The 46,962-nt window shown below is 67.7% G+C and carries 46 protein-coding genes; 23 read left to right on the top strand and 23 right to left on the bottom strand.

The genetic code is table 11. From position 1 onward, the window contains the following. The first annotated feature begins 164 nt into the window (after window positions 1–164). A complete protein-coding gene (gene ispG / locus SAZ01S_RS18365; RefSeq protein WP_084583734.1) occupies window positions 165–1,289 on the top strand; it encodes a flavodoxin-dependent (E)-4-hydroxy-3-methylbut-2-enyl-diphosphate synthase in 1,125 nt (374 codons plus the stop codon). Window positions 1,290–1,311: 22 nt separating this feature from the next. On the opposite strand, the gene SAZ01S_RS18360 is transcribed toward ispG, so the two are convergent. Further along, window positions 1,312–2,343 carry a hypothetical protein gene (locus SAZ01S_RS18360; protein WP_084583731.1) on the bottom strand — a complete coding sequence of 344 codons (1,032 nt, stop codon included), beginning with the start codon at window positions 2,341–2,343 and terminating at the stop codon, window positions 1,312–1,314. Between the two features lie 246 nt (window positions 2,344–2,589). Here SAZ01S_RS18360 and SAZ01S_RS18355 point away from each other — a divergent pair, with 246 nt between their 5' ends. After that, window positions 2,590–2,910 (top strand): hypothetical protein, encoded by a 321-nt coding sequence (locus tag SAZ01S_RS18355; protein WP_084583730.1) that lies wholly within the window; start codon window positions 2,590–2,592, stop codon window positions 2,908–2,910. 46 nt (window positions 2,911–2,956) lie between these two features. On the opposite strand, the gene SAZ01S_RS18350 is transcribed toward SAZ01S_RS18355, so the two are convergent. Further along, window positions 2,957–3,775 (bottom strand): COG4705 family protein, encoded by an 819-nt coding sequence (locus SAZ01S_RS18350; RefSeq protein WP_084583729.1) that lies wholly within the window; start codon window positions 3,773–3,775, stop codon window positions 2,957–2,959. A 57-nt stretch (window positions 3,776–3,832) separates the two neighbouring features. Beyond that, complete coding sequence (locus SAZ01S_RS18345; protein ID WP_084583728.1) at window positions 3,833–4,702, bottom strand: 3-hydroxyacyl-CoA dehydrogenase NAD-binding domain-containing protein; 870 nt, start codon at window positions 4,700–4,702, stop codon at window positions 3,833–3,835. A 69-nt stretch (window positions 4,703–4,771) separates the two neighbouring features. Between SAZ01S_RS18345 and SAZ01S_RS18340 the strand changes: the two genes are divergently transcribed. Further along, window positions 4,772–5,770: a DUF1176 domain-containing protein gene (locus SAZ01S_RS18340; protein ID WP_084583727.1), complete on the top strand. Its 999-nt coding sequence runs from the start codon at window positions 4,772–4,774 to the stop codon at window positions 5,768–5,770. A gap of 6 nt (window positions 5,771–5,776) precedes the next feature. Here SAZ01S_RS18340 and SAZ01S_RS18335 read toward each other — a convergent pair whose 3' ends face one another. Both SAZ01S_RS18335 and SAZ01S_RS18330 read right to left on the bottom strand, forming a co-directional pair. After that, window positions 5,777–7,996: a transglycosylase domain-containing protein gene (locus SAZ01S_RS18335; protein ID WP_245825001.1), complete on the bottom strand. Its 2,220-nt coding sequence runs from the start codon at window positions 7,994–7,996 to the stop codon at window positions 5,777–5,779. A gap of 67 nt (window positions 7,997–8,063) precedes the next feature. Beyond that, window positions 8,064–8,630 (bottom strand): HNH endonuclease, encoded by a 567-nt coding sequence (locus tag SAZ01S_RS18330; protein WP_084583725.1) that lies wholly within the window; start codon window positions 8,628–8,630, stop codon window positions 8,064–8,066. Window positions 8,631–8,730: 100 nt separating this feature from the next. Between SAZ01S_RS18330 and gluQRS the strand changes: the two genes are divergently transcribed. Both gluQRS and SAZ01S_RS18320 read left to right on the top strand, forming a co-directional pair. Further along, entirely contained in the window at window positions 8,731–9,573 is an 843-nt protein-coding gene (gluQRS, locus tag SAZ01S_RS18325) for a tRNA glutamyl-Q(34) synthetase GluQRS (protein WP_084583724.1), read from the top strand. A 9-nt stretch (window positions 9,574–9,582) separates the two neighbouring features. After that, entirely contained in the window at window positions 9,583–9,810 is a 228-nt protein-coding gene (locus tag SAZ01S_RS18320; RefSeq protein ID WP_084583723.1) for an HIG1 domain-containing protein, read from the top strand. 85 nt (window positions 9,811–9,895) lie between these two features. On the opposite strand, the gene SAZ01S_RS18315 is transcribed toward SAZ01S_RS18320, so the two are convergent. Together SAZ01S_RS18315 and SAZ01S_RS18310 are read right to left on the bottom strand one after the other, a co-directional pair. Continuing rightward, entirely contained in the window at window positions 9,896–11,188 is a 1,293-nt protein-coding gene (locus SAZ01S_RS18315; protein ID WP_084583722.1) for a PQQ-dependent sugar dehydrogenase, read from the bottom strand. Then, the gene (locus SAZ01S_RS18310) at window positions 11,188–11,628 is read right to left on the bottom strand and encodes a DUF2231 domain-containing protein (RefSeq protein ID WP_084583721.1); all 441 of its coding nucleotides are present in this window, start codon (window positions 11,626–11,628) and stop codon (window positions 11,188–11,190) included. Before SAZ01S_RS18310 ends, SAZ01S_RS18315 begins: the two co-directional genes overlap by 1 nt. 114 nt (window positions 11,629–11,742) lie before the next feature. Between SAZ01S_RS18310 and SAZ01S_RS18305 the strand changes: the two genes are divergently transcribed. From SAZ01S_RS18305 to SAZ01S_RS18285, 5 genes are all read left to right on the top strand, one after another. Further along, complete coding sequence (locus SAZ01S_RS18305; RefSeq protein ID WP_084583720.1) at window positions 11,743–12,309, top strand: cob(I)yrinic acid a,c-diamide adenosyltransferase; 567 nt, start codon at window positions 11,743–11,745, stop codon at window positions 12,307–12,309. 64 nt (window positions 12,310–12,373) lie between these two features. Beyond that, on the top strand, window positions 12,374–13,636 hold the full coding sequence (gene egtB, locus SAZ01S_RS18300) for an ergothioneine biosynthesis protein EgtB (RefSeq protein ID WP_084583719.1): 1,263 nt from the start codon (window positions 12,374–12,376) through the stop codon (window positions 13,634–13,636). Then, window positions 13,636–14,613, top strand: coding sequence for an L-histidine N(alpha)-methyltransferase (egtD, locus tag SAZ01S_RS18295; RefSeq protein ID WP_084583718.1), 978 nt, complete (start codon window positions 13,636–13,638; stop codon window positions 14,611–14,613). Before egtB ends, egtD begins: the two co-directional genes overlap by 1 nt. 43 nt (window positions 14,614–14,656) lie before the next feature. Further along, on the top strand, window positions 14,657–15,658 hold the full coding sequence (locus tag SAZ01S_RS18290) for a threonine aldolase family protein (protein ID WP_084583717.1): 1,002 nt from the start codon (window positions 14,657–14,659) through the stop codon (window positions 15,656–15,658). A gap of 163 nt (window positions 15,659–15,821) precedes the next feature. Beyond that, window positions 15,822–16,739, top strand: a complete 918-nt coding sequence (locus SAZ01S_RS18285; protein WP_084583716.1) for a DMT family transporter — start codon at window positions 15,822–15,824, stop codon at window positions 16,737–16,739. On the opposite strand, the gene SAZ01S_RS18280 is transcribed toward SAZ01S_RS18285, so the two are convergent. From SAZ01S_RS18280 to SAZ01S_RS18270, 3 genes are read right to left on the bottom strand one after another with little or no spacing between them, the layout of a single operon-like run. Beyond that, complete coding sequence (locus SAZ01S_RS18280; RefSeq protein ID WP_084583733.1) at window positions 16,649–17,422, bottom strand: Rossmann-fold NAD(P)-binding domain-containing protein; 774 nt, start codon at window positions 17,420–17,422, stop codon at window positions 16,649–16,651. The two genes, SAZ01S_RS18285 and SAZ01S_RS18280, sit on opposite strands and share 91 nt — an antisense overlap. A gap of 50 nt (window positions 17,423–17,472) precedes the next feature. Further along, a complete protein-coding gene (locus SAZ01S_RS18275) occupies window positions 17,473–19,137 on the bottom strand; it encodes a M20/M25/M40 family metallo-hydrolase (protein WP_084583715.1) in 1,665 nt (554 codons plus the stop codon). Between the two features lie 26 nt (window positions 19,138–19,163). Then, window positions 19,164–20,816, bottom strand: coding sequence for a M28 family metallopeptidase (locus SAZ01S_RS18270; protein ID WP_084583714.1), 1,653 nt, complete (start codon window positions 20,814–20,816; stop codon window positions 19,164–19,166). A gap of 193 nt (window positions 20,817–21,009) precedes the next feature. On the opposite strand from SAZ01S_RS18270, the gene pepN reads away from it, so the two are divergent. Continuing rightward, window positions 21,010–23,598, top strand: a complete 2,589-nt coding sequence (gene pepN / locus SAZ01S_RS18265; RefSeq protein ID WP_084583713.1) for an aminopeptidase N — start codon at window positions 21,010–21,012, stop codon at window positions 23,596–23,598. Between the two features lie 165 nt (window positions 23,599–23,763). Here pepN and SAZ01S_RS18260 read toward each other — a convergent pair whose 3' ends face one another. Beyond that, complete coding sequence (locus SAZ01S_RS18260) at window positions 23,764–25,386, bottom strand: alkaline phosphatase D family protein (protein WP_084583712.1); 1,623 nt, start codon at window positions 25,384–25,386, stop codon at window positions 23,764–23,766. Window positions 25,387–25,652: 266 nt separating this feature from the next. Here SAZ01S_RS18260 and SAZ01S_RS18255 point away from each other — a divergent pair, with 266 nt between their 5' ends. After that, window positions 25,653–27,200, top strand: a complete 1,548-nt coding sequence (locus SAZ01S_RS18255) for a hypothetical protein (protein WP_084583711.1) — start codon at window positions 25,653–25,655, stop codon at window positions 27,198–27,200. On the opposite strand, the gene SAZ01S_RS18250 is transcribed toward SAZ01S_RS18255, so the two are convergent. From SAZ01S_RS18250 to SAZ01S_RS18240, 3 genes are read right to left on the bottom strand one after another with little or no spacing between them, the layout of a single operon-like run. Next, on the bottom strand, window positions 27,137–28,336 hold the full coding sequence (locus SAZ01S_RS18250; protein WP_084583710.1) for a glycosyltransferase: 1,200 nt from the start codon (window positions 28,334–28,336) through the stop codon (window positions 27,137–27,139). The genes SAZ01S_RS18255 and SAZ01S_RS18250 overlap by 64 nt on opposite strands. A gap of 8 nt (window positions 28,337–28,344) precedes the next feature. Further along, complete coding sequence (locus SAZ01S_RS18245) at window positions 28,345–28,863, bottom strand: DUF2141 domain-containing protein (protein ID WP_084583709.1); 519 nt, start codon at window positions 28,861–28,863, stop codon at window positions 28,345–28,347. Continuing rightward, on the bottom strand, window positions 28,860–29,786 hold the full coding sequence (locus tag SAZ01S_RS18240; RefSeq protein WP_084583708.1) for a hypothetical protein: 927 nt from the start codon (window positions 29,784–29,786) through the stop codon (window positions 28,860–28,862). Before SAZ01S_RS18240 ends, SAZ01S_RS18245 begins: the two co-directional genes overlap by 4 nt. Before the next feature lie 227 nt (window positions 29,787–30,013). Here SAZ01S_RS18240 and SAZ01S_RS18235 point away from each other — a divergent pair, with 227 nt between their 5' ends. Then, the gene (locus SAZ01S_RS18235; RefSeq protein ID WP_139810135.1) at window positions 30,014–31,069 is read left to right on the top strand and encodes a glycosyltransferase; all 1,056 of its coding nucleotides are present in this window, start codon (window positions 30,014–30,016) and stop codon (window positions 31,067–31,069) included. On the opposite strand, the gene SAZ01S_RS18230 is transcribed toward SAZ01S_RS18235, so the two are convergent. From SAZ01S_RS18230 to pyrE, 7 genes are all read right to left on the bottom strand, one after another. Then, window positions 31,054–33,120 carry a TonB-dependent receptor gene (locus SAZ01S_RS18230; RefSeq protein ID WP_084583732.1) on the bottom strand — a complete coding sequence of 689 codons (2,067 nt, stop codon included), beginning with the start codon at window positions 33,118–33,120 and terminating at the stop codon, window positions 31,054–31,056. The two genes, SAZ01S_RS18235 and SAZ01S_RS18230, sit on opposite strands and share 16 nt — an antisense overlap. Continuing rightward, window positions 33,113–33,754: a maleylacetoacetate isomerase gene (maiA, locus tag SAZ01S_RS18225; protein ID WP_084583706.1), complete on the bottom strand. Its 642-nt coding sequence runs from the start codon at window positions 33,752–33,754 to the stop codon at window positions 33,113–33,115. The genes SAZ01S_RS18230 and maiA overlap by 8 nt, the downstream gene beginning before the upstream one ends. Window positions 33,755–33,758: 4 nt before the next feature. Next, entirely contained in the window at window positions 33,759–34,856 is a 1,098-nt protein-coding gene (locus tag SAZ01S_RS18220) for an AI-2E family transporter (RefSeq protein ID WP_084583705.1), read from the bottom strand. Continuing rightward, window positions 34,853–35,743, bottom strand: a complete 891-nt coding sequence (gene lepB / locus SAZ01S_RS18215; protein WP_084583704.1) for a signal peptidase I — start codon at window positions 35,741–35,743, stop codon at window positions 34,853–34,855. Before lepB ends, SAZ01S_RS18220 begins: the two co-directional genes overlap by 4 nt. Continuing rightward, window positions 35,743–36,156, bottom strand: coding sequence for a holo-ACP synthase (gene acpS / locus SAZ01S_RS18210; protein ID WP_084583703.1), 414 nt, complete (start codon window positions 36,154–36,156; stop codon window positions 35,743–35,745). Before acpS ends, lepB begins: the two co-directional genes overlap by 1 nt. A gap of 157 nt (window positions 36,157–36,313) precedes the next feature. Beyond that, the gene (locus SAZ01S_RS18205; protein ID WP_084583702.1) at window positions 36,314–37,042 is read right to left on the bottom strand and encodes a pyridoxine 5'-phosphate synthase; all 729 of its coding nucleotides are present in this window, start codon (window positions 37,040–37,042) and stop codon (window positions 36,314–36,316) included. Next, window positions 37,039–37,623: an orotate phosphoribosyltransferase gene (gene pyrE / locus SAZ01S_RS18200; RefSeq protein ID WP_084583701.1), complete on the bottom strand. Its 585-nt coding sequence runs from the start codon at window positions 37,621–37,623 to the stop codon at window positions 37,039–37,041. Before pyrE ends, SAZ01S_RS18205 begins: the two co-directional genes overlap by 4 nt. 170 nt (window positions 37,624–37,793) lie before the next feature. On the opposite strand from pyrE, the gene coxB reads away from it, so the two are divergent. The 10 genes from coxB to SAZ01S_RS18155 all read left to right on the top strand — a co-directional run bounded on the left by coxB (window position 37,794) and on the right by SAZ01S_RS18155 (window position 45,270). Beyond that, window positions 37,794–38,900 (top strand): cytochrome c oxidase subunit II, encoded by a 1,107-nt coding sequence (gene coxB / locus SAZ01S_RS18195; RefSeq protein ID WP_084583700.1) that lies wholly within the window; start codon window positions 37,794–37,796, stop codon window positions 38,898–38,900. 3 nt (window positions 38,901–38,903) lie between these two features. Then, the gene (gene ctaD / locus SAZ01S_RS18190; protein ID WP_084583699.1) at window positions 38,904–40,562 is read left to right on the top strand and encodes a cytochrome c oxidase subunit I; all 1,659 of its coding nucleotides are present in this window, start codon (window positions 38,904–38,906) and stop codon (window positions 40,560–40,562) included. Between the two features lie 176 nt (window positions 40,563–40,738). Next, window positions 40,739–41,023, top strand: a complete 285-nt coding sequence (locus SAZ01S_RS18185; protein WP_084583698.1) for a hypothetical protein — start codon at window positions 40,739–40,741, stop codon at window positions 41,021–41,023. Window positions 41,024–41,063: 40 nt separating this feature from the next. After that, window positions 41,064–41,969, top strand: coding sequence for a heme o synthase (locus SAZ01S_RS18180; protein WP_084583697.1), 906 nt, complete (start codon window positions 41,064–41,066; stop codon window positions 41,967–41,969). Beyond that, the gene (locus tag SAZ01S_RS24105; protein ID WP_167693206.1) at window positions 41,966–42,133 is read left to right on the top strand and encodes a cytochrome c oxidase system small membrane protein; all 168 of its coding nucleotides are present in this window, start codon (window positions 41,966–41,968) and stop codon (window positions 42,131–42,133) included. The genes SAZ01S_RS18180 and SAZ01S_RS24105 overlap by 4 nt, the downstream gene beginning before the upstream one ends. After that, on the top strand, window positions 42,130–42,669 hold the full coding sequence (locus tag SAZ01S_RS18175) for a cytochrome c oxidase assembly protein (RefSeq protein ID WP_084583696.1): 540 nt from the start codon (window positions 42,130–42,132) through the stop codon (window positions 42,667–42,669). The genes SAZ01S_RS24105 and SAZ01S_RS18175 overlap by 4 nt, the downstream gene beginning before the upstream one ends. Window positions 42,670–42,705: 36 nt before the next feature. After that, window positions 42,706–43,590: a cytochrome c oxidase subunit 3 gene (locus SAZ01S_RS18170; RefSeq protein ID WP_084583695.1), complete on the top strand. Its 885-nt coding sequence runs from the start codon at window positions 42,706–42,708 to the stop codon at window positions 43,588–43,590. Window position 43,591: 1 nt separating this feature from the next. Then, window positions 43,592–43,993 carry a DUF983 domain-containing protein gene (locus SAZ01S_RS18165; RefSeq protein WP_245824999.1) on the top strand — a complete coding sequence of 134 codons (402 nt, stop codon included), beginning with the start codon at window positions 43,592–43,594 and terminating at the stop codon, window positions 43,991–43,993. Window position 43,994: 1 nt separating this feature from the next. Next, window positions 43,995–44,627 (top strand): SURF1 family protein, encoded by a 633-nt coding sequence (locus tag SAZ01S_RS18160; protein WP_084583693.1) that lies wholly within the window; start codon window positions 43,995–43,997, stop codon window positions 44,625–44,627. A gap of 124 nt (window positions 44,628–44,751) precedes the next feature. Continuing rightward, complete coding sequence (locus SAZ01S_RS18155; RefSeq protein ID WP_084583692.1) at window positions 44,752–45,270, top strand: DUF4844 domain-containing protein; 519 nt, start codon at window positions 44,752–44,754, stop codon at window positions 45,268–45,270. 61 nt (window positions 45,271–45,331) lie between these two features. Here the strand turns inward: SAZ01S_RS18155 and trhO are convergent, their stop codons facing one another. Further along, window positions 45,332–46,303: an oxygen-dependent tRNA uridine(34) hydroxylase TrhO gene (trhO, locus tag SAZ01S_RS18150; protein WP_084583691.1), complete on the bottom strand. Its 972-nt coding sequence runs from the start codon at window positions 46,301–46,303 to the stop codon at window positions 45,332–45,334. A 205-nt stretch (window positions 46,304–46,508) separates the two neighbouring features. Beyond that, window positions 46,509–46,871: a HesB/IscA family protein gene (locus SAZ01S_RS18145; protein ID WP_084583690.1), complete on the bottom strand. Its 363-nt coding sequence runs from the start codon at window positions 46,869–46,871 to the stop codon at window positions 46,509–46,511. Window positions 46,872–46,962: the final 91 nt, after the last annotated feature.

The raw sequence follows: 46,962 nt of genomic DNA, 5'->3' as shown, positions 1-46,962 counted from the left end.
GGGGGGGGGAGGAAGCACGACGGCTGCCGTTCTGGCATCCTCCCCCTCCGACCCGCCAACGCGGGCCACCTCCCCCTGGCGGGGGAGGAAACGCTTTGGCAAGTCTGCGCGATGCTCTCGCATCCGCCCTAGCCCTGCCTCACCGATGCGCCTATATGGCGCCCATGTCCGTACGACCCTGGCGCGATATCGTCCGGCGGCAAAGCCGTCAGATCATGGTGGGCAACGTGCCCGTTGGCGGCGATGCGCCGGTGACGGTGCAGACGATGACCAACACCGCGACGTCCGACGTGAAGGCGACGATCGACCAGATCCGCCGCTGCGAGGAAGCCGGGGCGGACATCATCCGCGTCTCCTGCCCGGACGTGGAAAGCACCACTGCGCTCCGCCAAATCGTCCGCGCCGCGCGCGTGCCGATCGTCGCCGACATCCATTTTCACTACAAGCGTGCGCTCGAAGCCGCCGATGCTGGCGCCGCCTGCCTGCGCATCAACCCCGGCAATATCGGCTCGGCCGACCGGGTGAACGAGGTGGTCAACGCCGCCAAGGCCAACGGCGCCTCGATCCGCATCGGCGTCAACGCGGGCAGCCTCGAGAAGGATCTGCTCGAAAAATACGGCGAGCCCTGCCCGGAGGCGCTGGTCGAATCCGCACTCGACCATATCAAGCTGCTGCAGGACCGCGACTTCCACGCATTCAAGGTGGCGGTGAAGGCCAGCGACGTGTTCCTCGCCGTCGCCGCCTATCAGCAACTGGCCGACGCAGTCGACTGCCCGCTGCACCTCGGCATCACCGAGGCGGGCGGCTTCGTCGGCGGCACGGTCAAGTCGGCGATCGGCATCGGCTCGCTGCTGTGGTTCGGCATCGGCGACACCATCCGCGTCAGTCTTTCGGCCGAGCCGGAGGAGGAAGTGCGCGTCGGCTTCGAGATCCTCAAGGCGCTCGGCATCCGCAATCGGGGCGTACGCGTCGTCTCTTGCCCGAGCTGCGCGCGCCAGGGCTTCGACGTGATCCGCACCGTGCAGGCGCTGGAAGAGCGACTCCAGCACATCCGCACGCCGCTGTCGCTCTCGGTGCTCGGCTGCGTGGTCAATGGCCCCGGCGAGGCGCGCGAAACCGATATCGGCCTCACCGGCGGCGGCAACGGCAAGCACATGGTGTATCTCTCGGGCCTGACCGATCACACGGTCGAGGACGCCGACATGCTCGATCACATCGTCAAGCTGGTCGAGGCCAAGGCCGCCGCGATCGAAGCCGCGAACGCGGAGCCGGCCCAGGCGGCGGAGTGATCCGCCGCCCGGCCGGGCATGCTCACAGCCGGTAATAATAGAGCAGGCTGCCCGCTTCGCCGTTCTTCGCGCCTTCGGAGAACAGGAAGTAGGAAATCACCACCACCTTGCCGCGCCCGGCGGGATCGTCGACCACGCTGATGCTGGGATTGCCGAACGAGACGCTGCCCCCCGGCGTCTCGGGCCGGATCGGGGTGATCGTTCCCGAGCCATCGGGCGCAAGGGCGGTCTCGGTATAGCGGTAGAGATAGATCCGCCACTTGTCCCAAGATCCGGCCGCGGTGCCGACATTGCCTTCCTGCACCAGATAGCGGCCGGTGCTGGTGGCGAGAAAGTCGCGCTGGCCGAGATTGCCGGTCACGCCCAGCGTCGTGAAGCGCAGATTGTAGCGATCCGTCACCGCGGCGCTGACGCTGGTGGCGGCCCCACGCGGATCGAACATCATCTGGTTGGTGGTGGCGGCGTTCAGGTCCTTGCGGCCGCTCCAATAGTGAAAGCCGATCGTGCCGGAAACGCAGCGATAGACGCCACAATAATCCTGCCGCAGATCGTAGAAGCTGGGCGTGCCGTTGAGCGAGGTGAGGAAATTCGGCTGCACCCAGTTGGCGCGTACCACCCGGTTGACCAGGTCGGCGCCGCTGTAGAACAGCTTGTAGCCGAGCCGCGACGGCCCGCTGGAGCCGGGTCCGCGCCCCGCCCATTGCTCATGCGCCAGCACGATCCAGGCAGTGCCGCGCACGGCGGCAAGGCGCGGCATGCTGGCATTGTCGACGAGGAGGCCCAGATAGCGCCAGCGCAGCAGATCGTTCGACCCCGCCACATTGACCTTGAAGCGCAGCGCGCCGCCGGCCACCGCATAAGCGGTATGATAGACGGCGGCATAGCGATAGGGCTGGCCGGAAAGCTGGAGGATCGACGGCGCGTCCATCGTGTTGCCGACATCGTCGCGCAGGCCGTAGCGGGCCGCCGTCGCCAGACGGGGATATTGCAGATAGGTCTTGAGTTGGGCCTCGGAAATATTTGCCGGGTCGCCGGACAGGTCCGCACGAGACAATCCCGCGCTGAACAGAAGAAGAATTGCGAACACAACCCCTAGAACGCGGGCACACATCACGGGCTACTCCATATCCGCGATCCCCACGTTATGAAACTACATGGTTTATAGAGGGGTAACGGCGGTTCGCACCCATTCCGCAAAACTACATATCGGTCGGCACGTGCCCCTCGCGCAGCGCCGCCGGGCGCGCTACCGCGCGGTCATGCGCGACGCCCTTCTTCCCGCCCTGCCGCCGGTTCGGCCATGACTCCCGAGCCCAATGCCGCGCTGATCGATGCTGGCGCGCTGGTGACGGCGCTGTTCGCCGCACGACTGGCGCTGCTGTGGTGGCGCGGCGGCACCGGCTGGCGCGGGTGGGCGGCGCGGTGGCTGCGGCGCGGCGTGGGGGCGGCACTGCTCGTGCCGGCGCTGCGGCTCGCGACGCTGGCGGCGGCAGGCGGCGAGCGGGTGCCGGTGATGATCGCGGCGATCGTGGCGCTGCTGGCGGCGGGGGCGCTGCTCGCACTGGTGGATGCGATGCTGGTGGCGTGGATCGCAGACGAGCGAAAGGCTAAGGGGCGTTGACGCGTCGACTGTTCCGGCGGGAAGGCTGGGAAGCGGACGTTGGCGATCAGCGGCTGACCTTGCCGTGACCGGCTCCCGCTCGCTGCGGCACGAGTAGGATCGATAGAACAATCGCGATTGAGAGAGTTACCGTTGCAAGCGGACGGCTGAAATCCAATCCCCCCTTCGCCACGGGCTTGTCGAGGAAGTCTCCTACGACCGCGCCCAGCGGGCGCGTAAGAATGAAAGCTGCCCAGAACAAAAGTACGCGGGAAAGGGTGCTGCTAAAATAGAGCAAGGCCAACACAGCCAGCGCTGCCCCAAAAAGGATCGCTGCTCCAGAATAGCCAAGCGAGCCATCAGCTACCCAATCCCCCAATGCCGTACCGAGCGTCTGCGAAAAAGTGATCGTGACCCAATAAAAGGTCTCAGCCCGCGCGTTATCGACGGCATTGACGTCCACCGTACCGAGAGCCCGATACCAGCTGAAAAGCGATGCGAGCACCAGCCCGAACAGGAGGATCGAGCCGCCGGGATATCCCAAGTCCAAGGAACGGGTGGCGAAGTCCGCGAGAGTGGTGCCGGCGGTGGTGGACGCGATGATGGTAGCCCAATAGAGCCAAGGGTTAAACCGCCGCGCCCTGATTTGCAGCAAGGTCAACGCGGCCAGCAACGCACCGAAGATTGCGGTACCGACGAGATATCCGTTAACCCCATTGCTGCCAGCGTCAGGTGTCGTCTCGCCCAGCCAAGTCATGCTCACCGCATCCCCACCGGTCTCGCCAAGCGTCGTGGCAAGTATCTTGGTGATCCAGAAGATGAATGTGACCGCCGGAACTTTACTGCTCGACGGGTTCGTTTCCTCCACGTCTGCGGGTCCCACCATGTCTAGCGCTCGTGTCTATGGGCGGAAGCAGCCAGCGCTACCCCCGCCCCTCGTCTCTCACCGCGTCGGCACGGGTTCCGCACCGCTATAGTCGTAGAACCCGCGCTTGGTCTTGCGGCCATACCAACCGGCTTCGACATATTTCACCAGCAGCGGTGCCGGGCGGAACTTGGGGTCGCCGGTGCCTTCGAACAGCACGCGGGTGATCTCCAGGCACGTGTCCAGCCCGATGAAGTCGGCGAGCGTGAACGGCCCCATCGGGTGGTTGAGGCCCAGCTGGCACGCCGCGTCGATGTCCGGGATCGTCGCCACGCCCTCGCCGAGCGCGAAGCACGCCTCGTTGAGCATCGGCATCAGCACGCGATTGACGATAAAGCCCGGCGCGTCATTGGCATGGACGATCCGCTTGCCGAGCGACTGGCCGAACGCCTCCACCGCGGAAACCGTCGCGTCGCTGGTGGCGAGGCCGCGGATCAGCTCGATCAGGCCCATCACCGGTACGGGGTTGAAGAAATGCACGCCCATGAAGCGCGCCGGATCGGGCGCCGCCTGGGCGAGGCGGGTGATCGGGATCGACGAGGTATTGCTCGCCAGGATCGCGTCCGCGCCCAGCACCTTGCCGACGGTGTCGAAGATCTGGCGCTTCACGCCCTCGCGCTCGGTGGCGGCTTCGATCACCAGGTCGCACGGCGCCATCGCGGCGAGATCGCCGATCGGGGTGATTCGGCCGAGCGCGGCCTCGGCATCGGCGGCGGTGATCTTTTCCTTCTCCACCGCGCGGTGCAGCTGCTTGGCGATGCCCGCCTTGCCGGCCTCGGCGCGGGCCTGGTCGACGTCCGACAGCAGCACGGCATAGCCCGTCTGCGCCGATACCTGGGCGATCCCCGCCCCCATCTGCCCCGCACCGATCACGCCTACCGTCTTCATGTCCACCTCCTGTAAATCCGTTGGCCGCCGTCCTACCCAAGCACGTGCGGCTCGGCTAGCGTCGGCGGCATGTTCCTGCTTGCCTTCTCCGCCGCCGCGCTGGCGCACGTCACCCCCGGACCCTTCAAGACCTTCGGCGACTGGGCCGTCGCGTGCGACAATGTGCATCGCTGCGAGATGACCTCGCTCCAGCCGGCGCACGGGGATATCGAAACCGACGGCGCCGAGCTCTCGCTGGTCCGCGAACCCGGGCCCGGCGGAGAGGTGACGATCACGCTGTGGCCGGACGCGGACAGCAAGGGCGTGCTGACGCTCGTCGTCGATGGCGCGCGCATCGCCCAGGGCAGCATTCGGGAGAACGGCGTGCGGTTCGGCGGCGCGGAAGCCCAGCGCATCGCGACGACGCTGGCGAACGGGCACCGCGCGCAGCTTGCCGCGGGCGACAAGCGCGCCGCGCTTTCGCTTGCGGGTGCATCTGCGGCACTGCGCTTCATCGATGCGCAGCAGGGCCGGGCAGGCGGCGTCACCGCGCTGGTCGCACGCGGCACCAAGCCCGCCGTTACCGTCCCCGCCGCCGTGCCGCTGCCGGTGGTGCCCGCCCTCGCGCCGTCCGGCCGCCCCGCGCCGCTCTCCCGCGCATTGCTCGCCCAGCTCAACCGAGAGTCCGGTTGCGGCGAGGACTATTCGGCCGACTTCCCCCAGCCCGATCCCGAAACCGGTGCATTGGGCGGCGGCGCGACGCTGGTCCTGCTCGCCTGCGGTTCGGGCGCCTATAACCTGTCGAGCACCGCCTTTGTCGTCCGCGGCGGCAAGGCGACGCCGGCGCGCTTCGACGATGCGACCGGCGGCGCCAAGGCAGGCGCGCCCGACCTGATCAACGCCAGCTGGGACGCGCGCAGCGGCACCCTCTCCACCCATGGCAAGGGCCGCGGAATCGGCGATTGCGGCGAGGGCGCCAGCTATGTGTGGGACGGCACCCGCTTTCGCCTGATCGAAGCGACCCGGATGGAAGAATGCCGCGGCTCCGCCAACTGGCTCACCGTCTGGCGCGCGACCGCCCGCCGCTGAGCCGGGTCACTCCTCGCCGTCGGGGGCGTCGCGTTGGTCGCGGCGGCGGCGATCGGCGTCGCTGCCGGGCGCCGGGATGCGGACGTTGCGTGGGATCGCGTCGCGCGCCTCGCCCTCGGGCACCAGCTCACGAACCCGGTTCAGGTCGAGCTGCACGCCCTTGTCGTCGATCTGCACGCCGGCGCTGTTGAGCACGCCCTGAAGGTCGATTGCATTCTCGTCGATCGCATTGTCTTCCTCCACCGCCGGCGGCGGCGGCAAGGTGAGGCCCAGTGCGCGAACCATGAAGTCGCGCCAGATATGCGCCGGCAGCCCGCCGCCATAGGCACCCGATACCGGGCTGTTGTCGTCATTGCCGATCCACACGCCGACGACGAGGTCGCCCGCCCAGCCGACGAACAGCGCGTCGCGCCCGTCCTGGGTGGTGCCGGTCTTGCCGAACGCCGGCACCGGCAGCGCCGCCGAGCGCCCGGTGCCCGACTGGACCACCGTGCCGAGCATCGAGCGGAGGTCCTCGAGCAGCCGCGGATCGAAGCGGCTCGGGCCGCCCAGCCGTCGCGCCAGCCAGTCATCGGCCGATTCCTCCGCATCCAGCCCGCGCGGGCGGACCGGGTAGCTGCCGTTCGCCACCGCGGCATAGGCGGCGGTGAGTTCGAGCAGCGAGCCGGTCGAGGTGCCGAGCGCGATCGAGGCGTCGTTGCCGAGCGGGGTGGAGATGCCGAGGTCGCGCGCCGCCTGGGTTACCCGGCCGACACCAAGCTTCTGGATCAGCCGGGCGGCGACGACATTGCTCGACTTGGCCATTGCCTGGCGCAACGTGATCCGGCCGGCATAGCGCCCATCACTGTTCGACGGCTTCCAGTCACCGATCTGCACCGGCGTATCATCGACCATCGTGTCCGGCGTCATCCCCGAACGCAGCGCGGCGAGGTACACGAACAGCTTGAACGCCGAGCCCGGCTGGCGCCGCGCCTGGGTCGCGCGGTTGAACGGGCTGGCAGCATAGTTGCGCCCGCCGACCATCGCGACGACGCGGCCATCGGGTCGCATCGCGACGAGTGCGACCTGCGCCTTGCCGAGGCCCGATGCCTTGACTACCCGCTCCGCCGCCGCCTGCAGCCGCGTGTCGAGCGTGGTCGTCACCGTCTGCTCGGTAGCCACGCCGCCAGCGCGGTCGCGCGCTTCGGGGAGCACCCAGTCGGCGAAATAGGTGCCGTTGGGCAGTGTCTCGTCGCTGTCCTGGACGTGGAGCACCGCCGGGCGCACCCGCCGCGCTTCGGCCTCGGTGATGAACCCGGCCTCCTGCATCGCGCCGACCACCAGCCGCTGGCGCTCGCGCGCGCCGTCGAGATTGCCGGTCGGCGCCAGCCGGCTCGGCGCCTTCACTAAGCCGGCGAGCAGCGTCGCCTGGCTGAGCGTCAGATGCTCAGGGCTCGTCGAGAAATAATGCTGAGCGGCCGCGCGCAGGCCGTAGACGTTATCGCCGAAATAGACGTTCGAGAGGTAGCGCGAGAGGATCTCGTCCTTGCTCAGCCAGGCCTCGAGCCAGAAGGCGATCAGCACTTCCTGCGCCTTGCGCCCGAAGGTGCGGCGTGAATTGAGGAACGCATTCTTGGCAAGCTGCTGGGTGATCGTGCTGCCGCCCTGCGACCCGCCGCCCGAGCTGACATTGTGGAACATCGCACGCGCGATGCCGCGCGGATCGACGCCCCAATGGCCGTAGAAGCGCCGGTCCTCGATCGCGATGAAGGCCTGGGCGACATGGTCGGGTAGCTTCTTCACGTCCACCGGCTTGCCGATCACCGCGCCCCGTCGCGCGATCGGCGTGCCGTCGGCGGCAAGCAGCGTGATCGAGGGCGGCGCCGGCGGGCGCAACGACTTGGACAGCGGCGCGGTGATCGCCAGCCAGGCGACGGCGGCGATGAACAGCAGGATGCACAGGGCAAGCCCGCGGACGATCCAGCGCCCCCAGCGGATACGGCGCCTGGCGGGCGACGCAGGCGGCAGATCGTCGCCGCCGTCGAAGCCGCCGCCCGTGCCATAGCCGCCGCGATAGGGCTCGTGCGGTGCGGTGCTCTCCCCCGCCCCCATGCCGGGCCGCCAGATCGGCTCGCGCTTGTCGCGCCTGCCTTGCGGGCGCCAGCCTTGCGGTTGCGCCACCTCGTCGTCGGCGCCATCGCGCCGCAACGGGAATCGACTATCGGGGACACCGGGCTCGCGCGCCATCCGCCCGCTTTAGCCGAGACTCTGTGTTATCGCAATAACACACGCGGAATTTGCGGGGGAGGAGCGCTCAGGCCTCCAGTTCGATGTCCCAATAGAGCCAGTCGCGCCAGGTGTCGTGGAGATGGTTGGGGGGGAAGCGGCGGCCATGTTCCTGGAGCTGCCAGCTCGTCGGTCGGATCGGCTGGATGTAGAGTGGCATGCCGGCCTGCAGGGGGGTGCGGCCACCCTTGCGGAGATTGCAGGGGGCGCAGGCGGTGGCGACATTTTCCCAGGTGGTGCGGCCGCCCTGGGCGCGGGGGATGACGTGGTCGAAGGTGAGATCCCGGTGCGATCCGCAATATTGGCAGGCGAACTTGTCGCGGAGGAACAGATTGAACCGGGTGAAGGCGGGGAATTGCGAAGGCTTCACATATTGTTTGAGCGCGATGACCGAAGGAAGCTTCAGCACCGCGCTGGGACTTCGCACTTCTCTTTCATAATACGAGACGACGTCGACACGATCGAGAAAGATCGCCTTGATCGCGGTTTGCCAGGGCCAGACGCTCAGGGGATAATAGCTGAGCGGCGTATAATCGGCGTTCAGCACGAGCGCCGGGCACCCATCCGGATGGCGGATCAGATCGGGATGGTACATGCAAGAACCTCACCCTCGATTTCGGTGCCTCGCCTCTTGCGCAGAAGCGTGACGCCCGCATGACAGCATATGCCGCGACTCGCGGTCAAGAGCCACATTCATGAATATCCACAGCCGATTTGCGCCCAGTCCCACCGGTCGACTCCATCTCGGCCACGCCTTCTCCGCCCTCCAGGCCCATGACCTCGCACGAGGCGCGGGCGGGCGGTTCACGCTGCGGATCGAGGATATCGACGGCACCCGCTCGCGGCCTGAACATGTGGCAGCGATCCTCGCCGATCTCGACTGGCTGGGGCTGACATGGGACGAACCGCCGGTCTTCCAGTCGCAGCGGCTGGGGCTGTACCGGGATGCGCTCGACCGGCTGCGGGCGATGGGGCTGCTCTATCCATGCTTCTGCACCCGCGCCGATATCGCCGCGAGCCTCTCCGCACCGCACGGGCCCGACGGTCCGCTTTACCCGGGCACGTGCCGCGACCTGGTCGATCCGGACCTGACGCGGCCGCACAGCTGGCGGCTCGACATGGCGAAGGCGATCGCGCACGCCGGGCCGCTGGTCTGGCACGATGCGCAGGCCGGTGCGCTGACGGCCGATCCGATGGCACATGGCGACGTGATCCTCGCCCGCAAGGATGCGCCCGCCAGCTATCATCTCGCCGTGACCGTCGACGATGCCGCACAGGGCATCAGCCATGTCGTGCGCGGCGCCGACCTGTTCGCCGCCACCCATGTCCACCGCCTGCTCCAGGCGCTGCTCGATCTGCCGACACCCGAATACCGTCACCATGCGCTGCTCGCCGGCCCGGACGGCACCCGCCTCGCCAAGCGCCACGGTGCGCCGACGCTGGAGGCGCTGCGGCTGGCGGGCGAGGATGGCCATGCGCTTGCCGACACCCTACGCAAAGGGGAAGTACCGATTGGCTTTGGCGCGATCGGGGCGTAGGGTACCGCGATGTTGTTCCTCGCGATCCTGTTCCTCGCAGCGGTCCTGGCGACGCTGTTCTTCCTCATCAAGGGGCTGGTCAACATGGCCGGCACCACCACGCAGGACCTGGACGGCGACGGCCCCAGCGAACGCGCGCTCCGATCGAACAAGCTGATGCAGAAGCGGATCCTGTTCCAGGCGGTGGCGATCGGCATCGCCGCGCTGATCCTGCTGATCGCCTCCGCCAAGAGCTGAGGCGGGCCGCTTCAGCCTTCCTATCCAGCGTCATCCCGGCTTCCGCCGGGATGACGCCTTTGACGCTGTACCGGAAACCCGCCGCTTACCCGCCGCTGACCCGCCACACGGTGTTGCCGAGATCGTCCGCGATCAGCAGCGCGCCGGTCCTGTCGAGCCCCAGCCCCACCGGACGGCCATGCGCCTTCTCGCCGTCGACGAAGCCGGTCACCACGTCCACCGCCTTGCCGGAGGGGCGACCCTCGGCGAACGGCACGTAGATCACCTTGTAGCCGTTGAGATGGCCGCGATCCCAGCTGCCATGCTCGCCGATGAACGCGCCCGAGCGCCACTGCGCGGGCAGGCTCGCAGCACTGGCCGAGAACACCATGCCGAGCGGCGCGACATGGCTGCTGAGGCCGTAGTCCGGCTTGATCGCCTTGGCGACGAGATCCGGCCGCTGCGGCTTGACCCGCGGATCGACGTGCTGGCCCCAATAGCTGTACGGCCAGCCATAGAAGCCGCCGTCGCGTACCGAGGTGAGGTAATCCGGCACCAGATCCGGGCCGAGCTCGTCGCGCTCGTTGACGACGGTCCACAGCGTGTTGGTCAGCGGTTCGAACTGCAGCCCGTTGGGGTTGCGCAGGCCCGTGCCGTAGAGCCGATAGGCGCCGGTCGCGCGATCGACCTCCCAGATCGCGGCGCGGCCGCGCTCGGCGTCCATGCCGTTTTCGGTGATGTTGCTGTTCGATCCCACCCCGACATAGAGCTTGGTGCCGTCCGGGCTGGCGACGAGGCTCTTGGTCCAGTGATGGTCGATCGGCCCGCCGGGCAGGTCGAGCAGCTTGGTGCCCGCCGCGGTGATCCGCGTCTGGCCGGTCTGATAGGGGAAGCGGACAATCGCGTCGGTATTGGCGACGTAGAGGTCGCCGCCGACCAGCGCGACGCCGAAGGGCGAGTTGAGGCCGGTGAGGAACTTGGTCTTGAGTTCCGGCACACCGTCGCCGTTCGCGTCGCGCAGCAGGATGATGTCCATCCCCGCCTTGCCGCCGCCATGGGCATGCGCCTGGATGAGGTTCATCACCACGTCCTTGGGCCGATGGATCGGCTCGGGCGGGCCGTCGGTCTCGACCACCAGCACATCGCCATTGGGCAGCGTGTAGACCGAGCGCGGCTTGGCGAGGCCGGTGGCGAAGGCCTGGACCTTGAGCCCCGCCGGCACCTTGGGCGCACCGCTGCCCCAGGGGCTGGGCGGCACGACATGCATCGGCGGCACGAGATATTGCTGGATGTCCGGCAGCTTGGGATCGCCGCCGATCTGCTGGCTGGTATCGCCGCCCTTGCTGGCGCAGCCGGCGAGGGCGAGCGTGGCGCCCGCGGCGAGAAGCAGTGCACGCATCAGCGGAATCCTCCGACCTGGCTCTGGCGCAGCAGGATCGCGCCGAGCGCCGACGCGCCGGTCAGCACCAGCACGGTGAGCACCGACAGGATCAGCCCCGCCGGCATGGCGCCGTACGCATCGCGGCTGTGGATGAAATTGTTGAGCAGCGCCAACACCATGGCGACGGCATAGGCGATCGCATAGGGAGTCACCAGCCGGTTGGCCCGCACCGCCGGCCGCACCAGATCGACGATCCCGACGATCGCGCCGAGCGCCCCCAGCACCATCCCGCCCGCGAGCAGCCAGTCGGAGAAATTCTTCCAGGCGATGTCATAGGTGCGGACATAGGCGATGTCGGTGATCATCGCGGCGAAGAAGCAGGCGAACGGCAGGCCGAGCACGATCGGGTGCAGCGGCAGGCCATAGGCGCGAGAGCGAAGCGGTACGGGATCGGGCACGGGACGTCTCCCCAGACGAGGCAGGCTCTTCGAACGGTCGCGCTATCCGGGGGTTCCGCCGCCTGTCCCTCTGGCCCCTAGTCCGCGGGGCGCTTCCGCTCTACCTCTGGCGCCATGGTAAAGCTGAACAAGATCTACACCCGCACCGGCGACGCCGGCACCACCGGCCTTGCCGACGGCTCGCGCGTTTCCAAGGCCTCCGCGCGCATGGAGACGATCGGCGATGTCGACGAGGCGAACAGCGCGATCGGCGTCGCCCGCACCGCGCTCGCGCCCGGTGATCCTCTCGATGCGACGCTCGCGCGGATCCAGAATGACCTGTTCGACCTCGGCGCTGATCTCGCCACGCCGGGGGATCCCGAAGGCGCGCTGCGGATCACGGTCGAGCAGATCGCCTGGCTGGAGGCGGCGATCGACGCGCTGAACGACGATCTTTCGCCGCTCAACAGCTTCGTCCTGCCCGGCGGCAGCCCCGCGGCAGCGGCGATCCACCTCGCTCGCGCGATCACCCGCCGGGCCGAACGCGCCGCCGTCGCGGCCAACGATCAGGGTACGCTGAGCGCTAACGCGCTGATCTATCTCAATAGACTTTCGGATTTTTTGTTCGTGGCAGCCCGCACCATGAACCAAAAGGGCGCAACCGACGTTCTGTGGGTGCCTGGGGGGCCTCGTAACCAATAACGGTCTCGTCGCGCATCCCTCCGTATGGGTTGCACCTGCAACCCGGTTGCGGTAGGAGAACAGAATGAGAACAACGCCCGCTACCGCCGTGCCGCCGGATGCACTGGCCCGCCGTTTCTCGGCGGTACGGGCGCTGAGCACCGCGCTGGTCGCGCCGCTTTCCGACGCGGATGCGACGCTCCAGTCGATGGACGACGCCTCGCCGGCGAAATGGCATCTCGCGCACACGACCTGGTTCTTCGAAACCTTTGTGCTGCGCGATCATGTGCCCGGCTACCGCCTGTTCGACGCGCGCTGGCCGTTCCTGTTCAACAGCTATTACGAGGCTGAGGGGCAGCGCCACGCCCGTCCCCGCCGCGGCATGCTTTCGCGCCCGGCGCTCGACGAGGTCCAAGCCTATCGCGCCGCCGTCGATGCGGCAATCTGCGATGCCCTCCCGACGCTTTCCTCGGATGCGCTCGCGCTGATCGAGCTGGGTTGCCAGCACGAGCAGCAGCACCAGGAACTGCTGCTGACCGACATCCTCCACCATTTCTCGGTCAACCCGCTCGAGCCCGCGATGTGGCCCGGCGCGGCCAAGGTGCCGGTGGCGATGCCCGGCCCGATCGGCTGGATCGAGGGCCGTATCGGCGAGGTCTCGGTGGGCATCGACGCGGCAGACGGCTTCGCCTTCGATTGCGAAGGGCCACGCCACACCGCCCTGCTCCACCTCCATACGCTGGCCGATCGCACCATCACCAATGGCGAATGGGCGGCGTTCATCGCCGATGGCGGCTATGCCGAACCGCGCCACTGGCTGTCGGACGGCTGGGCCTGGGTGCAGGCCAACCGCATTGCCGCGCCGCTCTACTGGGCAGAGATCGATGGGGTGTGGACGCGCTTCGGGCTCGACGGCCGCCGCCCGATCGATCCGGCGGCGCCGGTGACCCATGTCAGCTTCTTCGAGGCCGATGCCTATGCCAGCTGGGCCGGCGCCCGGCTGCCGACCGAGTTCGAATGGGAAGCCGCGGCCGCAGGCGCCGATCCGCTGGGCGGCAACCAGCTCGATGCGGCCGGTCCGGTCGAGCCGCGCCCGTCGGCCGGCGGGCCCGCCTGGTTCGGCGACGTCTGGGAATGGACCGGCAGCGCCTATCGCCCCTATCCCGGCTTCCGCACCGCCGAGGGTGCGGTCGGCGAATATAACGGCAAGTTCATGAGCGGGCAGTTCGTGCTGCGCGGCGGCAGCTGCGCCACCCCGCGCGGCCATGTCCGGGCCAGCTACCGCAACTTCTTCTACCCCCATCAGCGCTGGCAGTTCACCGGCGTGCGTCTGGCGAAGGACCTCTGATGCTCAAGCAGGAACTCGAAGACGGCCAGGCCAGCCTTGCCGATCCCCATTTCCGCGCCGATGTGCTGACCGGCCTCGCCGCCAGCCCGCGTGCGATTCCCGCCCGCTGGTTCTACGACCGCCGCGGTTCGGAACTGTTCGAGGAGATCACCGAGCTTGCCGAATATTATCCGACCCGCACCGAGACCGCGCTGCTCGAATCGATCTCGGGCGCGCTGGGCGACCTTGCCGCGCCCAATGCGGCGGTGGTGGAGTTCGGCTCGGGCTCGTCGGTGAAGACCCCGCGCCTGCTCCGCGCGATCGAGCCCGCCGCCTATGTGCCGATCGACATTTCGGGCGAGTTCCTGCGCCATTCCGCCGCACAGCTCTCGCAGGCCTTTCCGGGCCTGCCGGTCTATCCGGTCGAGGCCGATTTCCTGCGGCCGGTGCCGTTGCCCGAACAGGTGGCAGGGCTGCCGAAGCTCGGCTTCTTCCCCGGCTCGACGATCGGCAACATGAACGCCTGGCACGCGGTCGACCTGCTGCGCGCGATGCGCGAATGGCTCGGCGAAGGCGCGCGGCTGCTGATCGGCATGGACCGGGTGAAGTCGCCCGACATCCTCGTCCCCGCCTATGACGATGCGGCGGGGGTAACGGCAGCGTTCAACCTCAACCTGCTGGAGCGGATCAACCGCGAACTGGACGGCACGATCCCGGTCGACGCCTTCCGCCACCGCGCGATCTGGAACGCGGATTTCGCACGGATCGAAATGCATCTGGAGGCGCAGCGCGACGTCGACTTCACCGTCGACGGGCGGCCCTTCGCGATGGGGGCGGGCGAAACGATCCACACCGAGAACAGCCACAAATACGGCCCCAACGGCGCGCGACAGCTGCTCCGCGCGGGCGGCTGGACACCGATCGAGCAATGGACCGACGACAAGGACTGGTTCGCACTGATCCTGTGCGAAGCCCAGCCACTGCGCCGCGCGCCGTAACAGACCGTTGACCGGGCGTGTGCCAGGCCGCAAGGGTCTGGCCATGCGCTTCTTTTCGGACAATGCCGCCGCCGTCTGCCCGCCCGTGCTCCAGGCGCTGGTCGACGCCAACACGCTCGACACCGCCTATGACGGCGATGCCTGGTCGAAGCGGCTGGACGGGGCCTTTTCCGACCTGTTCGGCACCCAGGTCCGTGTGCTGTGGGTGCCGACCGGCACCGCGGCGAACTGCCTGGCGCTGACCGCGCTGTGCCCGCCGCATGGCGGCATCGTCTGCCATCGCGACGCGCACATCAATTGCGACGAAGGCGGCGCACCCGAATTCTACACCCACGGCGCCAAGCTGCTGACGGCCACCGGCGCGGGCGCCAAGCTGACCCCCGATGCAGTGCGCGCGGTGATCGATCCGATCCGCAACGACGTCCATCAGGTGCAGCCGCACGCCATCTCGATCACCAATGCCACCGAATATGGCCTCGTCTATACGCCCGACGAGGTGGCAGCGATCGGCGACCTCGCCAGGGCGCGCAAGCTGGGCCTGCACATGGACGGCGCGCGCTTCGCCAATGCCGTGGCGCATCTCGGCTGCCATCCGGGCGACATCACCTGGCGCGCGGGCGTCGACGCGCTGAGCTTCGGCTTCGTCAAGAATGGCGGCATGAGCGCCGAGGCGCTGGTGTTTTTCCGCCCGGAGCTGGCCGATGTGACGCTCTACCGCCGCAAGCGCGCCGGGCTGCTCTTTTCCAAGGGCCGCTATCTCGCCGCCCAGCTGCTGGCGATGCTCGAGAACGACGTCTGGCTGGCCAACGCGCGCGCCGCCAATGCCGGCGCACGACTGCTGGCGGAAGCGGCGGGCAACCGGCTGGTGCACCCGGTGCAGGCGAACGAGGTGTTCCTGAAGGCGAACCCTGCCGAAGCAGCTGGCCTCCGCGCGCTGGGCTTCGACTTCTACGACTGGGCCGAGGGCGAGGTGCGCCTCGTCACCAGCTGGGACCAGGCGGAAGACGCGATCCGGCCGCTGGCGCAAGCGATCGCGTCCCTGTGAGGGTCCTCAGCCTGCACCCAAACCATCGTCATCCCCGCGAAGGCGGGGATCCATTGCCCTGGAGGGCTTGGTTCCTTCCCCGAGCGCACAGGCGAATGGATCCCCGCCTTCGCGGGGATGACGGCGGGCGGGGGGCGGCCGAGTACGACCTCCAGAGCGCTGCATGATCAGCGCCGATATCCCCCGCTCCGCCCGGCTGACGGTTCTCCTCCCCTTCCTGCTGGTGACGCTGATCTGGGGCTCGACCTGGCTCGTCATCAAGGACCAGCTGGCCGTGGTGCCGCCGAGTTGGTCGGTGAGCTATCGCTTCCTCGTTGCAGGGGTGACGACGCTGCTCTGGGCAGCGGCGCGGCGCGATCGGCTATGGCTGGACGGGCGCGGACTGGCGTTCGCCGCCTGCCTGGGGCTCGCCCAGTTCGTGCTCAATTTCAACTTCGTCTACCGGGCCGAGGCACATGTCACCTCGGGCGTGGTCGCGGTGGTCTATGCGCTGCTGCTGGTGCCCAACGCCGTTCTGGCGCGCGTTTTCCTCGGCCAGAAGATGGGGCGGCAACTGCTGATCGGCTCGGTCGTCGCGATGGCCGGCGTGGCGCTGCTCTTCGTCCATGAGGCGCGGCTCAACCCGGTCGGACCGCACGAGGCGCTGCTCGGCATCGGCATCGCGCTGGCGGGCGTGCTCTCGGCCTCGGTCGCCAATGTGATGCAGGCGACCGGTACCGCCAAGGCGTATCCGATGGCAACCACGCTCGGCTGGGCGATGCTGATCGGGTCGGCGCTCGACGCAGGCTTTGCGCTCGCCACGGTCGGGCCGCCGATGATCGAGACGCGGCCCGCCTATCTCCTGGGCATCCTCTATCTGGGCGTGATCGGTTCCTCGATCACCTTCACCATCTATTTCCAGCTGATCCGCACCATCGGCCCGGCCAAGGCGGCCTATACCAGCGTGCTGATCCCGGTGATCGCGATGCTGCTGTCGACGCTGTTCGAGGGCTATCGCTGGTCGCTGCTGGCGGTAGGCGGCGGCGTGCTGGTGCTGGTCGGGCTGGTACTCGCCCTGAGGGCGCGCAGGCCCAACCGGTAATCGGCATAGCGCGGCCGCCAGCCGAGCAGCCGCGTGGCCTTGCCGTTCGCTACCCGCCGGTTCTCGGCATAGAAGGCGCGCGAGGCGGCACTGAGCTCGACCTCGTCGGGCGTCACCGCCGGGCCGGGATCGATGCCGAGCAGTTCGGCCGCATAAGCCAGCACCTCAGCCTGCGGGGCGGGAAGATCGTCGGCGAGATTGTACGCCCCGGGCGGCCCTTCGAACGCGGCGATCACGCCCGCCACGAGATCGTCGACATGCACGCGGCTGAACACCTGGCCGCGAAAGTACACTCGCGTCGCGCCCGCCGCCATCCGCTCCAGCGCCGAGCGTTCGGGCCCGTAGATGCCCGGCAAGCGAAAGACATGCGCGTTGGGCAGCGCGCCCCAGCCGAGATCCGCCTCGACCCGGCCGCCCCTTCGCCCACGCAGCGGCGCGCTCTCGTCCACCCAGCCGCCGCCGGTATCGCCATAGACGCCTGTCGAGGAGAGATAGCCGAGCCATTTGCCGCTCGACGCCAGGTCCGCGCCATAGGCGGCAAGTACCGGATCGGCGTCGCCTGGCGGAATGCTGGAAAGGATGTGCGTGGCCGACGCGATCGCCGCACGGGTACGCGCCTCGTCCGCGAAGGTGGCGCGGGTGACGGTGGCGACTGCTCCCCCGCGCGCCTGCACCGCGTCCATCAGCCGCGACGCGGTATAGCCGGGCCCAAAGACCAGCAGCTGGACACTGCTCACTGCGCGCCCACGCCGCCGTACAGCGTGCCGAAGAAATCGCCCTTGTTCCACACCGGGCGCGCATCGGCATCGGCCAGCGCCAGCGCCGTCGCCAATCCGACATGCTTGTACTTCACCGCCGAATTCCAGTCGAACGGCAGGTCGATCTGGTCGGACGGCTGGTGATAATTTTCGTCGAGGAACTTGCGCGATGCCGCCGCGCCGATACCGCCCGGGCCGGTATCGATCGACACCGCCGGGATACCGGCCTTGACGAAGCTGTAATGATCCGAGCGGACGAAGGACATTTCCCGCGGCTCGGGGTCCGGCACCACGCCGAGCCCCTCCGTCCTGGCCGCAGCAGCCACCAGCTGCCCGATGCTGGAGTGATCGCCGCCCTGCACCACGAGATCGACCAGCGGATAGGTGAGGATCGGCATGTCAAGATTGAGGTCCGCGACGATCGCATCCTTGGGCACCGTCGGGTATCGGGCGAAATAGGCCGAGCCGAACATGCCCTTCTCTTCGGCCGCCGTGGCGAGCACCAGGATCGATCGCCGCGGCCTTTTGCCGCTCTGCTGGATGGCACGGACGACCTCTAGCATCTCGGCTATGCCGATCGCATTGTCCATTGCGCCATTGTAGATCGCGTCCCCGTTCACCGGCTTGCCGACACCGAGGTGATCGAGGTGCGCGGACAGCACGACATATTGATTGCGCAAAGCGGGATCGCTGCCCTCGATCATGCCCACAACGTTGCGCGTATCCTTGGTGCTGCGGGTAGTGACGGTAGCGACCGCCAGCCTGCCGACCAACGGCCCCGTCGGCATGCGGGTACCGCGCGACTCGGCTGCGATCACATCGGCCCAGCGGATACGGGCGCCGGCGAACAGCTTTTCGGCACCGGTCATGCTGAATGCACCGATCATCTTCGTTGCGTCGGAAGGCAATGTCGCGCCCTCCGGCGCCGCCCAGCCCGTGATGGGATAATCGTAGAACCCTACCATTTTCTCGAACGGTATCACCTTCCTGAGCGCCGGCGTCTCGACGAAAACGATCGCGGCGGCGCCCCGGACGAGCGCGCTCTGCGCCTTGTTGCGATCGTCGTCGAAATGCGCGGCGACATCGCGGGAGAGTCCCTTCGGTTTGCCTGAAACGATCAGGACGATCTTGCCGCGTACGTCCAGCCCCGCATAATCGTCATAGCGGCTCTGCGGATCGACGATGCCGTAGCCTGCGAACACAATGTCGCCCTCGGCGCGGAACGCGCCGCTATCGTCACCGCCATTGTTGATGAAATCGGTACCGAACTGCAGCGGCACGTCCCGGCTGCCGCGTCGCAGCGTCCAATGTGCCTTTTCCGCGGCTCGATAGGTAGCGAGACGGAACGGCTGGAACCATCCTCCGCGCTCGCCGCCAGGCTTGAGCCCGATTGCCAGCATCTGCGCGGCGACATATTCGGCGGCGACGTCGTAATCGTGCGTCCCCGCCTCACGGCCGCGCAGCGCATCGGAGGCGAGGAACTGGACATGCGCTTTCAGCGCCGCCTGCTCCGCCGTAAGCGGTGGCGCGGCGGGTGCAGGCGGGGCAGCGGAAGCAGCGGGAGCGGGGGGCGCCGCCTGCTGCGCCTGCGCTGGCAGCGCCAGCAACACCAGGACGGTAATCCAAGCGTGCAGCTTCATCCCCGCCCCCCCTTCACGGGCGGCGATCAGCGCGCGCCCGGGCCCTCATAGTTCAGACCGAAAAAGTCACCCTTGTTCCACACCGGCCGAACATCCCCGTTGGCGATCGCATTGGCGATGCGGAAGTTCACATCGACGAAGCGCACGCCCGACTGCCAGTTCAGCGCGGGCTGCTGGTCGATCTGGTCCGAGGGCTGATGATAATGGTTTTTCATGAAGTCGTCGATAGCAGCACGACCCGGCCCGCCAGCACCCGGCCAGAGGAACACCGACGGCACACCTTTCCGAACGAAATTATAGTGATCCGAGCGCACGAAGATATTCTCGCCCGGCAGCGGATCGTCGGACATCTTCACGCCGATCTCGGCCGCCGCCTTGGCGACGATCGGCCCCAGGGTCGAGTGATTCGCGCCGTACACCACGATATCCTCGAACGGATAGGTGATGATCGGCATGTCGAGATTCACATCGGCGACGATCGTGTTCTTGATCGTGGGGTTGTTGGCGAAATAGTCGGAGCCGACCAGCCCCTTCTCTTCCGCGGTCACCGCCAGGAACAGGATCGACCGACGCGGCTTGGTGCCGGCCGCCTTGAAGCGCTTGGCCTCCTCGATCAGCGAGGCGGTGCCGATCGCATCGTCGAGCGCGCCGTTGTTGATCGTGTCGCCCTTCGCGTCGGGACGGCCGACGCCGATATGGTCGAGGTGCGCGGAGAGCACGACGATCTCGCCCGCCAGCTTGGGATCGCTGCCCTCGATCATGCCGGCGACGTTGAAGCTCGGCATGGGCGTCAGGATCGTCTTGCTGGCGACGGTGATCGTGCCGGGCAGCTGGAACGCCTTGAAGGTAGCACCATCCACCGCAGCCGCCTTCGCGATCGACGCCCAGGGCGTCTTGGCCCCGGCAAACAGCTTCTCCGCACCGGCGAGGCTCAGCATGCCGAGCCCCGGCGTGCCGGGCGCGGCGATATGGCCGGTGCCGTCGGCATTGCCCCAGGTGACGCGCGGGCGGCTCGCATAGGCGGCGAGCATCGCGAACGGCCGGCTCTTGGCGGAGAGCGGCGACTCGAGCGTGATATAGCCGATCGCGCCGTGCTTCTTAGCGATCTCCGCCTTGGCGGCGGGGTTCTGGAAGTGCGCGCCCTCCTCGCCTGGGAAGCTCGACGGCGCACCGCCGAAAAAGGCGACGATCTTCCCCTTCGCGTCGACGCCCTTGTAGTCGTCACGGCCCAGCCCGACGATGCCATAGCCGACGAACACCACCGGCGCGGTGACGCTATATTCCGGCTTTTCCGGGTTCGCGCCGGTGATGAAGTCCTTGCCCGCGACCAGCGCGACCGCCTCGCCCTTGCCGTGCCCAAGCGACATCGCGCCGGTGCCATCAAGCTTGTAGCTGATCAGCGGCACCTTCTGCAGATAGCCGCCGTCATCCCCGGCCGGCTTGAGGCCGGCGGCGTAGAATTGGGCAGCCACATAATTGGCGGCGATCTCGAATTCCGGCGATCCCGCGTCGCGGCCCTTCAGCGCGTCGGAGGCAAGGAACATCACATGGCTCTTCAGCGCCGCCTGGTCGGCGGGGAGAGGCGCGGTGATGATGGCGTTTCGCTCGGCGGCGGTTTGGGCGAGGGCGGGCGACGCCGCGCAGAGGAGAAGGGCAAGCGTCGCAGTCGATCGGAGCATCGGAAATCCCTGGTAGTCGCAACAATATTTCAAGCCTAGCAGCGGATCGGATGTCGTCAATCGCCGCGCGCCTGCTGCAGCATTGGGCTGTCCGGAAACCCTCGCTGCGCAGCGCGCCCAAGTTTTTGTCGTTCAGGGTAATCGACCGAATTTGAGTAGCAGGTGGCGGCGCTTCTCCTATATCGAAGTCTGTATGAGTGACGCCCGTATCGCCGCCGCAGCTCCCCAGGCCATTCGCCGCGAGGACTATCGTCAACCCGACTGGCTGGTGCCGGAGATCGCGCTGGACTTCGACCTCGATCCCGCCGCGACGCGGGTGCGGGCCGCGCTGCACGTCAGCCGCAATGGCGGCCATGATCGCCCGCTGGTGCTGAACGGCGACGGTCTGGAGGCCGCTTCGGTCAAGGTCGACGGTGCCGAAGCGCAGGGCTGGCGGATGGAGGGGCAGGATCTGGTGATCCCGCTCACCGGCGATGCTCACACGATCGAGACCGAAGTGGTGATCGCGCCCGAGCGCAACACCCAGCTTCAGGGCCTGTATGCCTCGTCGGGCATGCTCTGCACCCAGTGCGAGGCGGAGGGCTTCCGACGCATCACCTTCTTCCCGGATCGGCCGGACGTGCTCTCCAAGTACAAGGTGCGCATGGAAGCCGAAAGGGCGCGCTTCCCGGTGCTGCTCGCCAATGGCGATCCGATCGCGCAGGACGACGCCGAAGATGGCCGCCACTGGGCGGAGTGGCACGACCCCTTCCCCAAGCCGAGCTACCTGTTCGCGCTGGTCGCGGGCGACCTCGTCGCCAACACCGGCAGCTTCACGACGATGTCGGGCCGCGAGGTGCAGCTCGGCATCTATGTCCGCGCGCCCGATCTGCCCAAGACCGACCACGCCCTGCATGCGCTGAAGCTCAGCATGAAGTGGGACGAGGACGTCTATGGCCGCGAGTATGATCTCGACGTGTTCAATATCGTCGCGGTGGACGATTTCAATTTCGGCGCGATGGAGAACAAGGGGCTGAACGTCTTCAACAGCCGCTACATCCTCGCCGACCCCGACACCGCCACCGACTGGGACTATGACGCGATTGCCGCCGTCGTCGCCCATGAATATTTCCACAACTGGTCGGGCAACCGCGTCACCTGCCGCGACTGGTTCCAGCTGAGCCTCAAGGAAGGCTTCACCGTCTTCCGCGACCAGAGCTTCTCGGCCGACCAGGGCTCGGCGGCGGTCAAGCGGATCGAGGACGTGCGCTCGCTTCGCGCCAGCCAGTTCCCCGAGGACGCCGGCCCGCTCGCGCACCCGGTGCGCCCGGACGAATATATCGAGATCTCGAACTTCTACACGGCCACCATCTACAACAAGGGCGCCGAGCTCATCCGGATGATGGCCACCATCCTGGGCCCGCAGAAATTCCGCGCCGCGACCGACCTCTATTTCGATCGCTTCGACGGCACCGCCGCCACGTGCGAGGATTTCGTCCTCTGCATGGAGGAAGCGGGCAAAGTCGATCTCGGCCAGTTCCGCCGCTGGTACAGCCAGGCGGGCACGCCGCGCGTCTCCGCCAACCTCGTCCAGGACGGCGCCACCACCAGCCTTGCTCTCGCCCAGACCGTGCCGCCGACGCCGGGCCAGCCGATCAAGGAGCCGATGGTGCTGCCGCTCAAGATCCGCCTGTTCGGCGAGAAGAGCGGCGCGCCGTTGATCGACGAGGCGCTGGTGCTGCTCGATAAGCCTGAGCAGGAGCTGCGTTTCGAGGGACTGCCCGAGCGCGCGGTGCTATCGATCAACCGTGGCTTCTCGGCACCCGTGATCGTCGATGCCAATCGCAGCGCGGCGGATCTTGCCTTCCTCTCGGCGCATGACGACGACCCGTTCGCGCGCTACGAGGCGATGCAGCAGCTGATGCTCGATACGCTGGTTGCGGCGGTGACCACGGGCAAGGGCGAGCATGGCGCGCTGATCGACGCCGTTCGCAACACGCTCACCGATCCGGCGCTCGATCGCGCCTTCATCGCCGAGGCGGTGCTGCTCCCGTCGGACAGCTTCATCGGCGACCAGATGGCGGTGGTGGACCCCGAGGCAATCTTCCGCGCCCGGGAAGCGCTGCGGGCCGATCTGGGCAACCTGCTCGAGCCCGAATGGCGCGCCGCCTATGAGGGCGCGCGCGCCAACCGTTTCGAATATTCGCCGGCCGCCAAGGGCGCGCGCCGCCTGAAGAACGTGGCGCTCGGCTATATCGCCGCGAGCGGCGCGGCCGATGCGGCAAAGCTCGCCTATGCCCAGTTCGAGGCGGCCGACAACATGACCGATCGCCAGGGCGGCCTCGCCACGCTGGTGAACGGCACCTCGTCGCTGCGGGAGAAGGCGATCGAGGCCTTTTATCAGCGCTATGCCGGCAATGCGCTGGTGCTGGACAAATGGTTCCAGACCCAAGCGCTATCCTCGCGCGACGACACGCTCGCCGCCGTCGAGAAGCTGGCCCAGCATCCCGACTTCACCCTCGCCAACCCCAACCGGGCGCGGGCGCTGGTCGGCGCGTTCAGCATCAACCAGCGGGCGTTCCACGATCCTTCGGGCCGCGGCTATCGCTTCGTCGCGGACCAGTTGATCGCGCTCGACAAGCTCAACCCGCAGACCGCTGCCAAGCTGGTACCGCCGCTCGGCCGCTGGAAGCGCTTCGATGCGCAGCGCGCCGCACGGATGCGGGGCGAATTGGAGCGGATCGTCGCCAGTCCGGGGCTCAGCAAGGACATGTTCGAGCAGGCCACCAAGTCGCTCGACTGAGTCTTCGCCGCGCTGTCGTGACGGACGCTCAGCGTTCCCCCCGGCGGCCTGGGGGGAACGAACCGAGATTTCGGCGCCAATGGATCCCCGCCTTCGCGGGGATGACGCGCTTCCTTGGTCCTATGCGACACCCCTCCCCCGCGACGGGGGAGGGAAACAATCGCCTTACGCCATCACGTTGCGGCCGCGCTGCACCGTCGCGCTATGCCCCACGCTCGCCTTCAGGCTCCGCGTGGTGATGCTGTCCACGAACACCCAGTCGTTGCGCGCCTGATCGGGGGTGAGCGTCAGCGCCATGTATCCACGGCGGCTGGTGTCGCACCATTTCAGCTCGGGGTTGGCCTTCACCAAGCCCGCTGCGACCACCTTCGGATCGGTCTTGAGCGCGCTTTCGAAGCCCGGCGAGGTCACCGCGTGGCCGGCGAACTCGACGCCCGCCACCTTGCCGTCCTGCGCGAGATCGAACGCCCAGGCATTGTGGCTGTCGCCGCACACCACCAGCAGGTTCGCGCCCATCGCCTGCGACGATTTGAGGAACCGCGCCCGTGCCGCCGGATAGCCGCCCCAGCTGTCATAGCCGAGCGGCAGCCCCAGCTTGCCCGCCAGCACGCCTGCCTGCACATAGGCCTTGGCGCGCGGATCGGCGTCCGGCGCGATCCAGCCCAGCGCATCGGCCGGCGTCACCAGATTGCCCATGATCGTGCCGAAGCCGACCACCTGCCAGCGCTGCCCCGCCTTCACCGAGCGGCGCATCGCATGGTCCAGCCACACTTCCTGCTCGCTGCCGAGCATCGTCACCGCCGGATCCTGCCAGGCGCCGTCGCGGAAGGCGGTGAGCGCCTTGACCGGATCGGCCTCCTTGAACAGCGGCGCGACATCGGGCTGCTGGCTGCGCGCGAGCAACCGGCTCTCGGTGCGGAAGAAGGTGGCGAGCGTGCCGATCTCGTAGCTGCCCCAGGGCGTTTCGGAGACCGGCATCCATTCGCGGAACACCTGCATCGCCGCTGCCTTACGCGCGCTCCAGTCGCCTTCGCTGTCCGGCTGGTGATTCTCGGCGCCGCCTTCCCAGCTGTCGTTCGCGCTTTCGTGATCGTCCCACTGGATCAGCATCGGCTTGGCGGCATGCAGCGCCTGCAGGTCGGGATCGGCGCGGTAGCTGGCGTAGCGCAGGCGATAATCGGCGAGATGGATCATCTCTCCCGCCGGCTCGGGCCAGCGGCCGCCCACCGCACCGCCTGCGGGCGCATAGCCGCCCTGCTTGTACTCGTAGAGATAGTCGCCGAGATGGATCCACAGGTCGATGTCGTCGCGCGCCGCGGCATGGCCATAGGCGTTGAAATAGCCGAACGGCAGGTTCGAGCAGGAGAAGATCGCGATGCCGAAGCGGCGGGCATCGCCCAGCGGTAGCGTCTTGGTGCGACCGACGGGCGAGAAGCTGCCGTCCGGCGCCACGAAGCGGTAGAAATAGCGCGTGTCCGGCGACAGGCCGGCGACCGTCACCTTGGCGGTATGGTCGCGCCACGGGCCGGTGATCTGCTCGCCGTCGGCGACGATTCGGGTAAAGTCGGCGCTGGTCGCGATCTGCGCGCGCAGCTTGACCGCGGCCCCATCGGCGGGGACGTAGCGCGTCCACAGCAGCATCGTGTCCGGCCCCGGCTCGCCGCTCGCCACCGAATGGGTGAAGCCCCGCGCGGCGGCTTGCGCCAGCGCAATGCCCGGCAGCGCGAGCGCGCCGATGCCGAAGGTGCCCGTCAGCAGCAGCGAACGGCGGTCGATACGATGGTTCATCTTGTCGCGTCCCTTTCTCGGTCGGTCGCTCCGTGCCTCTGCTTGGTGTCGGGTTCGTGACAGCCGCGCAAAGCTGGGCTAGGCAAATCGTCGAATCGACATTCGGGGCGTGAAAACTGGGGGCGCACCCTGTCGGACGGGAAGCCCGCCGGCAGCACGGAGACGAAGACGCACGTGAACGCATTCCGAATTGCCCCGGGCCTTGCCCGGCTGTCCCGCCGCAGCCGAGCGGCGCATCCTTCCATGGCGCGCGGCACCGCCAACTGATGGCGACGCGGATCGCAACGCTCGGCATTGCCGAGCCGAAAGCGGGGCTGGCAGCGGCTGCGGCGACCGTCCCGCGCTGGCTGGTGCTGGTGGCCGTGGCGGTGGCGGTGCGCGCTGCGACCTTCGGCAACCCGGTGGTGGCCGTCGACGAGCAATTCTACTGGGTCACCGCCCGCCGGATGCTGGACGGCGCGCTGCCGTTCGTCGACATCTGGGATCGCAAGCCGATCGGGCTGTTCCTGCTCTACGCTCCGGCCGCAGCGCTGGGCCTGCCCTGGGGCATCCTTGCGTACCAACTGATGGCGCTGGCCTGTGCGGTTTGCACCGCCGGTCTGATCGCGCGGATCGCCGATCGCGTCGGCTGGAGCGCCGGCGCGCTGCCCGCCGCGCTGCTCTACATCCTGATGCTGAACGTGGCGGACGGTCAGGGCGGCCAGGCGCCGGTATTCTACAATCTGCTGGTGATCGGGGCGGTGGCGCTGATGCTGCCGCGCGCCGACGATCGCGACGGCGATCCCGCCCGCGTCGGGCGCAACCTGCTGGCGATGCTGCTGGCCGGCCTCGCGCTGCAGGTGAAATACACCGTGCTGTTCGAAGGCCTGTTCCTCGGCCTGTGGCTGCTGCGGCGCGAGGCGATGCTCGGCGCCAGCTTCGTCCATATCGCCCGCCGCGGGCTCGGCTATGCCGGCGTGGCGATGCTGCCGACGCTGCTCGCGGGCGCGACCTATGCGAAGCTCGGGCATTTCGACGCCTGGTTCTACGCCAATTTCGGTTCGATCCTCGATCGCAAGAGCGATCCCTTCATCGATCTGGTAGGCGCGTTCTGCGAGGTGATGGTGCCGCTCGCGCCGCTGCTGGTGCTGAGCGGACTGGGCTGGGCGCGGCGCCAGCGGCATGGCGAGCTTTCCGATGCCGGCACGCTCCTGCTGGGCTGGCTGATCGCGGCGATGCTGGGGCTGATCGTGTTCGGCTCCTGGTTCCCGCATTATGCGCTGCCCGCGATGGTGCCCGCCAGCCTCGGCTGCGCAGCCTTCTTTGCGCACGACCGCATCGGCCGGCGCATCGTCGCCCCCGCGCTCCTCGGGATCGCGCTGATCGCCGGGACCGTTTGCGTATTTGCTGCCCAGGCCGCCCGCGGCAACGCCGCCCAGTTCGCCACGCTCGCCGACGCGATCGGCAAGGGGCGCGGCTGCCTCTATGTCCATTCGGGCGATTCGATGCTGTACGGCGCGACCGGCCGCTGCGCGCTGTCGCCATGGCTGTTCCCCAGCCACCTGTCCCGCCAGCGCGAGAACGGCGCACTCGGCGTCGACCAGATCGAGGAGGTCGACCGCATCTTTGCCCGGCACCCCGCCGTCGTCGTGATGCGTCCCCCGTTCCGCGGCGAGCGGCTGGCGGTGCGTGTCCGGGTGCAGCACTATCTGCATCGCCTAGGCTATACGATCCGCGGCACCTATCTGCTCGGCCGGGTGCCGATCACCGTCTATGCCGCGCCGGCGATTGCCGCCGCGGTGCCATTCCGCCGGGCGGCGAGCAGGCCGGCATAGCAGTCCATCAGCGCAGCGGCGTGATCGGCGTCGCTGCGTACCTTTGCCGCAGCCACCTGCGCGGCGTGGCGCAGCAGCGTCTGGTCGCGCGCGAACAGCCGGCGGATCGCATCGGCTGCCGACAGCGTATTACGCGCGGCATAGGTCTCCGCATAGAGCGGATCGGCGACCTCGGCGAACCCGCCCTCATCCGGTCCGATCAGCGGCAGGCCCGAGGCGAGCGCCTCCCACGCGACCAGTCCGAACGGCTCGGCATCGGAACCGTGGATCAGCGCGTCGCAGCTCGCCATGATGCGCGACAGCCGCAGACGATCGTACACCGGCCGGAAAATGCGGATATGCGGGCTTTCGGCGATCAGCCCCTCGAGCTGGTGGCGCTGCGGTCCGTCGCCGAGCAGCATCAGCCCCACCGGCAGGTCGTTGGCCGCCGCCTCGACCGCCTCGATCACCAGCGGCCAGCGCTTTTCCTTGTGGTGGCGGCCCAGCCCGAGCAGCAGGTGCCCCTCCGGCGGCAGGCCCAGCTGGGCGAGCAGCGAGACGCGCAGCTTCTCGTCGCGCAGCGCGGGCGAGAACCAGCCGCGGTCGATGCCGAGCGGCACCGACGCATCGACCTTCAGCCCGCGCCGCGCGAACCGCTTGGCCAGCGCCGGCCCGTTGGTGACGAACGCGTCATAGCTGGCGAGGAAGCGCGCCATGTAGCGAGTGTACCAGCCAAAGGCCTGCTCCACCTGGAGCGGCGTCGCCACGCTGTCGAGCCAGCGCTGCGGATAGGTGCCGACCAGATCGCCATGCGCGAAATAGACCTTGAGCGCGTCCCCCGGCCAGCGCGCGACCGTCCAGGCTGGCAGCCAGGGCGAGCTGTTCTCGACGATGTCGGGCTGGATCCGGTCGAGCGCGGCCCAGACCGGCTCGTCCTTGACGAAGATGCGGTAGTTGCGATCGAGCAGCAGCGGCGGTGCCTTGATCCAGTGGATCGCGCCCCCGCCCGGCCGCTCCTCGACGGCGTTCTCGGCCCCTGGGGCGACCACGATCAGTTCGTGCCCCAGATCCGCCATCAGGCCCATCTTGCGATCGAGATAGGTGCGCACCCCGCCGCCGGTAGGCGAGTAGAACTCGTTGACGTCGGCGATGCGCATAGGCCCCCTCAGTTGAGCGGGCCGAATCCTCCCAGCCCGCGCAGATACTGCGCTCGAATGTTCACGGTCGTCACTCCGTTCCCGACATGCACCAGCGCCTGACGCAATTTGGGACGGCTGCGGCCGAGCCGCTGGTTGGAGGGGAAGCCGGCACCGTCGGTCCAGAAATCGAACTTGTTCTTGCCGTCGCGGTCATGGGTGAACAGCACCGCATATTCGCCGGGCCCCGGCACGCGGATGCACATCACCACCGCGCCCGAAGGCGGCGTGTTGGCCCAGATGCGGCGGAAGGTCTTGCCTTCCTTCACCAGGTCCCGGTCGTCCTTGAGGAAATCCTCCTCGGTCGCCGGATAGAGTTCCAGCTTCAGCCGGCCGGTGCGGTCCTTCAAGCCGGTGATCTCGGCCTGGATGGCCGATCCCCGACCGCCGCTGCAGGCGCCGGCATCCTCGCCCAGCACCTGCGCCGAGGCCGGGTGGGCGGCCGTGGCGGCCAGCATCGTCGCGGCCAGAAAGGCGATGCGCTTCATGCTTTTTTCCTCGTGAGCAGTGCGTGCAGGCCGAAGCCCGCGATCAGGACCATATGGGCGACCAGCGAAAGGCCGGCGATGAGCGCCATCAACTCGGAAAGCGCCTCGCCCTGCCCGATCACCATGATCGCGAAGCTGGCGAACAGCAGTTCCTTGTTCGGCACCAGCGGCAGACGCCAGGCGAGCAGCCGCCCGGCCGACAGCAGCAGCCAGATGCCGATCGAGACCTGCGGCATCGCGAAATGCCAGGCAAAGGCGATCAGCACCGAGCTGGTGATGATGCGGACGCAGTGGATGCCGAACACCCACCACAGCTGGCCGCGCGGCAGCGAGAAGACGCGCTTGGAAAATACCAGGAACGGCAGCGACATCGCGAAGATCACCGCGATCGAGCCCATCAGCGTGTTGAACTCGGCGGGCTTCAGCAGGTCGATGCCGAACGGCAGCGCCATCGCCACCACCGCCAGCGTCATCGCGTTGCCGGCGATCGCCGAGAGGATCGTCACGTCCTTCACCGCGCCGAACGGCGCTGCCACCATCTGGGTGCGCTGGCGTGCCCAGGCGTAGAAATAGGCCTCGCCCGAATAGCCGAGCAGCACTTCGTTTGCGATCCGCTTCTTGTGGAGCGCGATCATGCCATCGATCGGAATCCGCCACAGCTTGCGGAAGATGATGTAGTCGAAGGTCGGCGAGCCGAGATAATAGAGTACGAAGACGAGGTAGAAGAGCGGATTGGTGGGCATCGCCCGCGCCAGCCCGGCCAGGCCGCCGCCGAACAGCTCGCGGCCCAGCCCCACCACCATCAGCAGCGTGAGACCCGCGCCCAGCCACATCGGCCAGCGGCGCTTGATCTTCTCGACGGGCTCGAGCCCCGCAAGATCGGGTGCAGCGGGAATCGCGGCTTCGATCACGCGCGGGGTCATCGAAGCCTCTCCAACCTGCCTGTTCAATCCGTCCAAAAGCGCCACCGCCAAAACCGAAACAATCTCTCACTTCCCGCGTTTCGGCGTCTCCCGTATCTCGGGCACGTCGCGCGACGTTGGGTCTTTCCCAACACATTGCGGTTTATTCCGGCAGCGATTTGGGCTTTAGAAAGGCAAACCGCAAGTAGATGCTATACCGGTCGCCCCCCTCCACGCCACTCCATGTGATGGCGTTCGCAGAAACGCTGCAGGGCGGCGGCGTCGAACGCGCACTGCTGCGCATGGCGGCGGGATGGCTCGAAAGGGGACACCGGGTGACGCTGGTGCTGGGCGCCTGCGAGGGGCCGCTCGCCGCCGAACTGCCGCCCGGCATCGAGCTGATCGAGCTCGGCAGCCCGCATTATCCGATCCTGCTGCGGATGCCCGGCAAGGTTCGCAGCGTGGATCCGGACATCCTGTTCTGCCCCGGCAACTATTATACCGCCGTCAGCGCCGTCATCCGGCTGCGACTCGGCCGCGCCTGCCCGCCGATCGTCGCCAAGGTCTCGAACGCGCTGGTGCGGCCGGAAATGTGGCGGTTCGTCGCCTGGGGCTATAATCGCTGGCTGCGCTGGCATCCCTGGTTCCTCGATCATATCGTGGCGATGACTCCCGCGATGGCGCGCGAGGCGATCACTGAAATGGCGATCCCCCAGGAGCGGGTGAGCGTGATCGCCAACCCGCCCGCCGAACGCATCCACGATGCGGCGCCGATCGCGCTGCCGGCGGGCCGCTATATCGTCGGCGTCGGCCGGCTCGAGCCGCAGAAGCGCTGGGACCGGCTGATCGACGCGTTGCCGCGGCTGGCCGATCGCTCGGTCCAGCTGCTGTTGCTGGGCGAGGGCAGCGCGCGGGCGTCGCTGGCGGCGCAGGTGGCGCGGATGGGGCTCGGCGACCGGGTGCGCATGCCCGGCCATGTCAGCGATCCGCTGCCAGCGCTGAAGGGGGCGACGGTCGCGGCGCTGACCTCCGACTTCGAAGGCGTGCCCGGGGTGATCCGCGAGGCGCTGTCACAGGGCACGCCGGTCGTTGCCACCGAGGCGAGCGTCGCGGTGCGCGAGCTGATCGATTCGCCCGCGCTCGGCTCCGTTGTCGCCCGCGAGGACGGCGACGCGCTGGTCGCCGCGCTCGAGCATTGGCTTGCGCCCGGTCGCGCGCGCCCGGTACCGCGCGACGACGCGGGGGACCCGGTCGGCGACTATCTCGCGCTGTTCAGCAGGCTCGCCCGTCAGCGCATCGCGTAGCGCAGGCCGATCCACAGCGTGCGCGGCGTCGCGCGCTCGATGACATTGCCGCCGCTGATCCCTGCCTGCACCACTTCATCGAACAGATTCTCGGCCCGGCCCTCGATCCGCAGCGCCCTGGTCAGCGGCACGCCGAGCGTGGCGTCGACGGTCCATGCCGAATCGAGCCGGGCGCTATTCTGATCGTCCTCGAACCGTGCGCCGGCATAGCGGGCGGTCACCGAAGCGTTGGCCAGGGCGGCGCGCCAGGCGAGCGTCGCCGAGCCCTGGAAGCGCGGGGTCTGGGCAGGGCGCAGCCCGTCGAGCGTCGCTGCCGCGCCCGAGGCGTGAACACGGCTATCGGCATAGGCCCAGGATCCCGCGAGGCTCCAGGCGCCGAGCGTCCACCGCCCGTCCAGCTCGATCCCCTTGGCCTCGACCGCGTCGAGATTCTGCCGCTGGCGATAGGCGCCCGCCGCCGAGACGAAGCCGACCCCGGGGAAGGTGCCCGGCCCCCGCGCCAGCGTGACATTGGCGATCGCGCCGTCGAGCCAGTTCCAATAGCCGGTAGCGCGGAACACCAGATCGGGCAGCGGGCGCAGGTCGACGCCGACTTCGCCGCCCCACAGCCGCTCGGGATCGAGGCCCGGGTTGGCCGCCGTCGCATCGGCACCCGCGCGGAACGGGCGGTAGAGCTCGTTGAGCGTCGGCAGCCGCCAGCCGCGATAGCCGGCGGCGCGGAGCGTCACCGGGCCGAGCGCATAGGCGGCACCCAGGCGTCCGGTCGGCTCCCAGCCATGGCGATTGCTGTACCGCGTGTCGGTCAGCACCGGACCGGCGGCGAGCGGCGCCTCGAACAGGCTGCCGTCATAGATCGTCCAATGATCGAGCCGCCCGCCGGCATCGAGCGTCCAGCCGCCGCTGTTGTAGCTGGCATTGGCGAAACCACCCGTCGTGAGGCTGGCGCCCCCGGCAATGCGCCGCCGCGTCGGGCTGGTGCCGACAAAGGTATAGAGCTCCCGCGTCTCGCCCGAGACGCGGCGCAGGTCGCCGCCGAGCCGCAGCGTGACGCCGCCGCCCACCGGCGGGGCGACCTCGATCCGGCCGCCGACGCCGGTCGCGGGGACTGCCTGCTGCACGACCGGGCTCACCGTATCGCGCGCGGCGGAGATGCTGGCAAAGCCGCTGTCGAACTGGCGCACTTGCAGATAGCCTAGCGCGGACCAGCCCCATTCGCCCTTCTGCCCGTTACCGCGGTGGACGAGGCGCACGCTCGCGTCCGCGCCCTTGCTCAGCACGTCGGTGAAGGCGGTGCCGCGGTCGCGCTGGTCGGTAAAGCCGGAGAGATTGGTCTGGAGCTCGGTGCCGCCCCCGACATCCGCCACGCCGCGCACGGCGACGCTCGCCTGCTCATAAGGCGCGGCACGATCGACGCGGCCGGGGTGCACGATCGGCACGAAGCCGTCGCTGCGGCCATATTGCCCGGCGACGGTGAAGAAGCCGCTGCGGACCGGCACCGCGGCGACGGCGCTCGCGTCGACGCTGTCGCGGCTGCCATAGAAACCGGCGACGTTCAGCCGACCCAGTTCGGCGGGGCTGCCGCTCTCCAGCTCGACCGTCCCGGCCAGCGCACCCGGCCCGGCAAAGCCACTGCCGCCGCCGCGCGTCACCCGCACACCGGCGAGCCGCCCTGGCATGTACGCCGGAAACGGCACCCACCCGCCGAACGGATCGGTCTGCGGCACGCCGTCGAGCAGCAGCAGCGCGCGGCTCGAGGCGTTGCCGCCCAGCCCGCGCAGCGTGATCCCCTGGCTGGTCGGGTGCGCCGAGGTGGAGGTCGAGCGGCGGAACTGCGCGAGTCCGGCGACATCGGCGAGCACGTCCTCGATTCGGTTGCTGGCGGTGTCGGCCAGCCGCGCGCGGTCGATCGTCACCACGTCATAGGCGGCGTCGCCCGGCGGCAGGTCGAGCCCGCGGCCGGTGACAATGATTTCGGCGGGCGCGCCATCCTGCGCGCAGGCCGGCGCCGCCACGCACAGCGCCGCTGCGGCGCACCCCAGTTTTTCAAGCATGCGGCGCGACGGCATCCGGATGGGCGGCGACAAAGGCCGGATGGTCGAGCGCAGCCGCTTCTGCGCGCAGCAGGAGCGGATAGGCGTCCAGCGGCACGGCGAAGCGCCGGGCGTTGAACAGTTGCGGGACCAGGAAGCAGTCGGAGATATCGGGTGCGGCACCGCCGAGGAACGGGCCACCGCCACCCGAGTTGCGCGCCATCGTCTCCAGTGCCGAGAATCCTTCGGTCATCCAATGCGCGGTCCAGGCCGATCGTGCCGCGGCATCGGCGCCGATCCCATGCTCCAGATGGCGCATCACCCGCAGATTGTTGATCGGATGCACGTCCATCCCGATCACCATCGCCCGGGCGAGCGCGTCGGCGCGCGCATCGGGATCGGTGGGGACCAGCCGCGGTTCGGGGTAGCGCGCGTCGAGCCAATCGAGGATCGCCAGGCTCTGGGTGAACACGCGGCCGTCCGCCTCCAGCGCCGGCACCAGCCCCTGCGGGTTGCGCGCGAGATGGTCGGGGCTGCGCTGGGCGTTCTCGAGCAGTGGCACCTCGTGCCGCACATAGTCCACGCCCTTGAGGTTGAGCGCGATCCGTACCCGGTACCCGGCCGAGGAGCGGAAATAGTCGTGCAGCACCAGCATCCGCTCAGCCCTCGTCCGCGTCCTCGTCGTCCTTGGGCTTCTTGCCGTTGAGCCGCGCATTGCTTTCCAGCGCGACCTTGATCATCGCCACCATGGGATCGGCCAGCGCCAGTCCGAGCACCCCGAACAGCGTGCCGGCGAGGATCTGCGAGGAGAGCGTCAGCGCCGGCGGCAGGTCGACGGTGCGCTTGGCGACCATCGGGATCACGACATAGCCGTCGAAATTCTGCACGGCGAAGTAGATGATGATCGCCCAGACGCCGGTCTCCTGCCCCGCGCTGAAGCCCACCGCCGCCATCAGCACGCCCGAGATGATCGCGCCGACATTGGGGATGAAGGCGAGCACGCCGGTGATGATGCCGAGCAGCAGCGCCATCGGGACCCCGGCGACGCTGAGCAGGATCCAGGTCAGCACGCCCTCGAACGCCATGCCGAGCAGCCGCCCGGCGAGCAGCCGCCGCATCGTCGTCGCCATGCCGCCCAGCATGTGGGCGAAGGCGTGGCGCTGGTCGAGCGGTACCATCCATTGCAGCCCGCGCTCGTAGATGCGCGGCTCGAGCGCGATGAACAGGCCGAGGATCAGGATCATGATCATGCTGGTCACCGCGCCGATCGCGGTGCCCACGGCGCTGGTCAGCTTGCCCACCGAGCCCAGCGCCTCGCGCAGCATGCCGTTGATGTCCGAGCGGCCGGGCATCAGCCCCATGTCGGAGGCCCAGCGCGCGACGCGGTTGGCCTGCGCCTCCAGCGTGGTGCGCAGCTGCTCGGCCTGATCCGAGATCTGCACGCCGGTGCGGTAGAAAACGAGGCCGAAAAAGCCGAAGACGAGGATCAGCACCAGGCCGATGCGCAAGCCGCGCGGGATCGGCAGCACCTTGCCGAGCAGTCGCGCGCCGCCATCGAGCATCGAGGCGAAGACGAGGCCTGCGAAGATGATCAGCAGCGGCTGGATCAGCAGCACGATCAGCGCGATGCCCACCGCCATGCCCAGCCAGACGGCGGCCTTCTTGAACTCGGCGCGGGTGGCGGGATCGCGAAACTCGTTCGGGCCCGGCTCGCGCACGACGCGGACGTGCGCGGATTCCAGCGGATCGTTGCTCATTGTTCCTCGTGGGTGGGGTGCAGCGAAATGCCGAACCGATCCCCGCGGAAACCCGTGAACCAGGTCAACGGGTTCCAGGTCGACGAACCGTCGCGCGAAAAAGTGATGAATTCGGCGCGCCCGCCGATATTCTCCCACGGCACCGGCCCACCCAACCCGTTCTGTTCTAAAGTAAAACGGCTGTCGGCGCTGTTGTCGCGATTGTCGCCCATCAGGAACACATGGTCCTTGGGCACCACGGTGGGCGGAAAATTGTCGCCGGCAGAATCGCCCAGGTCGGCGATGTCGTAGCTGGCGCCGTTCGGCAGCGTCTCGCGGAACAGCGTCAGGCTGCAATAGGCCTTGCCCTGGTGGACGACGCGGCGACCGTCGTAGAAGATCGATCCGCCGCGCTCGGGATCGGGATCGCAGCGGGTGTTGCCGTCGATCGGCACCAGGCGTTCGCCGAGGGGCTCGCGCGGCACGGCCTTGCCGTTGAGCCAGACCACCCCGTCGCGCACCGCGATGGTATCACCGGGCAGGCCGATCACGCGCTTGATATAGTCGGTGCTGTGCTGCGGCGGGGTGACGATGACGATGTCGCCGCGCTCGGGCAGCCGGCCCAGGATACGGCCGGGGATCGGGGGCAGCAGGTGGAAGGTCGGCGTGACGAAGGAATAGCCGTAGGGATATTTGCTGACGATCAGCTGGTCGCCCACCCGCAGCGTCGGCAGCATCGATTCCGAGGGGATGTAGAAGGGCTTGGCGATCAGGCTGTGAAAGGCGAGCACGCCGAGGACCAGCCAGACGATGCCGCGCAGTTCGGCCCACCAATCGGTGCCCTGCCTTGTGGCGCTCTGGCGTCGCTCGCTCCGCTTGCTGCTCAACGCCAGTTCGTCCGCCCCCATCACATATCCTTTTCCGCCGGCACGGCCTCGATCATCACCATCGCGAACGCCCAGGGCATGTCGTCCGTGAGCGTCAGGTGCACCTTGGCCACGTGTCCCGCTGGCGTCATGGCGTCAAGTCTCGCCTTGGCCCCGCCGGTCAGCGCGAGCGTGGGTGCGCCGGACGGTGCATTAACCACGCCGATATCCTTCATGAACACGCCCCGGCTGAACCCGGTTCCGACCGCCTTAGAAAATGCCTCCTTGGCCGCAAAGCGCTTGGCGAGGGTGGCGGCGTAATTGTGCGGGCGCTTGGCGGCCTTGGCGAGTTCCAGCTCGGTGAACACGCGCTGCTCGAAGCGCTGGCCATAGCGGTCGAGCGAGTTCTGGATCCGCTCGATATTGCACAGGTCCGAACCCAAGCCGAGGATCATGCGTCCCTCTCCCGCCTGCGGGAGAGGGAGGGAGCCGCCGCAGGCGGCGGAAGGGTGAGGGTGTGTGGGAGCCACGAAATCGCTGACCCGAAGGCGCCCGACTCACCCTCACCCCGGCCCTCTCCCGCAAGCGGGAGAGGGAGAAGCCGGGCAAGCCTCACCGCGCCGAGTCCATCAGCGCGCGCATCCGCTGCACCACCGGCGCGAGGCCGTCGAAGATCGCCTCGCCGATCAGGAAATGGCCGATGTTGAGTTCCATCACCTGCGGGATCGCGGCGATCGGCACGACGTTGTCGAAGGTCAGGCCATGGCCGGCATGCGGCTCGATGCCGTTGCGCGCAGCGAGCGCCGCCGCGTCGGACAGGCGCTTCAGCTCCGCCGCGAGATCCGCGCCCGTCAGTTCGGCATAGCGGCCGGTGTGCAGCTCGACCACCGGCGCGCCGAGCCGGATCGCCGCATCGATCTGGCGCGCCTCGGGCTCGATGAACAGCGAGACGCGGCTGCCATTGTCGCGCAGCTTGGCGACCATCGGCGCCAGCAGGTCAAACATGCCCGCCGCGTCGAGCCCGCCCTCGGTGGTGCGTTCCTCGCGCTTCTCGGGCACGATGCAGACCGCGTGCGGGCGGTGCTTGAGCGCGATCGCGAGCATTTCCTCGGTCGCCGCCATTTCGAGGTTGAGCGGCACCGTCAGCTCGGCGACCAGCCGCGCGATATCGGAATCGGTGATGTGCCGGCGATCCTCGCGCAGATGCGCGGTGATGCCGTCCGCCCCCGCTTCCGCCGCAAGCAACGCTGCGCGCACAGGGTCCGGATAGCCGCTGCCGCGCGCGTTTCGCACGGTCGCGACATGGTCGATATTGACCCCGAGGCGCAGCCTGCCGGTCATGCGGTGATCGCCCGGCTCCCCGGCTTGATCGCCGGGATCGCCGCCAGCTCGGGGGGCAACTGGTCGGCCGGATACGCCGGCACGTCGAGCTTGGTCAGCGAGATCAGCGGCACGCCGACATCGGCCTTGCCGTTCGAGCGGTCGACGATGCACGCCGCACCCACCAGCGTGCCGGGATGCTTGCGGATCGCCGCGATGCACTCGCGCGAGGAAAGCCCGGTGGTGACGATGTCCTCGACCATCACCACGCGCGCGCCTTCGGGGATCTCGAAGCTCCGGCGCAGCTGGAACTCGCCGTCCTCGCGCTCGACGAACACCGCCTTGCAGCCGAGCGCGCGCGCCGTCTCATAGCCGGGGATGATCCCGCCGATCGCGGGCGAGACGACGATGTCGACCTGCCCGAACGTCTCGCGAATCAGCTTGCCGAGCGCACCGCACACCCGCTCGGTGCGGACCGGATCCTCAAAGATCCGCATCTTCTGGAGAAATACGGGAGAGCGCAAACCCGAAGACAGGATAAAATGCCCCTCAAGCAACGCGCCTGCGTCGCGAAATTCGTCGAGGATGGCGTCTCCGGTCAATGTCTGGGCTCCTGAAGTCAACGGTGGAACGATCCTTTAAGTGGCGGGGGCAGCCTCCGCAACCGCACGCGAAAAAGGTTGAGCATAGCCTTTTCCCAGCTATACCTTTGGTTCAAAGGGCCGCTAGGATGCCCTGGTTGTGCGTTCCTGGAGAGGGGTGACAACACCATATGCGCAGTTTCTTGGTACCGTCGATCCTGCTGGCCGCTGGGCTGGCCTTCGCTTCTCCCGGAACGGCGCAACCCGCCGCGGCGGCTGCACCTGCGCCTGCCGCCGCCGCACCGGCGGCCCCCGCCGCGAAGGCCGCGGACCCGACTCTCGATGCTACCGGCAAACCGCTGCATCAGGCCACGCCGGGCGTCGGCGAGCCTGTCGACAAGGCGTTCTACCTGCAGCAGCAGGTAACGCCCACCGGCAAGGAAGCGCACGACTTCCACAACTATATCCTGGTGCCACTGATCACGATCATCTCGGCGTTTGTGCTGCTGCTGCTGCTGTGGGTAATCATCCGCTATCGTCGCGCCGCGAACCCGACGCCGTCGCGCACCAGCCACAATACTGCGATCGAGATCCTCTGGACGCTGGCGCCCGTGCTGATCCTGGTCGCGATCGCGATCCCCTCGATCAAGCTGCTTGCCGCGCAGTTCAAGCCGGCCCCCAAGGGCGCGGTGACGCTGAAGGCGATCGGCAACCAGTGGTTCTGGTCGTACGAATATCCGGACAACGGCAACATTCAGCTGACCGCCAACATGCTCAAGGAAGAGGGGCAGGTCGGCAAGGGCCAGCGCTATCGCACCGATGCCGACGGCCCCCGCCTGCTCGCCACCGACCAGCGCGTGGTGCTGCCGGTGGGTGTGCCGATCCGCCTCGTCACCACCGCGACCGACGTGATCCACAGCTGGGCGATGCCCGCCTTCTGGATCAAGCTCGACGCGATTCCCGGCCGCCTCAACGAGACGAGCTTCGTCATCCAGAAGGAAGGCGTGTATTTCGGCCAGTGCTCCGAACTGTGCGGCGCGCGCCACGCCTATATGCCGATCGCGGTCGAAGCGGTGAGCCCCGCCAAGTTCGCGCAATGGGTCGCCTCGAAGGGCGGCACCATGCCGGGCGCCAAGGCCGAGCCGGCAAGCACCACCGCCATCGGCAACGATGCGACCGACGCCACCGCCAACGGCGCGGTGGAAGCCGCCCCCACTGTCGACGCCACCGCCACCCCGGCACCGTCCAACAAGCCTGCGACCGCGAACCCCGCCGGCGCCGGCAACACGGGCAACTGAGCCATGACCGATACCGCGCTCCCCTATACCGCCGCGCACGACCATGCGCATGGCGACCATGACGCCGATCACAAGCCCAGCTTTTTCGCGCGCTGGTTCATGTCGACCAACCACAAGGACATCGGCACGCTCTACCTGATCTTCGCGATCTTCGCGGGGATCATCGGCGGCGCGATCTCGGGCATCATGCGTGCCGAGCTGATGCAGCCGGGCATCCAGTACCTGCCCTGGTGGGTCGCCAAGCTGCACGGCGAAGGCACGTTCGACGAGGCGATGCACTTCTGGAACGTGCTGATCACCGCGCACGGCCTGATCATGGTGTTCTTCATGGTGATGCCGGCGATGATCGGCGGCTTCGGCAACTGGTTCGTGCCGATCATGATCGGCGCGCCGGACATGGCCTTCCCGCGGATGAACAACATCTCGTTCTGGCTGACCGTGGCCGGGTTCATCCTGCTGATGCTTTCGCCCTTCGTGGGCGTGGGTGCCGGCACCGGCTGGACCGTCTATGCGCCGCTCTCCACCTATGGCGAGCCGGGGCCGTCGGTCGATTTCGCGATCTTCTCGCTCCATCTGGCGGGCGCGGCGTCGATCCTCGGCGCGATCAACTTCATCACCACGATCTTCAACATGCGCGCGCCGGGCATGACGCTGCACAAGATGCCGCTGTTCGCCTGGTCGGTGCTGGTCACCGCCTTCCTGCTGCTGCTCGCCCTGCCGGTGCTGGCGGCGGCGATCACCATGCTGATCACCGATCGCAACTTCGGCACCGCCTTCTACGATCCGCAATATGGCGGCGACCCGGTGCTCTACCAGCATCTCTTCTGGTTCTTCGGCCACCCCGAAGTGTACATCATGATCCTGCCGGGCTTCGGCATCATCAGCCACATCATCGCGACGTTCAGCCGCAAGCCGGTGTTCGGCTATCTCGGCATGGCCTATGCGATGGTGGCGATCGGGCTGGTCGGCTTCGTCGTCTGGGCGCACCACATGTTCACCACCGGGCTGCCGGTGCAGGTGAAGATGTACTTCACCGCCGCCACCATGGTGATCGCAGTGCCGACCGGCGTGAAGATCTTCTCCTGGATCGCGACGATGTGGGGCGGCTCGATCAGCTTCAAGACCCCGATGGTCTGGGCGATCGGCTTCATCTTCATGTTCACCGTCGGTGGCGTGACCGGCGTCGTCCTCGCCAATGGCGGCGTCGACGACTATATGCAGGACACCTATTACGTCGTCGCCCACTTCCACTATGTGCTGTCGCTGGGCGCGGTGTTCAGCCTGTTCGCGGGCTTCTACTACTGGTTCCCGAAGATGACGGGGAAGATGTACAGCGAGCTGCTCGGCCATGTGCACTTCTGGGTGTTCTTCATCGGCGTGAACCTGCTGTTCTTCCCGATGCACTTCCTGGGCCTGCAGGGCATGCCGCGCCGTATCCCCGACTATACGGACCAATATGCCTATTGGAACCACATGGCGACGGTCGGCTATATGGTGATGGCGGCGGGCATGGCGGTGTTCTTCGTGAACATCATCTATGCGCTGCTCGCCGGCAAGAAGGCGGAAGCCAATCCCTGGGGCGAAGGCGCGACCACGCTCGAATGGACGCTGCCGAGCCCCCCGCCCTTCCACCAGTTCGAGACGCTGCCCAAGATCGACTGAGCCGATCCGGTCGTAAAAACAGAAGCCTCGGAGGGATACTTCCGAGGCTTCTGTTTTTGGTTGACCGCGGCGCTGCCGCTATGCGCATGAAGTTGGTAACCGGCACATGCTATGGTCGGCCCCGGAGTCGATGCTCGCGCGTTCTGAGCGAGACGCCTACCCTTGGAGACCACCCCATGCGCACGCCCTATGCCGACTGGATGAAGATCGGCCTCGATAGCTGGATGCTGGGCATGGAGGCTTCCACGGTGATCGGCCTGCGCCTTACCAAGCTCGCCGCCGGCGGTCCCGCTGCATCTGCCGAGGCGCAGCGCATGGTCGCCGAGAAGATGCAGGCCGCCTGGGAACTGCAGGTCGCCGCCGCCACCGGCCGGCTGGGCAGCACGCCCCACGCCCAAGCGAGCAAGGCACTGAAGCATTATCGGCGCAAGGTGCGGGCTAACGCCAAGCGACTCGGCTGACCTCTTTCGCCTGCCCGAGCCGCGCCGTATAGCGGGAGCGATGATGTCCGTGACCAACGCCAATCCCGCACTGCCCGCCGATTGGCGCGATTTCCTTGCCCTCACCAAGCCGCGGGTGATGACGCTGGTCGTCTTCACCGGGCTGTGCGGCATGCTGGCCGCACCCGTGCAGATCCACCCGGTGCTCGGCTTCACCGCAATTCTGTGCATCGCGCTCGGCGCGGGTGCGGCAGGGGCGCTCAACCAGTGGTATGAGGCCGATCTCGACGCCAAGATGAAGCGGACCCAGGGCCGGCCGCTGCCCGCCGGCCGGATGGAGCGGCAATCGGCGCTGCACTTCGGGGTGTGGCTCGCCGCGTTCAGCCTGTTCCTGATGTATGTGGCGATCAACCTGGTCGCGACGCTGATTCTCGCGGTCTCGATCCTGTTCTACGTGTTCGTCTACACGATCTGGCTCAAGCGCCGGACGCCGCAGAACATCGTGATCGGCGGCGCTGCCGGCGCCTTTCCGCCGCTGATCGGCTGGGCGGCGGCGACGGGCAGCGTCGCGACGCTGCCGCTGCTGCTGTTCGCGCTGATCTTCCTGTGGACGCCGCCGCATTTCTGGGCGCTCGCGCTGTTCGTGAAGACCGATTACGCCAATGCCGGCGTGCCGATGCTGCCGGTCGTCGCCGGCGAACGCACCACGCGGATCCAGATCGGCCTCTACACGCTGCCGATGATCGCTGCCGCCGCTGCGCCCTGGCCGCTGGGACTCACCGGCATGCTCTACGGCCTCACCGCCGCGGTGATGTCAGGCATCTTCCTCGCCATGGCGGTGCAGGTCGCCACCCGCCGCAGCGCGCCGGAAGACCGTATGATCCCGGAAAAGCGCCTGTTCAAATTCTCGATATTGTATCTGTTCGTGCTATTTGGTGCGCTCGTGATCGACAGGTGGATCGGATGAACGATTCCCGCGGAGAGGATGGTAACCGCATGCCGGCATCGGAGCTGGAACTGATTCGCGCCCGCCAACGGGCTCGCGCCCGGGTTATGGCGCTGCTGCTCGGCGGATTCGTGGTGCTGGTGTTCGCGATTTCGATCGTGAAGATGAAGCTGGCCCACGGATGAGGATCAGCCGCAACCTGCGCGTCGGCCTGATGGGTGCCGTGCTGGTGTGCGGCATGACCGGGCTCGGCTTCGCCGCGGTGCCGCTCTACCGAATCTTCTGCGAGGCGACCGGCCTCAACGGCACCACCCAGCGCGGCCTGCGCGCGCCCGGCGCCACGGGCCAGAAGATCACGATCGCCTTCGACAGCAATGTCAGCCCCAAGCTGCCCTGGAAGTTCGCCCCCGAGCGCCGATCGGACACGATCGACATCGGCGGCCGCGACATGGCGTTCTTCACCGCCACCAACACCTCGAACCGACCGCTTACCGGCACCGCGACGTTCAACGTCACGCCGGCGCAGGTCGGCAAATATTTCACCAAGATCCAGTGCTTTTGCTTCACCCAGCAGACGCTGCAGCCGGGCGAGACCGTCCGCATGCCGGTGATCTTCTTCGTCGACCCGAAAATTCTCAATGATCCCGACGCGCGCGACGTCGAGGAGATCACCTTGTCCTATACATTTTATCCAGTGGATTCGCCGAAGACACCAAGCTAGCATCGCGCAAAATAGAGAGAGGATTGGGATACGCCCATGGCTGGAGCAAAGAACCACCAGTACCATATCCTGCCGCCGAGCATCTGGCCGCTCCTCGGCTCGCTCGGCGCGGTGATCCTCGCCTCGGGCGCCGTTTTGTGGATGCACAAATACCCGAACGGCACGCTGGTACTCACCACCGGCTTCGCGCTGGTGCTGCTCACCATGTTCGGCTGGTGGGGCAAGGTAATCCAGGAGGCGCATGCCGGCGATCACACCCCGATCGTCCAGCTTCATCTGCGCTATGGCATGATCCTGTTCATCGCCTCCGAGGTGATGTTCTTCGTCGGCTGGTTCTGGGCTTGGTTCGACTTCTCGCTCTTCCCCTCCACGGTCGAGGCGGTCGGCGGCACCTGGCCGCCCAAGGGCATGGAAGTGCTCGACGCGTGGCAGTTCCCGCTGCTCAACACGCTGATCCTGCTCTGCTCGGGCTGCACCGTCACCTGGGCGCACCACGGGCTGATCCACAATGAGCGCGGCGGCGAACTGCGCGGGCTCTGGGGCCTGATCGGCGTCGGCGAGAATGACAGCGTGAAGAAGGGCCTGTGGCTCACGGTGATCCTGGGCATTACCTTCAGCTGCTTCCAGGCCTATGAGTATATGGAGGCGCCGTTCCCCTTCAAGGCGGCGGCGGAGCATGGATCGAGCTATGGCGGCGCCTTCTTCATGGCGACGGGCTTTCACGGCTTCCACGTGATCGTCGGCACGATCTTCCTGATCGTGAACCTGGTGCGCGCCTATCGCGGCGACTTCACCCCCCGCCAGCATTTCGGCTTCGAGGCGGCGGCCTGGTACTGGCACTTTGTCGACGTTGTCTGGCTGTTCCTGTTCGCGTCGATCTATGTCTGGGGCGGTTGGGGCGCGCCGGTCCACGCCGGCTGACGTGACCGGGACCACACCCGATCCCGCCGGGGGCGGCAGTGCCACGCTGCCGCCCCCGATCGCATCCGGCCTTTATGGCTGCTGCCCGCGCTGCGGCGCCAGGACGCTGTTCCGCAGCGTCACCGCCTTTGCCGATCGCTGCCCGGCCTGCGGGCTGCGATTCTCCGACTTCAACGTCGGCGACGGGCCGGTGGTATTCCTGACGCTCGGCATCGGCGCGCTGGTGACGATCCTGGCGCTGTGGCTGGAGTTCAGCGTCTCGCCGCCCTTCTGGGTGCATCTGCTGCTCTGGCCGCCGGTGACGCTGGCGATGGTGATGGGGGCGCTGCGCGTGGCCAAGGGGCTGTTGCTCGCGCTGGAGTATCGCAACCGTGCCCATGAGGGCCGGATCGCCAAGGACTGAGATGCGTCGGCTGCCGCTGCTCCCCACCCTGCTGGTCGGCCTCGCGGTGGCGGCGATGCTCGCGCTCGGCTTCTGGCAGCTCGACCGGCGGAGCCAGAAGCAGAGCGCGCTGGCGATGTTCGCCGCCAACACGCTGCAGCCGACGATCACCATCGAGAGCGGCGCGGCCGATGCCTCGCTGCTGTTCCGCCATGCGCGCAGCACCTGCCAGTCGGTCGCCGGCTGGGCGCGGCAGGGCGGGCGCGGGGTGAAGGGCCTGCAAGGATGGCGACAGATCGCCACCTGCCGCACCCATGCGGGCGCCACGCTGCTGGTCGACATGGGGGTGACCCGCGACCCGATGTTCCGCCCGCACTGGCCCGGCGGGGTGGTGACCGGCACCCTCACCCGCGCACCGGACCATCGCCCGCTGATCGCGAGCCTCTTCGACGGCACGCCCCAGCCGCTGATGCTGGTCTCCGACCAGGCCGCGCCGGGGCTGGAGCCGAGCACCCCGCCGGACATCGCCAGCGTACCCAACAACCACCTCGCCTATGCGGTGCAGTGGTTCCTGTTCGCCGGGGTGGCGGTGATCATCTATGTGCTTGCGCTGCGGTTGCGGGCGCGGGGAGCGCCGCAGCCGGGGTTGCGGTAAGATACCAGCTTCCGGAACGGACCGGCCATTGGCGCCGCGATCTCGGCTGTCCCATGTCGATCGTCACACGCAGGGATAAGCGAAAGTGGTTGATGGCGGTGACAGGTGGCGCCATGCTTCACCGATGCGCACGTTCCTTGTCTTTGTCGCGATCGGTCTGTCGGCGCTCGTCCTGCTGGGTTGGTGGAAGTACGACAGTCAATTTCCCAAACCATCGCAGGAGACCGTGCTGCTGGACGCCGGCAAGCGGGCCACGCTGGAGCGCCTCCGCAAGGAGCATAAGTTCGAGCCGTATGATTATCCGCCCCTCGGCTACACAGGTATTGCAACACCCGAGGACGGCGTGACCGCGCGACTGGCGGTCAACAACGTGATCGATGCCATCTTGGAACAGAAAGACGGGCCAATTTCCGCCACCAAAGTATCCGCGCTGATCGGCCAAGCGATCGATCGCGTCAGCATGCTTGAAACAGAAGATCGGGATCGCACGAGCGATTACATGGTGGAGATCTGGTATCTGCTTGGCTTCAAGGGTGCCACGGGGCAGTTCGCCTACGGAGCATCCTTCAAACTACCTGAAGGCTATGGCGAGCCCTTGCCGCCTGGGTGGAAATCCCCACGAGAACCTCGCCCGATCGGCTGACGGTAACATCAGCAATGGGTGTCTAGTCGATGCGCCCGAATGCACCGCCGAGTCGCTCCGGTCAGTCGCTGCTGTCCACCGGATATACTTTCCCCACATGCGGCTCGCCGCGCGTCGCGGCGAAGCTCTCCTGCCGGTGGCGCTCCCGGTAGCGTTCGCGGTCCGCATCGGTGCGCTCGTCATAGCAAGCCGCGCAACTGACCCCCGCCTCGTAGTGCGGCGAGCGGCGGTCCTCGACGCTCACCGGGCGGCGGCAGGCGTGGCAGAGTTCGTAGCTGCCCGGCGCCAGGCCATGGCCGACCGTCACCCGCTGGTCGAACACGAAGCATTCGCCGTCCCACAGGCTCTCCGCCTCGGGCACTTTCTCCAGATAGTTGAGGATGCCGCCCTTGAGGTGGAACACCGCCTCGATGCCCTCGGACTTGAGGAACGCCGTCGACTTCTCGCAGCGGATGCCGCCGGTGCAGAACATCGCCACCTTGGGCGGCGTCTCGCCGCGCCCCAGCAGTTCCTCGCGGTGGGCGCGGAACCAGTCGGGGAAGTCGCGGAAGCTCCTGGTATGCGGGTCGATCGCGCCGCGGAAGGTACCGGCGGCGACCTCGTAATCGTTGCGCGTGTCGATCACGATCGTATTCGGATCCGCGATCAGCGCGTTCCACTCCTCGGGCGCGACATAGGTGCCGACGCTCGCCAGCGGATCGATGTCCGGCTGGCCCATCGTCACGATCTCGCGCTTGAGGCGTACCTTCATCCGATAGAAGGGCTGCGCGGCGGCGCGGGAATATTTCACGTCGAGCCCGGCGCAGCCCGGCAGCGCGCGGATATGGTCGACCACCGCCGCGATGGCCTCGTCGCTGCCCGCGATCGTGCCGTTGATCCCTTCGCGCGCGAGCAGCAGCGTGCCCTTCACGCCTTGCGAACAGCAGAGCTTCGCCAGCGGGCCCTGCAGCGCCGCCGGATCGTCGAACCGGGTAAATTGGTAGAGCGCCGCCACACGGATCGGCAGCGCGGCAGTGTCCGCAGTCTGAGTCATTTCGGCGGCTGTACTCCAGCCGGCAGGTTTATACCAAGGATCGTTGATGCGGGTCCCCTCGCCCCAAGCTGTCATCCCGGCGGAAGCCGGGATCCATTTGCCACTCGGCCCGAGAAAGAGCGACGACGGGGGCCCCAATGGACCCCGGCTTCCGCCGGGGTGACGAGAGGGGAACATGCGGGCCTTCTCCGCTTGCGAGCTGGGCTCAGACCATGAAGCTTTCGCCGCAGCCGCAGGTGCCCTTGGCATTGGGGTTGGTGAACACGAAGCCGGCGGTGAAATCGTCCTCCACCCAGTCCATCGTCGAGCCGATCAGGTAGAGCACCGAGGCGCCGTCGACGAAGAAGGTGCCGCCGGGCGTTTCGATCCGCTCGTCCAGCGGCTTGGCCTCGCTGACGTAATCGACCGAATAGGCCAGCCCCGAGCAACCCCGGCGCGGGGTGGAGAGCTTGACGCCGACCGTGCCTTCCGGCGCCTTCGCCATCAGCGCGGCGATGCGCGCCTCGGCGGCGGGGGTGAGAAGCAGCGCGGCGGGGCGCTGGCGGGGGGGGGTGGTCACGGTGGTCATCGTCTCTTCCTGCCTTCTTAAGCCCCTCCCCTTCAGGGGAGGGGTTGGGGTGGGGGACTCTCCACGAGCGCTGGACTCGCGGATCGGTCAG

Source organism: Sphingomonas azotifigens NBRC 15497 (assembly GCF_002091475.1).
Lineage (GTDB): Bacteria > Pseudomonadota > Alphaproteobacteria > Sphingomonadales > Sphingomonadaceae > Sphingomonas > Sphingomonas azotifigens.
This window is presented reverse-complemented; position numbering and strand designations above follow the sequence as displayed.

Coding starts and splice junctions, on each gene's coding strand:
- SAZ01S_RS18255 (WP_084583711.1), top strand. CDS start 25,653: ATGGCGACGCGGATCGCAACGCTCGGCATTGCCGAGCCGAAAGCGGGG.
- SAZ01S_RS18270 (WP_084583714.1), bottom strand. CDS start 20,816: ATGCTCCGATCGACTGCGACGCTTGCCCTTCTCCTCTGCGCGGCGTCG.
- SAZ01S_RS18320 (WP_084583723.1), top strand. CDS start 9,583: ATGTTGTTCCTCGCGATCCTGTTCCTCGCAGCGGTCCTGGCGACGCTG.
- SAZ01S_RS18305 (WP_084583720.1), top strand. CDS start 11,743: ATGGTAAAGCTGAACAAGATCTACACCCGCACCGGCGACGCCGGCACC.
- SAZ01S_RS18180 (WP_084583697.1), top strand. CDS start 41,064: ATGATGTCCGTGACCAACGCCAATCCCGCACTGCCCGCCGATTGGCGC.
- egtB (WP_084583719.1), top strand. CDS start 12,374: ATGAGAACAACGCCCGCTACCGCCGTGCCGCCGGATGCACTGGCCCGC.
- SAZ01S_RS18245 (WP_084583709.1), bottom strand. CDS start 28,863: ATGAAGCGCATCGCCTTTCTGGCCGCGACGATGCTGGCCGCCACGGCC.
- SAZ01S_RS18155 (WP_084583692.1), top strand. CDS start 44,752: ATGCGCACGTTCCTTGTCTTTGTCGCGATCGGTCTGTCGGCGCTCGTC.
- SAZ01S_RS18250 (WP_084583710.1), bottom strand. CDS start 28,336: ATGCGCATCGCCGACGTCAACGAGTTCTACTCGCCTACCGGCGGCGGG.
- SAZ01S_RS18160 (WP_084583693.1), top strand. CDS start 43,995: ATGCGTCGGCTGCCGCTGCTCCCCACCCTGCTGGTCGGCCTCGCGGTG.
- SAZ01S_RS18145 (WP_084583690.1), bottom strand. CDS start 46,871: ATGACCACCGTGACCACCCCCCCCCGCCAGCGCCCCGCCGCGCTGCTT.
- SAZ01S_RS18220 (WP_084583705.1), bottom strand. CDS start 34,856: ATGAGCAACGATCCGCTGGAATCCGCGCACGTCCGCGTCGTGCGCGAG.
- SAZ01S_RS18240 (WP_084583708.1), bottom strand. CDS start 29,786: ATGACCCCGCGCGTGATCGAAGCCGCGATTCCCGCTGCACCCGATCTT.
- SAZ01S_RS24105 (WP_167693206.1), top strand. CDS start 41,966: ATGAACGATTCCCGCGGAGAGGATGGTAACCGCATGCCGGCATCGGAG.
- SAZ01S_RS18315 (WP_084583722.1), bottom strand. CDS start 11,188: ATGCGTGCACTGCTTCTCGCCGCGGGCGCCACGCTCGCCCTCGCCGGC.
- lepB (WP_084583704.1), bottom strand. CDS start 35,743: ATGGGGGCGGACGAACTGGCGTTGAGCAGCAAGCGGAGCGAGCGACGC.
- SAZ01S_RS18330 (WP_084583725.1), bottom strand. CDS start 8,630: ATGTACCATCCCGATCTGATCCGCCATCCGGATGGGTGCCCGGCGCTC.
- egtD (WP_084583718.1), top strand. CDS start 13,636: ATGCTCAAGCAGGAACTCGAAGACGGCCAGGCCAGCCTTGCCGATCCC.
- ispG (WP_084583734.1), top strand. CDS start 165: ATGTCCGTACGACCCTGGCGCGATATCGTCCGGCGGCAAAGCCGTCAG.
- SAZ01S_RS18260 (WP_084583712.1), bottom strand. CDS start 25,386: ATGAACCATCGTATCGACCGCCGTTCGCTGCTGCTGACGGGCACCTTC.
- SAZ01S_RS18355 (WP_084583730.1), top strand. CDS start 2,590: ATGACTCCCGAGCCCAATGCCGCGCTGATCGATGCTGGCGCGCTGGTG.
- coxB (WP_084583700.1), top strand. CDS start 37,794: ATGCGCAGTTTCTTGGTACCGTCGATCCTGCTGGCCGCTGGGCTGGCC.
- SAZ01S_RS18230 (WP_084583732.1), bottom strand. CDS start 33,120: ATGCTTGAAAAACTGGGGTGCGCCGCAGCGGCGCTGTGCGTGGCGGCG.
- gluQRS (WP_084583724.1), top strand. CDS start 8,731: ATGAATATCCACAGCCGATTTGCGCCCAGTCCCACCGGTCGACTCCAT.
- maiA (WP_084583706.1), bottom strand. CDS start 33,754: ATGCTGGTGCTGCACGACTATTTCCGCTCCTCGGCCGGGTACCGGGTA.
- SAZ01S_RS18335 (WP_245825001.1), bottom strand. CDS start 7,996: ATGGCGCGCGAGCCCGGTGTCCCCGATAGTCGATTCCCGTTGCGGCGC.
- SAZ01S_RS18345 (WP_084583728.1), bottom strand. CDS start 4,702: ATGAAGACGGTAGGCGTGATCGGTGCGGGGCAGATGGGGGCGGGGATC.
- SAZ01S_RS18275 (WP_084583715.1), bottom strand. CDS start 19,137: ATGAAGCTGCACGCTTGGATTACCGTCCTGGTGTTGCTGGCGCTGCCA.
- SAZ01S_RS18185 (WP_084583698.1), top strand. CDS start 40,739: ATGCGCACGCCCTATGCCGACTGGATGAAGATCGGCCTCGATAGCTGG.
- SAZ01S_RS18175 (WP_084583696.1), top strand. CDS start 42,130: ATGAGGATCAGCCGCAACCTGCGCGTCGGCCTGATGGGTGCCGTGCTG.
- acpS (WP_084583703.1), bottom strand. CDS start 36,156: ATGATCCTCGGCTTGGGTTCGGACCTGTGCAATATCGAGCGGATCCAG.
- SAZ01S_RS18285 (WP_084583716.1), top strand. CDS start 15,822: ATGATCAGCGCCGATATCCCCCGCTCCGCCCGGCTGACGGTTCTCCTC.
- SAZ01S_RS18205 (WP_084583702.1), bottom strand. CDS start 37,042: ATGACCGGCAGGCTGCGCCTCGGGGTCAATATCGACCATGTCGCGACC.
- SAZ01S_RS18340 (WP_084583727.1), top strand. CDS start 4,772: ATGTTCCTGCTTGCCTTCTCCGCCGCCGCGCTGGCGCACGTCACCCCC.
- SAZ01S_RS18350 (WP_084583729.1), bottom strand. CDS start 3,775: ATGGTGGGACCCGCAGACGTGGAGGAAACGAACCCGTCGAGCAGTAAA.
- SAZ01S_RS18170 (WP_084583695.1), top strand. CDS start 42,706: ATGGCTGGAGCAAAGAACCACCAGTACCATATCCTGCCGCCGAGCATC.
- SAZ01S_RS18280 (WP_084583733.1), bottom strand. CDS start 17,422: ATGGACGCGGTGCAGGCGCGCGGGGGAGCAGTCGCCACCGTCACCCGC.
- SAZ01S_RS18290 (WP_084583717.1), top strand. CDS start 14,657: ATGCGCTTCTTTTCGGACAATGCCGCCGCCGTCTGCCCGCCCGTGCTC.
- SAZ01S_RS18235 (WP_139810135.1), top strand. CDS start 30,014: ATGGCGTTCGCAGAAACGCTGCAGGGCGGCGGCGTCGAACGCGCACTG.
- ctaD (WP_084583699.1), top strand. CDS start 38,904: ATGACCGATACCGCGCTCCCCTATACCGCCGCGCACGACCATGCGCAT.
- trhO (WP_084583691.1), bottom strand. CDS start 46,303: ATGACTCAGACTGCGGACACTGCCGCGCTGCCGATCCGTGTGGCGGCG.
- pepN (WP_084583713.1), top strand. CDS start 21,010: ATGAGTGACGCCCGTATCGCCGCCGCAGCTCCCCAGGCCATTCGCCGC.